This window comes from Pseudomonas sp. PSB11 (genome assembly GCF_014596605.1).
Lineage (GTDB): Bacteria > Pseudomonadota > Gammaproteobacteria > Pseudomonadales > Pseudomonadaceae > Aquipseudomonas > Aquipseudomonas umsongensis.
Window position 1 is genome coordinate 1 of record NZ_NOIO01000037.1, and the last position, 50148, is coordinate 50148.

At 60.9% G+C, this 50148-nt stretch carries 45 protein-coding genes; 27 read left to right on the forward strand and 18 right to left on the reverse strand.

Translation table 11 applies throughout. The features are described 5' to 3' along the window. The 7 genes from CGA21_RS27495 to CGA21_RS27525 all read right to left on the reverse strand — a co-directional run. Positions 1 to 208, reverse strand: a 208-nt coding sequence (locus CGA21_RS27495) for an aldehyde dehydrogenase family protein (RefSeq protein ID WP_188265478.1), incomplete at its 3' end; no start/stop codon positions are given. A 185-nt stretch (positions 209 to 393) separates the two neighbouring features. Next, positions 394 to 1203: an ABC transporter permease gene (locus tag CGA21_RS27500; RefSeq protein WP_110748595.1), complete on the reverse strand. Its 810-nt coding sequence runs from the start codon at positions 1201 to 1203 to the stop codon at positions 394 to 396. After that, entirely contained in the window at positions 1193 to 2140 is a 948-nt protein-coding gene (locus CGA21_RS27505; RefSeq protein WP_110748598.1) for an ABC transporter permease, read from the reverse strand. The genes CGA21_RS27500 and CGA21_RS27505 overlap by 11 nt, the downstream gene beginning before the upstream one ends. A 1-nt stretch (position 2141) precedes the next feature. Next, positions 2142 to 3179 (reverse strand): ABC transporter ATP-binding protein, encoded by a 1038-nt coding sequence (locus CGA21_RS27510; protein ID WP_110748601.1) that lies wholly within the window; start codon positions 3177 to 3179, stop codon positions 2142 to 2144. Between the two features lie 172 nt (positions 3180 to 3351). Then, positions 3352 to 4506, reverse strand: coding sequence for a putative ABC transporter substrate-binding protein YdcS (ydcS, locus tag CGA21_RS27515; RefSeq protein WP_110748603.1), 1155 nt, complete (start codon positions 4504 to 4506; stop codon positions 3352 to 3354). Positions 4507 to 4589: 83 nt separating this feature from the next. Continuing rightward, positions 4590 to 6047 carry a gamma-aminobutyraldehyde dehydrogenase gene (locus tag CGA21_RS27520; protein ID WP_110748606.1) on the reverse strand — a complete coding sequence of 486 codons (1458 nt, stop codon included), beginning with the start codon at positions 6045 to 6047 and terminating at the stop codon, positions 4590 to 4592. A gap of 131 nt (positions 6048 to 6178) precedes the next feature. Beyond that, the gene (locus CGA21_RS27525; protein ID WP_020799666.1) at positions 6179 to 7093 is read right to left on the reverse strand and encodes a LysR family transcriptional regulator; all 915 of its coding nucleotides are present in this window, start codon (positions 7091 to 7093) and stop codon (positions 6179 to 6181) included. Positions 7094 to 7300: 207 nt separating this feature from the next. Between CGA21_RS27525 and CGA21_RS27530 the strand changes: the two genes are divergently transcribed. The 15 genes from CGA21_RS27530 (at position 7301) to CGA21_RS27600 (ending at position 23646) form a co-directional block, all read left to right on the forward strand. Next, positions 7301 to 7984, forward strand: a complete 684-nt coding sequence (locus CGA21_RS27530) for a tellurite resistance TerB family protein (protein WP_188265479.1) — start codon at positions 7301 to 7303, stop codon at positions 7982 to 7984. A 205-nt stretch (positions 7985 to 8189) separates the two neighbouring features. After that, entirely contained in the window at positions 8190 to 9812 is a 1623-nt protein-coding gene (locus CGA21_RS27535; protein WP_188265480.1) for a methyl-accepting chemotaxis protein, read from the forward strand. Continuing rightward, positions 9812 to 10348: a chemotaxis protein CheW gene (locus CGA21_RS27540; protein ID WP_110748614.1), complete on the forward strand. Its 537-nt coding sequence runs from the start codon at positions 9812 to 9814 to the stop codon at positions 10346 to 10348. The genes CGA21_RS27535 and CGA21_RS27540 overlap by 1 nt, the downstream gene beginning before the upstream one ends. Continuing rightward, on the forward strand, positions 10345 to 11616 hold the full coding sequence (locus CGA21_RS27545) for a CheR family methyltransferase (protein ID WP_188265481.1): 1272 nt from the start codon (positions 10345 to 10347) through the stop codon (positions 11614 to 11616). Before CGA21_RS27540 ends, CGA21_RS27545 begins: the two co-directional genes overlap by 4 nt. Then, positions 11613 to 12296: a chemotaxis protein CheW gene (locus CGA21_RS27550; protein WP_188265482.1), complete on the forward strand. Its 684-nt coding sequence runs from the start codon at positions 11613 to 11615 to the stop codon at positions 12294 to 12296. The genes CGA21_RS27545 and CGA21_RS27550 overlap by 4 nt, the downstream gene beginning before the upstream one ends. Beyond that, positions 12293 to 14578, forward strand: coding sequence for a hybrid sensor histidine kinase/response regulator (locus CGA21_RS27555; protein ID WP_188265483.1), 2286 nt, complete (start codon positions 12293 to 12295; stop codon positions 14576 to 14578). Before CGA21_RS27550 ends, CGA21_RS27555 begins: the two co-directional genes overlap by 4 nt. Continuing rightward, entirely contained in the window at positions 14575 to 15585 is a 1011-nt protein-coding gene (locus tag CGA21_RS27560; protein ID WP_110748626.1) for a chemotaxis response regulator protein-glutamate methylesterase, read from the forward strand. The genes CGA21_RS27555 and CGA21_RS27560 overlap by 4 nt, the downstream gene beginning before the upstream one ends. A 47-nt stretch (positions 15586 to 15632) precedes the next feature. Then, positions 15633 to 16634, forward strand: coding sequence for a PleD family two-component system response regulator (locus CGA21_RS27565; RefSeq protein WP_188265484.1), 1002 nt, complete (start codon positions 15633 to 15635; stop codon positions 16632 to 16634). Positions 16635 to 16726: 92 nt separating this feature from the next. Next, positions 16727 to 17822 (forward strand): peptide chain release factor 2 gene (prfB, locus tag CGA21_RS27570; protein ID WP_098465888.1). Its coding sequence is split into 2 segments (ribosomal slippage): positions 16727 to 16798 and positions 16800 to 17822, totalling 1095 coding nucleotides; the frame shifts between segments, so codons are not numbered across the junction. A gap of 106 nt (positions 17823 to 17928) precedes the next feature. Continuing rightward, positions 17929 to 19431 (forward strand): lysine--tRNA ligase, encoded by a 1503-nt coding sequence (gene lysS, locus CGA21_RS27575; protein WP_188265485.1) that lies wholly within the window; start codon positions 17929 to 17931, stop codon positions 19429 to 19431. Positions 19432 to 19530: 99 nt separating this feature from the next. Further along, complete coding sequence (locus CGA21_RS27580) at positions 19531 to 20247, forward strand: TetR/AcrR family transcriptional regulator (protein WP_177411577.1); 717 nt, start codon at positions 19531 to 19533, stop codon at positions 20245 to 20247. 150 nt (positions 20248 to 20397) lie between these two features. Next, on the forward strand, positions 20398 to 20952 hold the full coding sequence (locus tag CGA21_RS27585; protein ID WP_110748635.1) for a hypothetical protein: 555 nt from the start codon (positions 20398 to 20400) through the stop codon (positions 20950 to 20952). A gap of 26 nt (positions 20953 to 20978) precedes the next feature. Then, positions 20979 to 22256, forward strand: a complete 1278-nt coding sequence (locus tag CGA21_RS27590; RefSeq protein WP_020799652.1) for a flavohemoglobin expression-modulating QEGLA motif protein — start codon at positions 20979 to 20981, stop codon at positions 22254 to 22256. Positions 22257 to 22405: 149 nt separating this feature from the next. Further along, positions 22406 to 23320, forward strand: a complete 915-nt coding sequence (locus CGA21_RS27595; protein ID WP_188265486.1) for an alpha/beta hydrolase — start codon at positions 22406 to 22408, stop codon at positions 23318 to 23320. Then, the gene (locus CGA21_RS27600) at positions 23317 to 23646 is read left to right on the forward strand and encodes a hypothetical protein (RefSeq protein ID WP_110748640.1); all 330 of its coding nucleotides are present in this window, start codon (positions 23317 to 23319) and stop codon (positions 23644 to 23646) included. Before CGA21_RS27595 ends, CGA21_RS27600 begins: the two co-directional genes overlap by 4 nt. A 90-nt stretch (positions 23647 to 23736) precedes the next feature. Here CGA21_RS27600 and CGA21_RS27605 read toward each other — a convergent pair whose 3' ends face one another. The 3 genes from CGA21_RS27605 to CGA21_RS27615 all read right to left on the reverse strand — a co-directional run bounded on the left by CGA21_RS27605 (position 23737) and on the right by CGA21_RS27615 (position 25598). Beyond that, positions 23737 to 24528, reverse strand: coding sequence for an OmpA family protein (locus tag CGA21_RS27605; RefSeq protein WP_110748643.1), 792 nt, complete (start codon positions 24526 to 24528; stop codon positions 23737 to 23739). Between the two features lie 47 nt (positions 24529 to 24575). After that, a complete protein-coding gene (locus CGA21_RS27610) occupies positions 24576 to 24983 on the reverse strand; it encodes a DUF4398 domain-containing protein (RefSeq protein WP_188265487.1) in 408 nt (135 codons plus the stop codon). Between the two features lie 270 nt (positions 24984 to 25253). Beyond that, a complete protein-coding gene (locus CGA21_RS27615) occupies positions 25254 to 25598 on the reverse strand; it encodes a hypothetical protein (protein WP_020799647.1) in 345 nt (114 codons plus the stop codon). Positions 25599 to 25799: 201 nt separating this feature from the next. Here CGA21_RS27615 and ppc point away from each other — a divergent pair, with 201 nt between their 5' ends. The 7 genes from ppc to CGA21_RS27650 all read left to right on the forward strand — a co-directional run bounded on the left by ppc (position 25800) and on the right by CGA21_RS27650 (position 33090). Then, positions 25800 to 28430 carry a phosphoenolpyruvate carboxylase gene (gene ppc / locus CGA21_RS27620; protein WP_188265488.1) on the forward strand — a complete coding sequence of 877 codons (2631 nt, stop codon included), beginning with the start codon at positions 25800 to 25802 and terminating at the stop codon, positions 28428 to 28430. 289 nt (positions 28431 to 28719) lie between these two features. Continuing rightward, positions 28720 to 29367 (forward strand): adenylate kinase, encoded by a 648-nt coding sequence (gene adk / locus CGA21_RS27625; RefSeq protein WP_020799645.1) that lies wholly within the window; start codon positions 28720 to 28722, stop codon positions 29365 to 29367. Between the two features lie 87 nt (positions 29368 to 29454). Continuing rightward, positions 29455 to 30129: a tRNA (adenosine(37)-N6)-threonylcarbamoyltransferase complex dimerization subunit type 1 TsaB gene (tsaB, locus tag CGA21_RS27630; protein WP_188265489.1), complete on the forward strand. Its 675-nt coding sequence runs from the start codon at positions 29455 to 29457 to the stop codon at positions 30127 to 30129. 244 nt (positions 30130 to 30373) lie between these two features. Then, positions 30374 to 30679, forward strand: a complete 306-nt coding sequence (locus CGA21_RS27635; protein ID WP_033043307.1) for a hypothetical protein — start codon at positions 30374 to 30376, stop codon at positions 30677 to 30679. Then, positions 30676 to 31536, forward strand: coding sequence for a DUF72 domain-containing protein (locus CGA21_RS27640; protein ID WP_188265499.1), 861 nt, complete (start codon positions 30676 to 30678; stop codon positions 31534 to 31536). The genes CGA21_RS27635 and CGA21_RS27640 overlap by 4 nt, the downstream gene beginning before the upstream one ends. A gap of 34 nt (positions 31537 to 31570) precedes the next feature. Beyond that, positions 31571 to 32392 (forward strand): oxaloacetate decarboxylase, encoded by an 822-nt coding sequence (locus CGA21_RS27645; RefSeq protein ID WP_188265490.1) that lies wholly within the window; start codon positions 31571 to 31573, stop codon positions 32390 to 32392. Positions 32393 to 32394: 2 nt separating this feature from the next. After that, positions 32395 to 33090 (forward strand): extensin family protein, encoded by a 696-nt coding sequence (locus CGA21_RS27650; protein ID WP_188265491.1) that lies wholly within the window; start codon positions 32395 to 32397, stop codon positions 33088 to 33090. Between the two features lie 3 nt (positions 33091 to 33093). Here CGA21_RS27650 and CGA21_RS27655 read toward each other — a convergent pair whose 3' ends face one another. Then, on the reverse strand, positions 33094 to 33714 hold the full coding sequence (locus tag CGA21_RS27655) for an energy transducer TonB (protein WP_188265492.1): 621 nt from the start codon (positions 33712 to 33714) through the stop codon (positions 33094 to 33096). Positions 33715 to 33807: 93 nt separating this feature from the next. On the opposite strand from CGA21_RS27655, the gene CGA21_RS27660 reads away from it, so the two are divergent. After that, the gene (locus CGA21_RS27660) at positions 33808 to 34590 is read left to right on the forward strand and encodes a class I SAM-dependent methyltransferase (RefSeq protein ID WP_223194282.1); all 783 of its coding nucleotides are present in this window, start codon (positions 33808 to 33810) and stop codon (positions 34588 to 34590) included. Between the two features lie 122 nt (positions 34591 to 34712). Here the strand turns inward: CGA21_RS27660 and CGA21_RS27665 are convergent, their stop codons facing one another. Further along, the gene (locus CGA21_RS27665; protein WP_188265493.1) at positions 34713 to 35360 is read right to left on the reverse strand and encodes a TetR/AcrR family transcriptional regulator; all 648 of its coding nucleotides are present in this window, start codon (positions 35358 to 35360) and stop codon (positions 34713 to 34715) included. A gap of 93 nt (positions 35361 to 35453) precedes the next feature. On the opposite strand from CGA21_RS27665, the gene CGA21_RS27670 reads away from it, so the two are divergent. After that, entirely contained in the window at positions 35454 to 36554 is a 1101-nt protein-coding gene (locus tag CGA21_RS27670) for an efflux RND transporter periplasmic adaptor subunit (RefSeq protein WP_110748664.1), read from the forward strand. Between the two features lie 6 nt (positions 36555 to 36560). Beyond that, complete coding sequence (locus CGA21_RS27675) at positions 36561 to 39626, forward strand: efflux RND transporter permease subunit (RefSeq protein ID WP_188265494.1); 3066 nt, start codon at positions 36561 to 36563, stop codon at positions 39624 to 39626. Positions 39627 to 39896: 270 nt separating this feature from the next. Here CGA21_RS27675 and CGA21_RS27680 read toward each other — a convergent pair whose 3' ends face one another. Further along, positions 39897 to 40586, reverse strand: a complete 690-nt coding sequence (locus CGA21_RS27680) for a DUF4197 domain-containing protein (RefSeq protein ID WP_110748668.1) — start codon at positions 40584 to 40586, stop codon at positions 39897 to 39899. Positions 40587 to 40737: 151 nt separating this feature from the next. Continuing rightward, positions 40738 to 43242 (reverse strand): glycerol-3-phosphate 1-O-acyltransferase PlsB, encoded by a 2505-nt coding sequence (gene plsB, locus CGA21_RS27685; RefSeq protein ID WP_188265495.1) that lies wholly within the window; start codon positions 43240 to 43242, stop codon positions 40738 to 40740. A 164-nt stretch (positions 43243 to 43406) separates the two neighbouring features. Here plsB and CGA21_RS27690 point away from each other — a divergent pair, with 164 nt between their 5' ends. Beyond that, on the forward strand, positions 43407 to 43616 hold the full coding sequence (locus CGA21_RS27690) for a cold-shock protein (RefSeq protein ID WP_008035470.1): 210 nt from the start codon (positions 43407 to 43409) through the stop codon (positions 43614 to 43616). A 90-nt stretch (positions 43617 to 43706) separates the two neighbouring features. On the opposite strand, the gene CGA21_RS27695 is transcribed toward CGA21_RS27690, so the two are convergent. The 4 genes from CGA21_RS27695 to CGA21_RS27710 all read right to left on the reverse strand — a co-directional run bounded on the left by CGA21_RS27695 (position 43707) and on the right by CGA21_RS27710 (position 48950). Beyond that, positions 43707 to 44084, reverse strand: coding sequence for a hypothetical protein (locus CGA21_RS27695; protein WP_188265496.1), 378 nt, complete (start codon positions 44082 to 44084; stop codon positions 43707 to 43709). A gap of 84 nt (positions 44085 to 44168) precedes the next feature. Continuing rightward, positions 44169 to 44978 (reverse strand): putative RNA methyltransferase, encoded by an 810-nt coding sequence (locus tag CGA21_RS27700; protein ID WP_188265497.1) that lies wholly within the window; start codon positions 44976 to 44978, stop codon positions 44169 to 44171. Then, on the reverse strand, positions 44978 to 46129 hold the full coding sequence (gene dapE / locus CGA21_RS27705) for a succinyl-diaminopimelate desuccinylase (protein ID WP_110748674.1): 1152 nt from the start codon (positions 46127 to 46129) through the stop codon (positions 44978 to 44980). The genes CGA21_RS27700 and dapE overlap by 1 nt, the downstream gene beginning before the upstream one ends. 229 nt (positions 46130 to 46358) lie before the next feature. Then, positions 46359 to 48950, reverse strand: coding sequence for a glycosyltransferase (locus tag CGA21_RS27710; protein WP_188265498.1), 2592 nt, complete (start codon positions 48948 to 48950; stop codon positions 46359 to 46361). Between the two features lie 216 nt (positions 48951 to 49166). Between CGA21_RS27710 and tcdA the strand changes: the two genes are divergently transcribed. Further along, positions 49167 to 49976 (forward strand): tRNA cyclic N6-threonylcarbamoyladenosine(37) synthase TcdA, encoded by an 810-nt coding sequence (gene tcdA / locus CGA21_RS27715; protein WP_020799876.1) that lies wholly within the window; start codon positions 49167 to 49169, stop codon positions 49974 to 49976. Positions 49977 to 50148: the final 172 nt, after the last annotated feature.

Here is a 50148-nt window from a genome sequence, read left to right on the forward strand (position 1 = left end):
GTTTGAGCAGCAGCAGCGAACGTTCCTTGGGCGGGGTCTGCGACCAGCTGTCGAAGGCGGCATCGGCGGCGCGTACGGCGGCATCGACCTGGGCCTCGCTGGCCTCGTTGATTTCCACCAGCACGCGACCCAGCGCCGGGTTGAACACCGGTTGGGCGGGGCCTTCGCCGGTGAGCAGTTGGCCGTTGATCAGGAGTTGGGTTTGCATGGCATCGTCCTCGTCAGAACTGTTGTTATTTCCCCTGAAGAAACCGATTCAAACTGTGGGAGCGGGCTTGCTCGCGAAGAGGCCATCACATTCAATATTGATGTTGGCTGATACACCGCTTTCGCGAGCAAGCCCGCTCCCACATTGGATTCGGTTCCTTCAATGGGAGCTGAGTTGTTATGGATTTATTTGCCGCCGCTCCCCGCCACGCTCTCGCCACCCCGGGTCAGGTAATAGGCACCGAGGATCGGCAGCATCGTCACCATCATCACCAGCATCGCCACGACGTTGGTCACCGGCACGTCCCGTGGGCGGCTGAGCTGGTTGAGCAGCCATAGCGGCAGGGTGCGTTCATGGCCGGCGGTGAAGGTGGTGACGATGATCTCGTCGAATGACAGCGCGAACGCCAACATGCCGCCGGCCAGCAACGCCGAGCCGAGGTTCGGCAGGATGATGTAGCGGAAGGTCTGCCAGCCATCGGCGCCGAGGTCCATCGAGGCTTCGATCAGGCTGTGGGAGGTACGGCGCAAGCGGGCGATGACGTTGTTGTAGACGATCACCACGCAGAAGGTCGCGTGGCCGACGATGATGGTGAACATCCCCGGCTCGATGCCCAGCGTCTTGAACGTCGCCAGCAATGCGATACCGGTGATGATCCCCGGCAGGGCAATCGGCAGGATCAGCATCAGCGAGATACCTTGCTTGCCGAAAAAGTCCCGTCGGTACAGCGCCGCCGACGCCAATGTGCCAAGCACCATGGCAATCAACGTGGCAATGGTCGCGATCTGCAGCGACAACTTGATCGCTTCCAGTACGTCGGGCCGTGAGAAGGCCACGCCGATCCACTTCAGGGTGAAGCCCTTGGGCGGGAAGCTGAACGCCGCGTCTTCGGTGTTGAAGGCATACAGGAAGATGATCAGGATCGGGAAGTGCAGGAACACCAGCCCGCCCCAGGCGGCGATACGCAAGCCCAGGGATGCTTTGTCAGAGTGCATCGAAGGCCCCCAGTCGTTTGACGATGGACAGGTAGATGGCGATCAGCACGATCGGCACCAGGGTGAAGGCTGCCGCCATTGGCATGTTGCCGATCGCACCTTGTTGGGCATACACCATGCTGCCGACGAAGTAGCCGGGTGGGCCGACCAGTTGTGGCACGATGAAATCGCCCAGGGTCAGGGAGAACGTGAAGATGGAACCTGCCGCAATACCCGGCACCGACAGCGGCAGGATCACCTGCATGAAAGTCTGGCGCGGCTTGGCGCCAAGGTCGGCGGACGCTTGCAGCAGTGAGGGTGGCAGGCGTTCCAGCGAGGCCTGGATCGGCAGGATCATGAAGGGCAGCCAGATGTAGACGAACACCATGAAGCGCCCCAGGTGCGAGGTCGACAAGGTACTGCCCCCGACCCCCGGGATGCCCAGTACAAACTGCAACAACGATTCCAGCCCCAGGTTCTGCACGAACCACTGTGCTACGCCGCCTTTGGCCAGCAGCAGCGTCCAGGCGTAGGCCTTGACGATGTAACTGGCCCACATCGGCATCATGACGGCGATGTAGAAAAATGCCTTGGTTTTACCCGTGGTGTAGCGCGCCATGTAGTAGGCAATCGGGAAGGCGACAATGGCGCTGGCGATGGACACGACAATCGCCATGCTCAGGGTGCGCAGGATGATGTCGAAGTTCGATGGCTGGAACAGCGCGGCGAAGTTCGCCAAGGTCAGGTCAGGGGTGACCGCCATGGTGAAGTCGTCGAAGGTGTAGAAACCTTGCCACAGCAACGTCAGCAACGAACCCAGGTAAATGGCACCGAACCACAGCAGCGGCGGCACCAGCAGCATCGACAGGTACAGGTTCGGCCGGCGGTACAGCAGGTTGGAAAACCTGCGCAACGCCGAGCCGCCCGACGAGGAATGAGGAACAGCCAGGGTGCTCATGTCACACCCCGCCTGTCAGGGTGTCGTGCAGCGGGATCATCGCTTCACGGGCCCAGCGTGCGCTCAGGCGTTGCCCGGTCTGGTGCTGGGCACTGGTGTCGAGCCATTGATTGTTGGCCTGGCTGATGTTCAAGGTCTGGCCGTTTTCCAACTTCAATTCGTAGCGGGTGGCGCTGCCCTGGTATTGGATATCGTGCAGCAGGCCGCTGACTTCGATCTCATGGCTGGCCAACGGGCCTTCGGCGAAGCGCACGTGTTCCGGGCGTATCGAGAACGGCTGGGGATTGCCGCTCAACTGCCGTGCCAGGTCGCCGCGAATCACATTGGAGGTGCCGACAAACTCGGCGACGAAGGTGGTCGAAGGCTTCATGTACAGGTTGCGCGGCGAATCGACCTGTTCAATGCGACCCTTGTTGAACACGGCGACGCGATCGGACATCGACAGCGCTTCGGTCTGGTCGTGGGTGACGAAGATGAAGGTGATGCCCAGCTGGCGTTGCAGCTTCTTCAATTCGCCTTGCATCTGCTCGCGCAGCTTGAGGTCCAGCGCGCCTAGCGGTTCGTCGAGCAGCAACACTCGTGGGCGATTGACCAGGGCACGGGCCAGGGCCACACGCTGGCGCTGGCCACCGGAAAGTTGCACCGGCTTGCGCTCGCCATAGCCGCCAAGGGCGACCATGTCGAGGGCTTCCTCGGCGCGTTTGAGGCGCTCGGCCTTTGGGACGCCTTTGACTTTCAAGCCGTAGGCGACGTTATCGCGAACGTTCATGTGAGGGAACAGCGCGTAATCCTGGAACACGGTGTTCACATCACGCTGGTAAGGCGGAAGGCCGGCGGCTTCCTCGCCATGAATACGAATGGAACCCGCGCTCGGTTGCTCAAAACCGGCGATCAGGCGCAGGCAGGTGGTTTTGCCTGAGCCGGAAGGCCCCAGCATGGAGAAAAACTCGCCGTCCTGGATGTCGATGGAAACCCGGTCAACGGCTTTCACTTCGCCGAACTGACGGGAAACGTTGGTGAACTGGACTGCAAGCGTCATGGTGCGGTGCTCCAAAAAGGCGCGCTTTCTAAAAAATCTGAATCGGTTGTGGCGTCGAAAAGATCGCAGCCTTCGGCAGCTCCTACAGGATTTGCAGAAGGCACCGAATCTGCGGTGCCTGCGGTCGCGGTAGGAGCTGCCGCAGGCTGCGATCTTTTGATCTTAAGAGGGCTTACCTGCCGCCCATGATCGCGATGTAGTCCTGGGTCCAGCGGCTGTACGGCACGAATTTACCGCCCTCGGCCTGCGGGGTTTTCCAGAAGGCGATCTTGTCGAAGTTGTCGAAGCCGTTGGTCTTGCAGCCTTCGGCGCCAAGCAGTTCGCTCTCTTTGCACGCCGCCGGTACCGCTGGCAACGAACCGAACCAGGCCGCCACGTCACCCTGGACTTTCGGTTGCAACGACCAGTCCATCCACTTGTAGGCACAGTTGGGGTGCTTGGCATCGGTGTGCATCATGGTGGTGTCGGCCCACCCGGTGGCGCCTTCCTTGGGGATGGTCGAGGCGATCGGTTGTTTCTCGTTGATCAGGCCGTTGACCTGATAGGGCCAGGCCCCGGACGCCACTACGCCCTCGTTCTTGAAGTCACTCATCTGTACGGTGGTGTCGTGCCAGTAGCGGTGGATCAACGGCTGCTGGGCGCGCAACAGATCGAGCACGGCCTTGTATTGTGCTTCGGTCAGTTCGTAGGGGTTCTGGATGCCCAGTTCCGGCTTGGCGGATTTCAGGTACAGCGCCGCGTCGGCGATGTAGATCGGACCGTCATAGGCCTGCACGCGGCCCTTGTTCGGCTTGCCGTCCGGCAGGTCTTCGGCATTGAACAGCACGCCCCAGCTGTCGGGCGCGGTCTTGAAGACATTGGTGTTGTACATCAATACGTTCGGACCCCACTGGTACGGGGTGCCGTAGGTCTGCTTGTTGACCACGTACCACGGCGCATCCTTCAGGCGCGGGTCGAGGTTCTTCCAGTTCGGGATCAACGCCGTGTTGATCGGCTGCACGCGTTTGCCGACGATCAGGCGCAGCGAGGCATCCCCCGACGCGGTCACCAGGTCATAACCACCCTTGGCCATCAGGCTGACCATCTCATCGGAGGTCGCAGCGGTTTTCACGTTGACCTTGCAGCCGGTTTCTTTCTCGAAACCGGTCACCCAGTCGTAGGCCTTGTCGCTTTCGCCACGTTCGATGTAGCCAGGCCACGCGACGATATCCAGCTGGCCTTCGCCGGCACCGACGGCCTTCAGTGGCTCGGCGGCGTGGACAAACACGCCACTGGCCAGCAGTAAGGGGGTGATGGCACTGAGCAGTGCGGTCTTGTGCACGAACATGGGATTTCCCTCTTCTTCAAATTATGGTCGGGGCAGTGGTGAACGTGGTGAAGCATGCCGTTAACGGCTTGTTATTAGCGTAGTCAGAGATGCTGCCCGTGGCGTGCCATGATGTGCCGCACCACGCTGTAGTCCTGGAGTGAATCGCTGGACAGGTCCTTGCCATAACCCGAACGCTTGAGCCCGCCGTGGGGCATCTCGCTGACCAGCATGAAATGGCTGTTGATCCAGGTGCAGCCATACTGCAACCGCGCGGCAACCTGCATCGCCTTGTCCAGGTTCTGCGTCCAGACCGACGAGGCCAGGCCGTATTCCGAGTCGTTGGCCCAGTCCACCGCCTGTTCCAGCTGATCGAATCGGGTCACGGTGACCACCGGCCCGAACACTTCGCGCTGGACGATTTCATCGCCTTGCTTGCAACCGGCGAGCAACGTCGGTTGGTAATAGAAGCCGGCGCCGGAATGCACCGCCGCACCGGTTACCCGTTCGATATGCGGCTGGCCGAGGGCGCGCTCGACGAAACTGGCCACGCGGTCGCGCTGGCGAGTGCTGATCAACGGGCCGATTTCGTTGTCGGCATCGCGTTTACCGGCGAAACGCAGGCTGCTGACCGCTGCGCCGAGTTCGGCCACCAGGCGATCGTGAATGCCGGCCTGGGCATACACCCGGCAAGCGGCGGTGCAGTCCTGGCCGGCGTTGTAATAGCCGTAGGTGCGCACGCCTTCGACCACCGCCTGGATATCGGCATCATTGCAGACGATCACGGGCGCTTTGCCGCCCAGTTCGAGGTGCGTGCGCTTGAGGGTCTTTGCCGCGGCCTGGAGGATTTTCTGCCCGGTGACGATATCGCCGGTCAGCGACACCATGCGCACCTTCGGATGGCTGACCAGATGACTGCCGACGCCTTCGCCGCCACCGCAAACAATGTTGATCACGCCAGGCGGCAGGATCTCGGCCAGCGCCGGGGCCAACGCCAGGATCGACAGGGGCGTGTGTTCCGAGGGCTTGAACACCAGGGTATTGCCGGCGGCCAGGGCCGGGGCGATTTTCCACGCCGCCATCATGATTGGGTAATTCCACGGCGCGATGGACGCAACGACCCCGATAGGATCGCGCCGCACCATGCTGGTGTAGCCCGGCAGGTACTCGCCGCTGAGCTGGCCGGTCTGGCAGCGCACGGCTCCGGCGAAAAAGCGGAACACATCGACCGTGGCGCTCAAGTCGTCCTGGCGGGCCAGGTGCAACGGCTTGCCGCAGTTCATCGACTCGAGGCGGGCGAGCAGGTCGGCGTTTTTTTCGATGGCGTTGGCGATGTCCAGCAACAGGCTCGAGCGCTGCTGCGGCGTGGTCCGCGACCAGCCGGCGAAGGCGCGGTGCGCGGCGAGGATGGCGGCTTCGACTTGTTCGGTGCTGGCTTCGGCGATGTGCGTCAACACTTCGCCGGTGGCCGGGTTGAGAATCGCTTCGACACGGCCTTGCCCTGCGACTAATTCACCCTCGATCAACAATGCGGTGAACAACGGAGTCTGTGGGCCAGCCATTTTTCGGGTGCTCTTTTCTTGTGTGGCCATGTTGCTCCCTGTGACTGGGGCTGGCCGTCTTATATGGATGCATCAAGACTAGTGCGCAGACCCGAGGTCGACAAATTCTAAATACTGAAGGTGGCATTCGATTAAATAGATGGCTTGCGCCCGCCATGGGGCTGTTCGCGGGCGACAGTCAGGAACGGGTCCACCAGGGCCGGGCGCGCAGTGCCGCGACGCCAGGCCAGGCCGACATCGAGGGTCTGGCTCAGGTCGGCAATCGGCCGCGCTTCGATGATGTCGCCCTCCAGCGACCACGGGCGATACGTCATGTCGGGCTGGATCGAAACCCCCAGTCCGGCCGCCACCAGGCTACGCACCGCTTCGGTCGAGGCCGTGCGCAGGGTGATGCGTGGTTGCAGGGAGGCGGCTGTCCACATGCGCTGGGCATTGCGATCCATCTCATCGACGTTCAATTGAATCAGCGGCTCGCGGGCCACGTCGGCGAGGTTGATGCTGTCGTGTTCCAGCAGCGGATGCTGGGCCGGCAACCACAGTCGATGGGGTGAGTGGGTCAGCACTTCGGTCTGCAAGGCGTGACGGTCTTCAAGGTTGGAAAGGATCAGCACCCCGACATCGATCTCGCCGCTGACCAGCAAATGTTCGATGTAGGGGCGTTCGTCTTCCATTACGCGGATTTCGACGTTGGGGTAGGCGCGCTGGAAACGGGTGAGCAGGTCCGCCAGGTAGTAACCGGCCACCAGGCTGGTCACCCCGACGATCAATTGCCCGGCCACCTGGTCGGTGCTTTGTTGCAGGCTGCGCTTGGCATTGTCCACGGTGGCCAGGATCAAATGCGCCTGGCGCAGGAACTGATGCCCCTGATGGGTCAGGGTCATGCCCTTGGCGTGGCGGTTGAACAGGCCGACGCCGATCTCCTGCTCGAGCTGCTGGATCGCCAGGGTCAGGGTGGATTGGGAAATGAACGCGGTTTGCGCGGCGGCGGAGATCGAGCCGGTCTCGGCCACTGCAATGAAGTGCCGGATTTGACGCAGGGTCATCATGAGGCCGTACCAGGTAAGCGGTTTTTATAGATTTTAGGCAGTGTATATCTTTTTTTTCGATGGGCGTCCGGGCAGTAATTTGCGGCAAGCCACTGGCAGGAGCCTTTTCCCAGCAACATCTGGAAGCAAACCCACCGAAGTCGCCGGGCACTTTCGAATTAGGCTGATGGCCTTAGTGTCCGGTTAAACCTTTTGTGGAGGCGGAAAATGATCACCCGTGGATTGCTCGACCAACTGCTCAAGTCTGGCCAGGATCTGTTGCAAAAAAATACCGGTGCGGCGCAGAACAAGGGGGCGAGCAGTGGCATCGGCAGCTTGCTCTCCGGTGCCGGCGGCGGGGCCCTGGCCGCCGGGGCGATGGGCCTGCTGCTGGGTAACAAGAAGGCGCGCAAGGTCGGAGGCAAGGTCGCGGTTTATGGCGGCCTCGCCGCATTGGGTGTGCTGGCCTACAAGGCCTACGGCAACTGGCAAGCCCAGCAGGGCACCGCCCCGAAGACCGAACCGCAAACCCTGGATCGCCTGCCAATGGCCCAAGCCGAGCAGCACAGCCAGGCGATTCTCAAGGCCCTGGTGGCCGCGGCCAAGGCAGACGGTCATATTGACGCGCGCGAACGCGAGCTGATCGAAGGTGAGTTCAGCAAGCTCGACAACGATCAGGAGCTGCAGCACTGGCTGCATGCGGAACTGAACAAACCACTGGATCCGGGCGATGTCGCCCGCGCCGCCAGCACCCCGGAAATGGCCGCCGAGATGTACATCGCCAGTGTGATGCTGGTGGATGAGGAGAGCTTCATGGAGAAGTCCTACCTCGATGAGCTGGCGCGGCAACTCAAGCTGGCGCCAGGGTTGAAGGCCGAACTGGAGAAGCAGGTGCGCCAGGCTTCGATGTAAGCCTTCAAAGATCGCAGCCTGCGGCAGCTCCTACAAGGGATCGGGGTGCACCTGTAGGAGCTGCCGCAGGCTGCGATCTTTTGACTATAAACCGACCACTTCGATTTTTTTTGCCAAGAGATGAGAAGTGGCGCAACCGTCTTATAAATGAAACAGCGCCCTCGGCTATACTCCCCGCATTTCAAAATGCCCCCGAGGATTGACTGTGAAGAACTGGACGTTGCGCCAACGCATTTTGGCGAGCTTTGCGGTAATTATCGCCATCATGTTGCTGATGGTGGTCGTCTCGTATTCGCGGTTGTTGAAGATCGAGACCAGCGAAGCCAGCGTTCGTGAGGATGCGCTGCCGGGCTTGTATTACAGTTCGATGGTTCGTGGCGCCTGGTCCGACAGTTACTTGCGGATGCTGGAGATGCTCGGGCTGGAGCAGGGGAAGGGCTTCACCGCCAAGGATGCGGCGGACTTCCAGAACTTCTCCGCGCGTCTGCAAGAGCAGATGGAGCTGTATCGCGAGACGGTCACGACCGATGAAGACAAGGTCGAGTATGCCGCGTTCGAAAAACTCCATGCCGAGTATCACCGCATCCTGCTTGCCGTTACCGAGCTGCATAAACGCAACCAGGACGCCGAAGCCATGAGGGTGTTCAACGAAGAGCTGACCCCCGCCTGGACCGCCGGCCGAATGAAGCTCAGTGATATTTTGCGCCATAACAAAGCGGTGGCAGACCAGGATGTGGCGGCCATCGACGATGCGGTACTCACCGCCAAGGGGATCATGGGCATTTCCCTGGTGCTGGCCGTGCTGGCCGCCGGCCTTTGCGGCCTGCTGTTGATGCGCGCCATCATGGCGCCGATGAATCGTATCGTGCAAATCCTCGAAATCATGCGCACGGGCGACCTGAGCTCGCGTCTCAATCTTGAGCGCAAGGATGAGTTCGGTGCCGTGGAAACCGGCTTCAACGACATGATGACCGAGCTGACCGCCCTGGTATCCCAGGCCCAGCGTTCTTCGGTGCAAGTGACCACATCGGTCACCGAGATCGCCGCGACGTCCAAGCAACAGCAGGCCACCGCCACCGAAACGGCCGCGACCACCACTGAAATCGGCGCGACTTCCCGGGAAATCGCCGCTACGTCTCGTGACCTGGTGCGCACCATGACCGAAGTGTCCACCGCCGCCGACCAGGCATCGGTGGCCGCCGGTTCCGGGCAACAGGGCCTGGCGCGCATGGAGGAGACCATGCATTCGGTGATGGGCGCGGCTGACCTGGTCAACGCCAAGCTGGCGATCCTCAACGAGAAGGCCGGCAACATTAACCAGGTGGTGGTGACCATCGTCAAGGTCGCCGATCAGACCAACCTGTTGTCGCTCAACGCGGCTATCGAAGCCGAGAAGGCCGGCGAATACGGTCGAGGTTTTGCCGTGGTTGCGACGGAAGTCCGGCGTCTGGCGGACCAGACTGCCGTTGCCACCTACGACATCGAACAGATGGTGCGCGAGATTCAATCGGCGGTATCGGCCGGTGTGATGGGCATGGACAAATTCTCCGAGGAAGTGCGCCGCGGCATGTTCGAGGTGCAGCAGGTGGGCGAGCAGTTGTCGCAGATCATCCATCAGGTCCAGGCGCTGGCGCCGCGGGTGTTGATGGTCAATGAAGGCATGCAGGCCCAGGCCACCGGCGCCGAGCAGATCAACCACGCGCTGGTGCAATTGGGTGATGCCAGCAGCCAGACCGTCGAATCCCTGCGCCAGGCCAGTTTCGCCATCGACGAGCTGAGCCAGGTGGCGGTAGGGCTGCGTAGCGGCGTCTCGCGATTCAAAGTCTGATGAGCGAGCTGACGGCCAAGCGCTCTGCCGTGAAACAGGCGGCGCACGCGTTATTCCTGGTGTTTCGCATCGGTCACGAGCGGTATGCCTTGCAGGCGATCGAGGTGGCGGAAGTGCTGCCGCGCCTGCCATTGAAGCCGATTGCCCAGGCGCCGCACTGGGTCGCCGGGGTATTGGCCTATCGCGGCGCGGTGGTGCCGGTCATCGACCTCAGTGCATTGACCTTCGGTACGCCCGCGCAGGCGCGTACCAGCACGCGCCTGGTGCTGGTGCATTACCGGCCGGATGCAACCGCCCAGGCGCAATTGCTCGGTCTGATTCTGGAACGGGCCACCGACACCGTGCGTTGCAACCCGGCGCAATTTCAGCCCTATGGCCTGGACAATCCGCAGGCGCCATACCTGGGGCCCGTGCGTGAAGATGCCCAGGGTTTGTTGCAATGGGTGCGGGTGGCCGACCTGCTGGACGATCAGGTGCGTGCGCTGTTGTACCCGACGCCACCCCTGGACCCGGCATTGCTGGAGCAGTGGCAATGAGCAGCGACCAGCGGTTTTTCGATTTTCTCAAGGAGCGTATCGGCCTCGACGTGACGTCGGTCGGCCCGGCGATCATCGAGCGTGCGGTACGCCAGCGCAGTGCCGCGTCCCAAGCGCAGACCGCCGACGAATATTGGCGCACCTTGCAGTGTTCAAGCGACGAGCAGCAGGCGTTGATCGAAGCGGTGATCGTCCCTGAAACCTGGTTTTTCCGTTACCCGGAATCTTTCACCACCTTGGCGAAACTGGCGACCAGGCGCCTGGCCGAGCTCAACAACATGCGCGCCCTGCGGATTCTCAGCCTGCCATGCTCCACCGGCGAAGAGCCTTATTCCATTGCCATGGCGCTGCTGGATGCCGGGTTCAAGCCGCACCAGTTCAAGGTCGATGGCATGGACGTCAGCCCGTTGTCGGTGGAAAAAGCCCGACGAGCGCTATACGGCAAGAATTCGTTTCGCGGTCAGGATATTGCGTTCCGTGACCGCCATTTCATCCCCGAAAATGATGGCTATCGACTCAGCGCCCGGGTGCTGGAGCAAGTGCGCCTGCAGGTCGGCAATCTGCTCGATCCGACCTTGCTCGCCAACGAGCCACCCTATGACTTCGTGTTCTGCCGCAATCTGCTGATCTACTTCGATCTGCCCACACAGAAACAGGTTTTCGAGGTACTCAAGCGCTTGACCCATATTGATGGGGTACTGTTTATCGGCCCGGCGGAGGGCAGCCTGCTGGGGCGCCTGGGCATGCGTTCGATTGGTATCCCACAATCCTTTGCCTTCAGCCGCCATAGCGCTCCGGAGCCCGAGCCTCTGCCGGCATTCGTACCCACACCGTTGCCGGTGCCGCAAACCGTGCGCAGGGTGGCGCCGGTACCGACTCAACGGCGCCCGTTCGCCAGCGTCAAGCAGGTATCGCACCCAATCGCTCCAAGCACATCCGACGCCGCCGCGCTGCTGGCGAACGTCGCCGCGCTGGCCAACGAAGGCAAAAGCGCCGAAGCCCGTGCCGCTTGTGATAACTATCTACGCCACCACGAACCGGTGGCCCAGGTGTTTTATTGGCTGGGGCTGCTCAGCGATGTCGCCGGCAGCGTCCTCGAAGCCCAGGGCTTTTATCGCAAGGCGTTGTACCTCGACCCGCAACATGCCGACGCATTGATGCACTTGGCTGCCTTGCTGCAATCCCAGGGTGATACCGCGGGAGCCAGACGATTGCAGGATCGCGCCGCCCGCAGCGAGCGCGCCGCCGACAGTGAGCGTAAACGATGATCGCCTCCGACTCCTTGAACGTCACCCATGAAGATGCCCAGTCCATCGACGACTGCTGGAATCGCATTGGTATTCACGGCGACAAGTCCTGCCCGCTGCTGAGCGAACACGTTCACTGCCGTAATTGCGCCGTGTATTCGGCGGCCGCCACGCGCCTGCTGGATCGCTACGCGTTGCAGCAGGAGCAACGCGCGTCAGCGTCCACTGCCGTCGAAAGCGAGGTGAAGACCCGTTCGCTGCTGATGTTCCGCCTCGGCGAAGAATGGCTGGCGCTGGCCACTCGCAGCCTGGTCGAAGTGGCGCCGTTGCAAACCATTCATTCATTGCCCCATCAACGCTCCCGGGCCTTGCTAGGGGTGGCGAATGTACGGGGTGCGTTGGTGGCGTGCCTCTCCCTGGTCGAGTTGCTGGGGCTCGATAGCACCAGCAGCCTGACCAGTGGCGCGCGAGTCGTGCCGCGCATGCTGATCATCGCCGCCCACGGCGGTCCCGTGGTGGTGCCGGTAGACGAAGTGGACGGGATTCATGCCATCGACGAACGCATCCTTGAAGCGGCGTCCCGCTCTGGCGCGCAGGCCAGTGCCAAGTACACCCGTGGCGTGATGCAATTCAAAGGTCGCAGCCTGCGCTGGCTGGATGAAGATCAGCTGATGTCCGCCGTGACCCGGAGCCTCACATGACCCCCGAGCAAATGCGCGACTCTTCGTTGCTGGAGCTGTTCAGCCTGGAGGCCGAGGCCCAGACCCAGGTGCTGAGCACAGGATTGTTGGCGCTGGAACGTGATCCGACCCAGGCTGATCATCTCGAATCGTGCATGCGTGCGGCCCATTCGCTAAAAGGCGCGGCCCGGATCGTCGGCGTCGATGCTGGCGTCAGCGTTGCCCATGTCATGGAAGATTGCCTGGTCAGTGCCCAGGAAGGGCGCTTGTACCTGCGCCCGGAACACATTGATGCGTTGCTGCAAGGCACCGACCTGCTGATGCGCATTGCGACACCGAACAATGCGCCGGGCGCTGCGGACATCGATGCATATGTCGCATTGATGGGGCGCCTGCTCGATCCGATGGCTGCTGCGATCGCGAGCATGGCCCCCGCCTCGCCGGTGATGGCCGAACTGCAAGTTGAAGCGCCCGCACCCGCGATCGAAGAGCCGGCGGTGCCCGTCGAATCGCTGGCGGTATCGCCCAAGCTGGCCAGGCGTACCACCGAAAACGGCGAGCGCGTACTGCGCGTCACTGCCGAGCGCTTGAACAGCCTGCTCGATCTGTCGAGTAAATCCCTGGTGGAAACCCTGCGGCTCAAACCGCACCTGGCCACCATGCAGCGGCTCAAGCGCATGCAGAGCAACAGTCAGCGGGCGCTGGAAAACCTCAACGCCCATCTCAAGGAGCAAGTCCTGAGCCTCGAAGCCCGGGAAGCCCTTGACGATGCACGCCGGCTCCTGGCGGAGTCCCAGCAACTGCTGGTGGAAAAAAACGCCGAACTGGATGAGTTTGCCTGGCAGGCCAGCCAGCGCGCGCAGGTGCTGTACGACACCGCGCTGGCTTGTCGCATGCGGCCGTTCGCCGATGTCTTGACGGGGCAGGTGCGGATGGTCCGCGACCTCGGTCGTAGCCTCGGCAAGCAAGTGCGGCTGGAGATCGAGGGCGAAAAGACCCAGGTCGATCGCGACGTCCTGGAAAAACTCGAAGCGCCACTGACTCACTTGCTGCGCAATGCCGTCGATCACGGTATCGAAAGCCCGGAACAAAGGCTGTTGGCGGGTAAGCCAGCAGAGGGCCTGATTCGTCTGCGCGCGTCCCATCAGGCCGGGTTGCTGGTGCTGCAGCTGAGCGATGACGGTAACGGGGTCGATCTGGAAAAGGTCCGTCGCAGCATCGTCGAACGCCAGTTATCCCCGGCCGATACCGCCGCGCAATTGAGTGAAGAGGAACTGCTGACCTTCCTTTTCCTGCCCGGCTTCAGTCTGCGCGACACTGTCACCGAAGTCTCCGGGCGCGGCGTTGGCCTGGATGCGGTGCAGCACATGGTTCGCCAGTTGCGCGGTGCGGTGGTGCTGGAGCAGACGGCGGGCGAGGGCAGTCGTTTCCATCTCGAGGTGCCCCTGACCCTGTCCGTGGTGCGCAGCCTGGTGGTGGAAGTCGGTGAAGAGGCTTATGCATTCCCGCTGGCCCACATTGAACGCATGTGTGATCTGGAACCGGCGGATATCGTTCAGGTCGAGGGCCGCCAGCATTTCTGGCATGAAGGCCGGCATGTCGGGCTGGTCGCCGCCAGTCAACTGTTGCAGCGTCCGGCCAGTCAAGGCAGCCAGCAAACCCTGAAAGTCGTGGTGATCCGCGAGCGTGATGCGATATATGGCATTGCGGTAGAACGCTTTATCGGCGAGCGGACATTGGTTGTATTGCCCCTGGATGAGCGCCTCGGCAAGGTCCAGGATATCTCCGCCGGCGCTCTGCTCGACGACGGTTCGGTGGTGTTGATCGTCGATGTCGAGGACATGCTGCGTTCGGTGGATAAGTTGCTCAACACCGGGCGCCTGGAGCGCATTGCGCGCCACAGCAACCAGGTCGTCGCAGCGGCCCGCAAGCGAGTCCTGGTCGTCGATGACTCCCTGACCGTGCGTGAGCTGCAGCGCAAACTGTTGCTCAATCGAGGTTATGACGTGGCCGTGGCGGTCGACGGCATGGATGGCTGGAATGCCTTGCGTTCCGAAGATTTCGACCTGCTGATCACCGACATCGACATGCCGCGCATGGACGGCATCGAGCTGGTGTCGTTGTTGCGCCGGGACAATCGTCTGCAATCGCTGCCGGTGATGGTGGTGTCCTACAAGGATCGTGAAGAAGACCGTCGTCGTGGACTGGACGCCGGGGCCGACTATTATCTAGCCAAAGCCAGTTTTCACGACGATGCCCTGCTCGATGCAGTGGTTGAGCTCATAGGAGGAGCACGGGCATGAAGATCGCAATCGTCAATGACATGCCAATGGCCGTGGAAGCCTTGCGCCGGGCATTGGCTTTCGAGCCGGCCCACCAGGTGATCTGGGTGGCGGGCAATGGCCGCGAGGCGGTGCAAAAGTGTGCCGAACAGACGCCAGACCTGATCCTGATGGATTTGATCATGCCGGTGATGGACGGAGTGGAGGCCACCCGGCGCATCATGGCTGAAACGCCCTGCGCGATCGTCATCGTCACTGTCGATCGCCAGCAGAACGTGCATCGGGTGTTCGAGGCCATGGGCCATGGCGCCCTGGATGTGGTCGACACGCCGGCCCTCGGCGCGGGCAATGCCCAGGAAGCGGCGGCACCGCTGCTACGCAAGATCATGAATATCAGCTGGCTGATCGGCGACAAGGGCAATCGGGAACGATCGGCACCGAATCCGACGCGCAGTTCGGGCCCACGCCAGAGCCTGATCGCCATCGGTTCATCCGCTGGCGGGCCGGCGGCTTTGGAACTCCTGCTCAAGGGATTGCCACGGGATTTTTCCCCGGCCATCGTATTGGTCCAACACGTTGACCAGGTATTCGCCGCTGGCATGGCCGAATGGCTCGGCAGCGCCAGCGGCCTGAACGTGCGCCTGGCCCAGGAGGGCGAGCCCCCGCAAAGCGGCACCGTGCTGCTGGCGGGCACCAACCACCATATTCGTTTGTTGAAAAACGGCAAGCTGGCCTACACGGCCGAACCGGTCAACGAGATCTACAGGCCCTCTATCGATGTGTTTTTCGAGAGCGTGGCCAGTTACTGGAATGGCGATGCGGTTGGCGTTTTGTTGACCGGCATGGGGCGTGATGGGGCGCAAGGGCTTAAACTCATGCGCCAGCATGGCTACCTGACCATCGCACAGGATCAACAAAGCAGTGCGGTGTACGGTATGCCGAAGGCGGCTGCCGCCATCGATGCCGCCGTGGAAATACGCCCGCTGGAACAGATAGCGCCGCGATTGCTGGAGATATTCCCCAAGTGACCCTTTCAACCGCATTCCTGGCCCAAGTAGTATTCAGGTGAACGCACATGAATGATTTACAGCTCGACGACTTCAAGACTGACGAAAATGCCGCCATGGTGCTGTTGGTGGACGATCAGGCGATGATCGGCGAGGCCGTACGACGCGGTTTGTCGAACGAAGAAAACATCGACTTCCACTTTTGCGCCGACCCGCACCAGGCCATCGCCCATGCCGTGCGCATCAAGCCGACGGTGATCCTGCAGGACCTGGTCATGCCCGGCCTCGATGGCCTGAGCCTGGTGCGCGAATACCGCAACCACCCGGCGACCAGGGACATTCCGATCATCGTCCTGTCGACCAAGGAAGACCCGCTGATCAAGAGCGCGGCGTTCGCGGCCGGGGCCAATGACTATCTGGTCAAGCTGCCGGACAACATCGAGCTGGTGGCGCGCATTCGCTATCACTCGCGCTCCTACATGACGCTGCTGCAGCGTGATGCGGCCTACCGCGCCTTGCGGGTCAGCCAGCAACAGTTGCTCGACACCAACCTGGTGCTGCAACGCCTGATGAACTCCGACGGCCTGACCGGGCTGTCGAACCGTCGGCATTTCGATGAATACCTGGAACTCGAATGGCGCCGCTCGCTGCGTGAGCAGAGCCAATTGTCGTTGCTGATGATCGATGTGGACTATTTCAAGACCTACAACGACACCTTCGGTCACCTGGAAGGCGACGAAGCCTTGCGCCAGGTCGCCGCGGCGATCCGCGACGCCAGCTCCCGGCCTTCCGACCTCCCGGCCCGCTACGGCGGCGAAGAATTCGCCCTGGTACTGCCCAACACCTCGCAGGGCGGCGCGCGGCTGGTGGCGGAAAAACTGCGCATGACCGTGGCCGCGCTGAAGATCCCGCATATAGCCCCGACCGAAGGATCGAGCCTGACCATCAGCATCGGCCTGTCGACCATGATCCCGACATCTGGCAGCAATTGTCGTGAATTGATCTTGGCGGCGGACAAGGGGCTGTACCAGGCGAAGAACAACGGGCGTAATCAGGTGGGGATTGCGTAGGCAGGCCTTTTCGGCCAAGCGGACTGCCGTTTCCGGCCGTTTGCCGGTATACTCGCCGGCTTTCAAAAGTTCGCCAACGAGTGCTGCCCGCCATGGAAATCAACCCGATCCTTAACACCATCAAGGACCTGTCCGAGCGCTCCGAAACTATTCGGGGGTATCTTTGACTACGATCAAAAGCATGAGCGCCTGACCGAGGTCAATCGCGAGCTTGAAGATCCGAGTGTCTGGAACAAACCTGAATACGCCCAGGAATTGGGCCGCGAGCGCGCTGCGCTGGCGCAGATCGTCGATACCCTCGACGAACTGAACACGGGTCTGGCCGATTGCCGCGACCTGCTGGACATGGCTGTCGAAGAAAACGACGAAGGCGCAGTGGGCGATGTCGTCGCCGAGCTGGCCCGTCTTGAGGAAAACCTCGCCAAGCTTGAATTCCGCCGCATGTTCAGCCATGAAATGGACCCGAACAACGCCTACCTGGATATCCAGGCCGGCTCCGGTGGCACCGAGGCCCAGGACTGGGCCAACATCCTGCTGCGCATGTACCTGCGCTGGGCGGACAAACGCGGTTTCGACGCCACTATCATGGAACTGTCGGCCGGTGAAGTCGCGGGCATCAAGGGCGCGACCGTGCACATCAAGGGTGAATACGCCTTTGGCTGGCTGCGTACCGAGATCGGCGTACATCGCCTGGTTCGCAAGAGCCCGTTCGACTCTGGCAACCGTCGCCACACTTCGTTCTCGGCGGTTTTCGTCTCGCCAGAGATCGATGACAAGGTGGAAATCGAGATCAACCCGGCGGACCTGCGGATCGACACCTATCGTTCCTCCGGTGCCGGTGGCCAGCACGTAAACACCACCGACTCGGCCGTACGTATCACCCACGTACCGACCAATACCGTGGTCAGCTGCCAGAACGAACGTTCCCAGCATGCCAACAAGGACACCGCCATGAAAATGCTGCGGGCCAAGTTGTATGAGCAGGAAATGCAGAAACGCAACGCCGCGTCCCAGGCGCTGGAAGACACCAAGTCGGATATCGGCTGGGGTCACCAGATCCGTTCTTATGTGCTCGATGCGTCGCGGATCAAGGATCTACGTACCAACATCGAACGCAGCGACTGCGACAAGGTGCTCGACGGCGATATCGACGAATACCTGGAAGCCAGCCTGAAATCAGGGCTGTAAGACATGCAATACGGGATCGGTCCCGATCCCTGTAGGAGCCGGCTTGCTGGCGATCCCCGGGCCGCAGGCCCGGGGGCAACGAACCTGTGATGGAATATTTAAAGACATGAGCGACCTAGAACTCGACCCGCAAGCCCTGCAACAGGAAGAAAACTCCCTGATCGCCCTGCGCAAGGAAAAGCTTGCTGCCGAGCGCGCCAAGGGCAATGCCTTCCCCAACGACTTCCGCCGCGAAAACTACTGCAATGACTTGCAGAAACAGTACGCGGACAAGACCAAGGAAGAGCTGGCAGAGGCTGCAATCCCGGTCAAGGTTGCCGGTCGCATCATGCTCAACCGTGGCTCGTTCATGGTGATCCAGGACATGACCGGGCGCATCCAGGTCTACGTCAACCGCAAGACCCTGTCCGAAGACACCCTGGCCGCGGTGAAAACCTGGGACATGGGCGACATCATTGCTGCCGAAGGCACCCTGGCCCGTTCCGGCAAAGGTGACCTGTACGTTGAAATGACCCACGTGCGCCTGCTGACCAAGTCCCTGCGCCCGCTGCCGGACAAGCACCACGGCCTGACCGACACCGAACAGCGCTATCGCCAGCGTTACGTTGACCTGATCGTCAACGAAGACGTGCGCCAGACGTTCCGCGTACGTTCGCAAGTGATCGCGCACATTCGCAGCTTCCTGATGAAGCGCGACTTCCTCGAAGTCGAAACGCCGATGCTGCAGACCATTCCAGGTGGCGCCGCGGCCAAGCCGTTCGAAACCCACCACAACGCGCTGGACATGGAAATGTTCCTGCGTATCGCGCCAGAGCTGTACCTCAAGCGTCTGGTGGTTGGTGGCTTCGAAAAAGTGTTCGAGATCAACCGCAACTTCCGTAACGAAGGCGTTTCGACTCGTCACAACCCTGAATTCACCATGTTGGAGTTCTACCAGGCCTACGCCGACTACGAAGACAACATGGACCTGACCGAAGAACTGTTCCGTGAGCTGGCACAGCTGGTCCTGGGCAGCACCGACGTGCCGTACGGCGACAAGGTGTTCCACTTCGGCGAGCCGTTCGTGCGCCTGTCGGTGTTCGACTCGATCCTCAAGTACAACCCTGAGTTGACCGCCGATGACCTGAACGACATCGACAAGGCTCGCGCCATCGCCAAGAAGGCCGGCGCCAAGGTGCTGGGCTTCGAAGGCCTGGGCAAGCTGCAGGTGATGATTTTCGAAGAGCTGGTCGAGCACAAGCTGGAGCAGCCGCACTTCATTACCCAGTACCCGTTCGAAGTGTCGCCGCTGGCTCGCCGCAACGACGAGAACCCGAATGTCACCGACCGCTTCGAGCTGTTCATCGGTGGTCGTGAAATCGCCAACGCCTACTCCGAGTTGAACGACGCGGAAGACCAGGCCGAGCGTTTCATGGCCCAGGTGGCCGACAAGGACGCTGGCGACGACGAAGCCATGCACTACGACGCCGACTTCGTGCGCGCGCTGGAGTACGGCATGCCACCGACGGCCGGTGAAGGCATCGGCATCGACCGCCTGGTGATGTTGTTGACCAACTCCCCGTCGATCCGCGACGTGATCCTGTTCCCGCACATGCGGCCACAGGCGTAAGTGTTTCAATAAAAAAGCCGCCTCTTCAGGCGGCTTTTTATTGCCTGTCTGGTACAAACGTATCAACTTGTTAGTTTCATCTGAGAGGAAAGACCTGTCGTGAATCGTGCAATGGCTCAAGAAGGTGCAGCGGGTATCGCCACTGCGGTTGCTGAAAGTGTTCAGTACCAGGGCCGCAAGGCCAGCCGGCAGGGCAGCGAGCAACGTCGACAGGACATTCTCGATGCCGCGATGCGCATTGTCGTGCGCGATGGCGTGCGGGCCGTAAGGCATCGTGCGGTGGCTGCCGAGGCGCAAGTGCCGTTATCGGCAACCACTTACTACTTCAAGGATATCGATGACCTGCTCACCGATACCTTCGCCCAGTATGTGGAGCGCAGCGCGGCCTACATGGCCAAGCTGTGGGTGAACAACGAGGGCCTGCTGCGCGACATGATCGCCAGTGGCGATGGCAGTGCGCAGGCTCGATCAAAGTTGGCGGACGACATTGCGCGGTTGATGACCGACTATGTCCACCGGCAACTGATCACCCGCCGTGAGCACTTGATGGCCGAGCAGGCGTTCCGCCAGGAAGCGCTGCTGAACCCGCGCCTGGCCCAGTTGGTGCGCTCCCATCAGCAAATCCTGTTGCAGGGCTCCTGCCAGCTTTTCCAGGTGCTGGGCTCTCGCGAACCACAACAGGACGCCAAAGTGTTGACGGCGATAATCGGACGGATGGAATATCAGGGCCTGCTCAACGACGCCGAACCGGATGCCGAAGAGGAGATGCTCGGCATACTGACGCGTTATATGCATTTGGTGCTGGCTTCGGTTTAATCCGCTGGGGTGTACGCTTAACCCCTGTGGGAGCGGGCTTGCCCGCGAAGACGGTGTGTCAGTCGATATCAATGTTGAATGTTGTACCGCTTTCGCGAGCAAGCCCGCTCCCACCTTGGGATGGAGCTCGTTCCAAATAGGGAGTATTGAATGAAAGCTTGGCGCGCCGTAGTGATCGCCTTGTCGTTCCTGCTGCTCAGCGGCTGCCTGGTGACTTTCAAGGAGCCGCTGCCCACGAGCGAGCCCGCGCCAAAGGGGTTACTGGGAAAATGGACCAGTACCAACGCCTGGGGTGAACCGCTGAATCTGGAGTTGACGCGCATCGGCGACAATCGCTATCAGGCGGTCAGCTACTTCAAGGCCAGGCCCAAGGAACGCGAAGCCTATCCATTTACCCTGTCTCACCACGGTAGCCGCTGGTATCTCTCGGCGAAAGTGCCGGCCCGGTTCGGCGGGCATTTCACGATTGCCGGCCTCGAACTCACCGACAAGCGTGAACTGGTGGTGTACAACCTCGACCTCGAGCAAATCAAGCAGGCGCTTGGGCAGAAAATTCTCAGTGGCGAAGGCTTCCAGACCGACGACGGCGAGGGTGTGTTGATCGACAGCAAGATGGACCAGGTATCGGCCTACCTCGACGATCCCGCCAACTCCGATGTATTCGTCGAAGCGGTCCGCTACCAGCGCCAGGCCAAGGCCCAATAACCAACAGGTTTCAACAGGAGTTCCGGGTGGACGATTACCAGCAGTCGATACGCATTTTGTCCGATCGCATTGTGCTGGCACAGACGCCGATTCGTGTCCTCGATGCGGTGAAATGGGACGACAACATCCGCAAGGGCTTCCTCAAGGCCAAGGGCAAGGAAATGCCCGCGGTGGACCGTGATTACTATCTCAACCGTCCGTTGGCCTTCGATTCCAGCAAGGTCAAGCTGGAATTCCAGAACATCGAGCGCGACATCACCCGTCAACTCGGCCAGTTCAACCCGGTCGGGCAAATCATGCGCCGCATGTGCAAGGAATACCGGATGGTGGTGCGCATGCTCGAAGCGCGTGGCACCGAGGATTTCGGCCTGATTTCCCAGGAGTTGTATGGCGCTGCTTCGGACGCCTTTCATGCTGGCGACCCGACCCTGTCCGACCTGGGCATGATGTTGTCCGAGTACCTGAACAACATCGACGGTCGTGGCGACCTCAAGGATGAACCGAAGACGCTGACGGCCAAGGAAGCGGTCGACCTGTTGCAACATCGCTTGAACAAAGTATTTGGCGAAGCCGAGGAAACCATCCGCGTGTTCGAGTCTGACGGCATCGTCGCCGATGCGGCGGCCGGCGCTGACTACATCAAGATCCGCTCCGATGCGATGTTCAATCAGCGCGATGTGCGCGCCCTGGAGGTCCACGAAGGGCTGGTGCATGTCGGTACCACCCTCAACGGTTTGAACCAGCCGATCTGTACCTTCCTGTCCAAGGGGCCGCCCTCGTCGACGGTGACCCAGGAAGGCCTGGCGATCCTGATGGAAATCATCACCTTTGCCTCCTACCCGAGCCGCCTGCGCAAACTGACCAACCGCACGCGGGCCATTCACATGGTCGAGGAGGGCGCGGATTTCCTGCAGGTGTTCGAGTTCTTCCGTGAACAAGGCTTCGAGATGCCCGAGAGCTACAGCAACGCCAGTCGCGTTTTCCGCGGCTCGGTGCCGACAGGTCTGCCATTCACCAAAGACTTGTCCTACCTCAAGGGCTTCATCATGATTTACAACTACATTCAACTGGCCGTGCGTAAAGGCAAGCTGGAGCAGATACCGCTGTTGTTCTGCGGCAAGACTACCCTGGAAGACATGCGCACCTTGCGCCTGCTGGTGGATGAAGGCCTGGTGGTGCCGCCCAAGTACCTGCCTGAACAGTTTCGCGACATGAACGCGTTGTCGGCGTGGATGTGTTTCTCCAACTTCCTCAATCACCTGAGCCTGGACCGGATCGAGGCGGATTACTCCAACATTCTTTAGGAAGGCGCGGACCAAATGTGGGAGCGGGCTTGCTCGCGAATACGGTCTAACATTCAACATTTCTGTTGTCTGACACACCGCTTTCGCGAGCAAGCCCGCTCCCACATGTGAATTACGTTCCACCTCATTTTTTCGCGAGGTTTCACCGGATGAGAATCCTCGGCATCTTCTGCCTTCTCCTGGCCCTGAGCGGTTGCAGCTCGCTGCTGTTCTACCCCGAGCCAGGCCAGTTGTTCACCCCGGAAAAAGCCAAGCTCGAATACCGCGATGTCACCCTGACTACCGCCGACGGCCTCAAGCTGCACGGCTGGTGGCTGCCGGCAAAAAAAGGTGTCGAGGTCAAAGGCACTGTTCTGCACCTGCACGGCAACGGTGGCAACCTGCCCATGCACCTGGGCGGGAGCTGGTGGCTGCCTAAAGAGGGTTACCAGGTGTTGCTGGTGGACTATCGCGGTTACGGCTTGTCCGAGGGCGAACCGAGCTTGCCGGCGATCTATCAGGACATCGACGCCGCGTTCAAGTGGCTCGACCAGGCCCCGGAGGTCAAGGGCAAGCCGCTGATCGTGCTGGGACAGAGCCTCGGCGGTTCGATGGCGGTTCACTACCTCGTGCAACACCCCGAGCGGCAAAAACAACTGAAGGCGATTGTGCTCGATGGTGTGCCTGCCAGTTACCGCAGTGTCGGTCGTTATGCGCTGAGCAATTCATGGGTGTTCTGGGCGTTCCAGGTGCCGCTGTCCTGGCTGGTGCCTGATGGCGACAGTGCAATCAATTCCATGGCGCAGCTCAATGGCGTGCCGAAACTGATCTATCACAGCATCGACGATCCGCTCGTGCCTCTTTCCAACGGCATCCGTCTGTATCAAGCTGCGCCGCCGCCCAGGGTGCTGCAACTGACCCGTGGCGGTCACGTGCAGACATTCGCCGACCCGGTCTGGCGCAAGGTCATGTTGCGTTATCTCGATGACCCGCAGCATTTCAACGGCCTGCGCCGCTTGGGCGAAATCCCCAATTACCCGGCACCCGAACATTCTGAAAATGAACCACCAGAGAGCCCGCAATGAGTGAAGAACGTAACGCCATCCCGCTGATCATCACCGGTATCTGCAGCATCCTCGGCACCGTCGCGGCCTTGTGGTGGTACGGCTACCTGCACTTCGCCAAGCCAGAGGATGCGTTGCTGCTCAACGATTTCACCATGCTCAAGACCGTGCCGGGCGAAGATTACAAAGTCTCCCTGGAGCCGGCGGCGCAAGTGGCGCAGTGCATCGATGGTGTGTTGGTGTTGTTCGACACCGAGCAGAAAGGCCTGACCGGCGTGCTGGTCAACAACAAGAAGAAGGCGGTGCGCTGCATGGGGCAGGAAACGCCGCAGAAGCTGGAACAGTAGGCGCTGCCGAAGGCTGCGATCTTTTGATCTTGAAAACTAAAAGCCCCGCCTGATCAGATCAGGCGGGGCTTTTAGATTATTGCATGATGCTTAATTCGAGCTCACCGCCGAACGCGGAATCACCGGCTGGTTGTCATTGGAAATCGTCACTTCCACCCGACGATTCTGTGCCCGGCCCGAGACGCTGGTATTTTCCGCCACGGGATATTCCTTGCCATAACCCTGGGCGACGATACGGGTTGGATCAACACCCATCTTCACCAGCGCCATGCGCACGGAGCTGGCGCGGCGTTCCGACAGTGACTGGTTGTGCGAGGCGGTACCGGTGCTGTCGGTGTAACCCTCGACAATCACCTTGCGGTCCGGATTTTCCTGAAGGTACTGCGCCAGTTTGTTGATGTTCATCATGCCGTTGGATTTCAGCTCGGCCTTGTCGGTGGCGAACAGCACATCACCGAAGGTCACCAACGTGCCGCGATCGGTCTGTTTGGCATTGAGGCTGTCTTGAAGTTGCTTGATCTGCTGGTCGCGGGCGTCAAGACGCGCCTGGGCCCGTTGTGCAGAAGCGTTCTTCAGATTGGCTTCGGCGGTGCGCAGGGCGATGGTCTGTTTCGCCACTTCGACACGCTGGTTGGTCAGGTAGGCCAACTGGTCAACCTTGGCCGGGTCTTCCTTGTCCAGGTAGGCCTTGTCGGCCTTGTCCAGGTAATCGCTGGCGTCCTTGGTTTCCAGCGCCGCGACTTTGCTCGCCTGTGGGTTGGCTTGCAGGCCGGAATAATTGGTGCGGGCCTGTTCCAGGTTGGCGTTCGGTGGCGTTGAGCATGCGGCCAAAGCAACGCTGGCGGCCAGCAGGGCAGGGATCATCAAATTTTTTGAATTCATGGTTTTAGTCCTTTTCAATCGAGTAAGAAACACGTCGTGCAGCACTGTTACTGAACGGTGCGCTGGCTTTCCTGACGCAGTTCCTGAACCCCTTTCTGAGAGTCCTTCACAGATTGTTCGGCTTTCATCGCCTGGGCTTTGCGCTCGGCTACACGAGCGTCCCACTCAGCCTGTTCGGCCAAGGTCTTGGCTTGATCGAACTGCTTGTCGTGCATGGCGATTTCGGCTTGCTTGAGTTTGTCTTGTGCAGCCTTCATTTCCACTGCCGCGAACTCGGTACCACCGGCACTGACGGCGCTGTTGACCGCTGACTCGGTGACGGCGAATTGCTCGGTGGGCGGGTTACCCGCGCAACCGGCCAGCACGAGGCCTGTGCCGATGGCCAGTGCCGCCATTTTCAGTCCGTGCAGGGAAGAGGATTTGCCAGTTCGGGTTTTCATCGTTTTCAACTCCATTGGGCTAACTCCTGAGCAACGTGAATATCCATCCTGGGCAATGAGCCGAAACCGTATTTCACAAGGCTTTTTGAAACGGCCGTCCCAGGCGTGGTTACTGGGTTGACCCGAGGCGTTTTTTGAAAGTTCAGAAATTTAGCTGGCTATCGAAAAAACTTCGACGCAGCTCGAAGGGCTCTATATCGAGGAATGTGGCGATGAACATAGCTGATCACACCCCTCGAAAGGGGTGCGAACAGTGATTTTCAGGAGGGACAAATACAAAAAAAATCAGTGCTTTTGCTTGTCGCCAGCGGCCGACAGGTCATGCAAATGACGACGGGACAAAGCGAGGAAACGTGGGGTCGGGCCGATGTCTTCGTACAACGGATCGCCCTCTTCATCAGTGGCCACTACGGTGGAACCTTTCACATACGGAAAACTTTTTTCCAGTTCTTCCAGGGCAGCCCCGATCAACTCGCCCAGCAGTTCTTCAGGATGCCGCTTGGGGTACATCTCGATAATCGCCGCAAGCCGTGCGGCAGCCTCCACGTCCAGATGAATCGAATAGCCTGTGTCGGTCAGGCGACCCTTGGCGTTTTCTTCCCAGTGGTTGGCAAGCTCGCGGATTTTCATAATGACCTCATTGCACTCCTGCTCCCGGCAGGCGGGGAATGTCCGGCAGATGCCGGCGACAAGCCGTTGTACGGCTTACCCTTGAGACTAGCTTTTACGCCAAAGGTTTAAAGGCCCTTCGTCGTCTTGCTTGTAAGAACCGGTCTGGAGCGGCACTCTTAAGGTTCCTGGTCGACCGGATTTTTCGCTGGAGAACTGTTGATGACCGATATTGATGCACGCTTGCGCGAAGACGTTCACCTGCTCGGTGAGTTGTTGGGCAACACCATTCGGGAACAGTACGGGGACGGTTTTCTCGACAAGATCGAGCAGATCCGCAAGGGCGCCAAGGCTGACCGTCGCGGTTCCATGGACGCCGAGCTTAGCGCCAGCCTCAACCAGTTGACGGAGGACGAACTGCTGCCAGTGGCGCGGGCGTTCAACCAGTTTCTCAACCTGGCCAACATTGCCGAGCAGTACCAGCTGATTCACCGACGTGAAGAATCCCAGCCCGCGCCCTTCGAGGCGCGGGTCCTGCCAGAGCTGCTCGCCCGCCTGCGCGCCGAAGGTCATGGCGCCGAGTCCCTGGCCCGTCAGTTGGGACGGCTGGAAATCGAGCTGGTGCTGACGGCGCACCCGACCGAAGTCGCGCGCCGCACGCTGATCCAGAAATACGACGCCATCGCCGCGCAACTGGCGGCGCAGGACCATCGCGACCTGACCAGCGCTGAGTGCGAGCAGATCAAGTCGACGTTGCAGCGCCTGATCGCCGAAGCCTGGCACACCGAAGAAATCCGCCGCACGCGCCCGACGCCGGTTGACGAAGCCAAATGGGGCTTCGCGGTGATCGAGCATTCGCTGTGGCAAGCGATCCCCAATTACCTGCGCAAGGCGGACCAGGCCCTGCATGCCGCCACGGGACTGCATTTGCCATTGGAAGCGGCGCCGATTCGTTTTGCCTCGTGGATGGGTGGCGACCGCGACGGCAACCCCAACGTGACGGCGGCCGTGACCCGTGAAGTACTGCTGCTGGCGCGCTGGATGGCGGCCGATTTGTACCTGCGCGATGTCGATCATCTGGCTGCGGAGTTGTCGATGCAGCAGGCCAGTGAAGAATTGAAGGCCAAGGCTGGCGACAGCGCCGAACCTTACCGCGCTGTGCTCAAGCAGCTACGCGAACGCCTGCGCGCCACGCGAAGCTGGGCGCACACCGCGTTGTCGACGCCGACACCTGCACCGGCCGATGTGCTGCAAGACAATCGCGACCTGCTCGACCCACTGGAGCTGTGCTACCACTCGCTGCATGAGTGCGGCATGGGCGTCATCGCCGACGGTCCCTTGCTCGATTGCCTGCGCCGGGCCGTGACGTTCGGCCTGTTCCTGGTGCGCCTCGACGTACGTCAGGACTCGTCGCGCCATACCGCGGCCATGACCGAAATCACCGACTACCTTGGCCTGGGTCGCTATGAAGACTGGAGCGAAGAAGAGCGTATCGTCTTCCTGACGCGCGAACTGAATAACCGTCGGCCCTTGTTGCCGGCCTACTACAAGCCTTCGGCCGATACCGCCGAAGTGCTGGCGACTTGCCGGGAAATCGCTGCGGCGCCAGGGGCGTCGCTGGGCTCCTACGTGATTTCCATGGCCGGTGCTGCTTCCGACGTGCTGGCCGTGCAGCTACTGCTCAAGGAGTCAGGGGTATTGCGGCCGATGCGCGTGGTGCCGCTGTTCGAAACCCTTGCCGACCTCGATAACGCAGGTCCAGTGATCGAGAAACTCTTGTTGCTGCCGGGCTATCGCTCGCGCCTGCAAGGCCCGCAGGAAGTGATGATCGGTTATTCCGACTCGGCCAAGGACGCAGGGACCACGGCAGCCGCCTGGGCCCAGTACCGGGCGCAGGAACAACTGGTGGATATCTGCCGCTCGCACGACGTGGAACTGCTGTTGTTCCATGGTCGCGGCGGCACGGTGGGGAGGGGTGGCGGCCCGGCGCACGCGGCGATTCTGTCGCAGCCGCCGGGTTCAGTCGCCGGACGCTTCCGCACCACCGAGCAGGGGGAGATGATTCGATTCAAATTCGGCCTGCCGGACATTGCTGAGCAAAACCTCAATCTGTATCTGGCCGCGGTGCTCGAAGCGACCTTGCTGCCACCGCCGCCGCCGACACCTGAGTGGCGCCATCTGATGGACGAACTGGCCGCCGATGGGGTCAGCGCCTACCGTGCGGTGGTGCGGGAAAATCCGCAGTTCGTGGAATATTTCCGCCAGTCCACCCCGGAACAGGAGCTAGGGCGCCTGCCGCTGGGCAGTCGCCCGGCCAAGCGCCGTGCCGGCGGGATCGAAAGCCTGCGGGCCATCCCGTGGATCTTCGGCTGGACCCAGACCCGGTTGATGCTGCCCGCCTGGCTGGGCTGGGAAGCGGCCCTGAGCAAAGCGCTGGAGCGCGGTGAGGGCGAACTGCTGCAGCAGATGCGCGAGCAGTGGCCGTTTTTCCGCACGCGCATCGACATGCTGGAAATGGTCCTGGCCAAGGCCGATGCGGATATTGCCCGCTCCTACGACGAGCGTCTGGTCGAGCCGGACTTGCTACCTTTGGGCGCGCATTTACGCGACCTATTGTCGCAGGCATGCGCCATCGTTCTCGGCTTGACCGGTCAGTCGCAGCTGCTGGCACATAGCCCAGCCACCCTGGAATTCATCCGCTTGCGCAACACTTACCTCGACCCGCTTCATCTATTGCAGGCAGAGTTGCTGGCACGATCGCGGCAACCGGATGTGGCCCAGGACAGCCCGGTAGAACAGGCGTTGCTGGTGTCTGTAGCAGGGATTGCCGCCGGTTTGCGCAACACCGGCTGAGGATTTTTGCCATGCTTTTGGGCATCCGGCGGGAGCGCCGGATGCGGTTCAAAGGCGGGTAAAAAAGTGCTGCCAGGCGACAGTTAATGATGGGGTTGCGACTTGGGGAACCGGGTTGCGCGGTCACGACAGGCAGTGGTTTCTCCGACTTTTGGCGGCTTGTGTGGGCGAAGCCTGCTGTGTATCTTGATCAGCCTTTGGCCGTTTGGGCGGTCACGACCCTATTTTTGAGATTGGCCCCACGAGGCGAATCTGACGTTATCCATATAAAAAATTGAGGAGCACATCGATGCGCGTCATTCTGCTGGGAGCTCCCGGGGCCGGTAAAGGTACTCAGGCTAAGTTCATCACCGAAAAATTCGGTATTCCGCAAATCTCCACCGGCGACATGCTGCGTGCCGCGGTCAAGGCTGGCACCGAGCTGGGCATCAAGGCCAAGAGCATCATGGATGCCGGTGGCCTGGTGTCCGATGACTTGATCATCGCCCTGGTAAAGGACCGTATCGCCCAGTCCGACTGCGCCAACGGTTTCCTGTTCGACGGTTTCCCGCGCACCATTCCCCAGGCTGAAGCCCTGGTGACTGCCGGTGTCGAGCTCGACGCGGTGGTTGAAATCGCCGTTGAAGACGAAGAGATCGTGCAGCGTATCGCCGGTCGCCGTGTTCACGAGGCCAGCGGTCGTGTCTACCACATCGTCTACAACCCGCCGAAAATTGCTGGCAAGGACGACATCACCGGCGAAGAGCTGGTACAGCGCAAGGACGACACTGAAGAAACCGTGCGTCATCGCCTGTCCGTCTACCATTCGCAGACCAAACCGCTGGTGGACTTCTACCAGAAGCTGTCTGCTGCCAACGGCAAGCCGAAGTACAGCCATATCGAAGGCGTCGGCTCGGTTGAAGCGATCACCGACAAGGTGCTGGCTGCCCTGAGCTGAAAATAGCTTGATCTTCTACGGCCCGCTTGCGGGCCGTAGTTGTTTATACTGACGGACTTTTTTCTGACCTCTCTTGTGGAAACATCGATGAGCACCTTGCTGGCCCTGGACACCGCGACTGAAGCTTGCTCCGTTGCCTTGCTGCATGACGGCAAAGTGACGAGCCATTACGAGGTGATTCCGCGCCTGCATGCACAGAAGCTGCTGCCGATGATCCAGCAATTGCTCGCCGATGCCGGTACCACCCTGCAAGCGGTCGATGCCATCGCCTTCGGTCGCGGGCCGGGTGCATTCACCGGCGTGCGGATTGCCATCGGTGTGGTGCAAGGCCTGGCCTTCGCACTCGATCGCCCGGTATTGCCGGTGTCGAACCTGGCGGTGCTGGCCCAACGCGCCTATCGCGAACACGGTGCCAGCCAGGTCGCGGCGGCCATCGATGCGCGGATGGACGAGGTGTATTGGGGTTGCTACCGCGAATCGGCAGGGGAGATGCGCCTGATTGGCGCCGAAGCGGTATTGCCACCGGAAGTCGCTGCATTGCCGGCCGATGCCAGCGGTGAGTGGTTCGGCGCGGGCACCGGTTGGGGCTATGCCGAACGCATTGGCGTGAGCCTGAGCGGGCAGGATGCGGGCATGTTGCCCCATGCTGAAGATTTGTTGACCCTGGCGCGTTTCGCTTGGGAACGTGGCGAGGCGATCGTGGCGGATGAGGCGCAGCCGGTTTATCTGCGCGATAAAGTGGCGACACCTAAAGCACGTTAAGCATTCTCCTGTGGCGAGGGGATTTATCCCCGTTGGACTGCATAGCAGTCCCATTTTTTTGGGGCCGCTTCGTAGCCCAGCGGGGATAAATCCCCTCGCCACAAGGTAAACGCCAGCCAATCGTCGTTTTTCTAACCCCGGGTTTTAAACCTTTTGCCTTTTATGTGTTCTAGTTATCACTAGGCAGTTTGCGATGTGGGTTATGTGCCACTAGACTGCCATTACTGATACCGAGCATGCACCTATGCGTATAGACGGCGTTTCCTCTCAGTCCTACCCCATCAAGCGCAAGCCTCGCAAAGACCCGCGAGTGGAAGACGAGTCCGTCGATATCGAAGGCGAACTTGCATTTGCGACTGAAGAACAGCTGGCTGCCCGTGCCGCCAAAGCCGCTGCGCAGAAGCTGAGCAATCTTCCCGCCCGCCAGCAGGACATGCTTTATCACCGCGCGATGAACAAAAGCGTGGCAATGGCGCTGGCCAGTTACCTGAGCACCGCCAGTTTCGTCGATTGGGATGCACAAGTGCTGGGCCTCGACCTGTACATCTGATGTTGCCTTACTACCTCGGTTGCCCGTCCTGGAGCGAAAACGCCTGGCGTGATTACCTCTACCCGGCAGCGGCCAGGCCCGCCGATTTTCTGGGTCTCTATTGCCAAGTGTTCAACGCCGTGGAAGGCAATACGACCTTCTACGCGAGTCCCTCTGCCAGTACCGTGCAACGATGGGCCGAGGTCATGCCCGCACACTTTCGCTTCACCGCGAAGTTTCCCCGCGAGATCAGTCACGGCGGGGACCTGCGGGAACAACTGACTGCCGCCGAAACCTTCACCCGATTGCTCAGCCCGCTGGGCGAGCGGGTAGCGCCGTTGTGGCTGCAATTATCCAAGGGCTTTACGCCGCAACGCTTGCCCGAGCTGGCCGGATTCATCGACGCGCTGCAGCGCCCGCTGGCCGTTGAAGTGCGGCATGACGAGTTCTTTGCCAAGGGCGAGAACGAGCGGATGCTCAATCGCCTGTTGCTCGATCGTGGGGTCGAGCGCATCTGCCTTGATCCCCGTGCTTTGTTCAGCTGTACCTCCACCGACCCTTCGGTGCTGCACGCCCAATCGAAGAAACCCCGTGTGCCGCCGCGCCCGGCAGCGTTCACGCAATTGCCGCAGGTGCGTTTCATCGGTCATCCGCAGCTTGAAGCCAATGAACCGTTTCTGTTGCCGTGGGTGGAGAAAATCGCCCTGTGGATCGAAGAGGGCCGTACGCCTTACATCTTCCTGCACACCGCCGACAATGTGCTCGCGGCGAAACTGGCACAACGTTTCCACGCGCGCCTGATGCTGCGTCTGCCTGGCTTGCCGGCGCTGCCTGAGCTATACAGAGAACCCGCGGCGGAGCAACTTGGCTTGCTCTGAAGCGGACTCGTTTCCCTTTCAGAGGAGCCAGCCAATGGATGCGCAAACCCTTCGAGCCCAAGCGTTCAGAGCCTTGCACGAACGCGACGGGGTTTTTGTGATTCCCAACCCGTGGGATGCCGGTTCGGCCAGGATGCTCGCCAGCCTGGGTTTCGAGGCGCTGGCGACTACCAGCGCCGGTTACGCTTTTTCCCAGGGACGCCCCGATGGCGGCCTGACATTGGACGACACCCTGGCCAACGTCCGGGCGATTGTCGCCGCCACCGACCTGCCGGTCGCGGTCGATCTGGAAAACGGATTTGCCGATGATCCTGCCGAATGTGCGCAAAGCATTCTGGCGGCGGCGGCCGCAGGTGCCGTCGGCGGTTCGATCGAAGACTTCACGGGCCGACCGGACGCGCCGATTTATTGCTTCGAACATGCCGTGGCGCGCATCGAGGCCGCCGTCGCTGCGGCTCGCAGCTTGCCTTTCGCGTTCACGCTGACAGCCCGGGCCGAGAACTATCTGCATGGCAATCCGGATCTGGCCGACACGATTCGCCGCTTGCAGGCATTCGCCGAAGCGGGTGCCGACGTGTTGTATGCGCCAGGGTTGCGCAGCGCTGAAGAGGTATTGGCGGTGGTTCGCGCCGTGGCGCCGAAACCGGTCAATGTGTTGATGTCCGGCGGCTTGAAGCTGACGGTCGAGCAACTGGGCGAAATGGGCGTCAAGCGCATCAGTGTCGGCTCGGCACTGGCCCTGGCGGCGCTGGGTGAGTTCTACCGCGCGGCCGAAGAGATCAAGACGGCGGGCACGTTCGGCTTCACGTCGCGCTCCATGCCCTACGCCCAGGCCAATCAGTTTTTCAAAGGCTGACGGTGCGGTTTCGCGGGTGGCTGCTGCTGATCCTGTTGATCATCGCAGTTGCGGGAGTGGGCGTCTGGCGCGGTTGGATCTCCTTGCCGCCGCAGTGGAATCCCTGGGCGCCGCTGGACGTCAAGGCGGAGCCCAACCTGCTGACCCGCTTCAAACTGATGCGTCTGCGCGTTGATTCGCAGCTGTGCGAGCAGGCATTGAGCAGCTCCGGATTGCGCGTGACCCATCAGGCCGACAGCCCGGACGCCAAATGTCCGCTGACCAATGTCTTGCGTGTACAGGGCGGGGACGTGGCCTTGAGCAGCAGTTTCCTTGCCAGCTGCCGACTCGCCGTGTCGTTTGCCCTGTTCGAGCATCACGCGCTGCAACCTGTGGCGCAGGCGATCTACGGGCAAGCGGTCACACGGGTCGATCACCTTGGCAGCTTTGCCTGCCGCAATGTCTACAGTCGCGAGAATGGCAGGCTCAGCCAGCACGCGTCGGCCAATGCACTGGATATCGCCGGTTTTCGACTGGCGGATGGCCGGACTGTCGATGTACTCAGGGATTGGCCGAAGGATAATCAGGATGGAAGATTTTTAAGGCAGGTGCGCGATGGCGCCTGTGGCCTGTTCAGCGTGGTGCTGAGTCCGGATTACAACGCCGCCCATCGCAATCACTTTCATCTGGATGTCGGGCCTTGGTGGGTCTGTCGGTGACGCTTAGGCGGCAAGGCGCAGGTTCTGCAGGATGATCGGGCGTGCCCAGCCGTTATCGAAATCGAGTTGTTTCTGTTGCTCCAGCAGTTCTTCAGGCGAGAACGGCGGGAACGGCTTGTCCAGCAGATCGAGCTCGAACTCGGCGATCGGCAAATGCAGTGGACGCGGTTGCGGCGCGGGACCGACTTGCGGCAACGGCTGACCGGCGGTGAGCACGATCGGGCGCACCCAGCCGCTCTCGAAGTCTTGCTGTTGCTGCTGGGCAACGATTGCTTCGGCGGGGAACGGTGGGAATGGTTTGTCGGCCAGGTCCATTTCGAACTCGGCAATTGGCAGGAACAGCGGTTCGGGCGGGCGAACTTCGTTGTCTTTCACGTCGCATTCGCGCTGGGCAACGATGTGTGCCAGCAGGTCACTGCCCACGGTGGGTTCAACCGGGCTTTGCAAATCGACCGGTGGAAAATTCAGCGATTGTGGCAGCACTTCACCCGACTGTTCGGCCAGTGCACGGGCAAAGAAATCCTGCCATATGTGACTGACGCCGCTCAGTACCTGGGTATTTCGCAGGTTGTAATCGCCGTAGGGCGAGATAAAGCCTGTGATTGTGGGTTGAATGTCTGACATTTCTCTCGGTCGACGCTCAGCTCTGGCAAAATGCTCGATAGTTTTGTTATCGGCCGTTTTTGCCGATCATTAATTTTTTGAGCGTGTTTTCCCATGATTGATCAACCTGCGGCCTGCCGCATCCATGTCGAGGCGCTGAGCGCGGCCTTCGAGCCCCAGGCCGAGCAATGGGCCGAGCGTCTGGGCCTGCCGCTGCAAGTGGCTGATGGCGAGTTCGCGTTGCAGGTGGGTGACCAGGGGCTGCAGCTGCAACAGCTGGGGCCGGACGCGCCCGGACCGGTGCGGGTGGATTTCGTCGAGGGTGGCGCGGCGCATCGCCGGTTGTACGGTGGCGGCAGTGGGCAGATGATCGCCAAGGCCGTCGGCGTCGCCCAAGGCGTGCGTCCGCGTGTGCTGGATGCCACTGCGGGGCTGGGCAAGGATGCGTTCGTGCTGGCTAGCCTGGGTTGCGAGATGAGCCTGATCGAGCGTCAGCCGTTGATTGGTGCCTTGCTTGAAGATGGCCTGGCCCGTGGCGCGGAAGATTTTGACGTGGCGCCTATCGTGGCGCGCATGCGCTTGCTCAAGGGCAACTCGATCGAGGTGATGCGCAATTGGCAGGGCGAACCGCCGCAGGTGATCTACCTCGACCCGATGTTCCCCCATCGTGAGAAAACCGCGCTGGTGAAAAAGGAAATGCGCCTGTTCCGGCCACTGGTTGGGGATGATCCGGATGCGCCGGCTTTGCTTGAAGCCGCCCTGGCCCTGGCCAGCCACCGGGTGGTGGTCAAGCGTCCGCGCAAGGCGCCGTGCATTGAGGGGCCCAAGCCGAGCCATGCACTGGATGGCAAATCCAGCCGGTATGACATCTACCCGAAGAAAGCGCTCAAGCCCTAAGACCGAGTCGCCTTCATCGCGGGCAAGCCCGCTCCCACACTTGACCGCGTTATCCCTGAAAAAACACGGTCGAATGTGGGAGCGGGCTTGCTCGCGAAAGCGTCAGCCCGGCCGCTACAAATCTATCTGGCTGACTCCGGCCGATAAGCCCGCATAAACAATCCCACCACTTCCTGCACATGGCTCTCGGCCGCGTCTCCGGTCAGCGGCTCGCCACAGCCATACAGCAACCGAAAATTCGCCGCGCCCTTGAGCAGGCAAAAAAAGTGTTCCGCCGCATTACGCGGTTTGTCGATGCTCAACTCGCCACTCTGATTGATCTTGCCCAGCAACCGCTCCATGCCGTGCAGCATGCGTTGAGGTCCGGCCTCGAAGAAGATCAGCGAAAGTTTCGGGTCCTGGCTGCCCAGGGCCATGATCAGTCGATGCAGGTTCACCGACTCGTCGCTATTGATCAACTGGTGAAAGCCGCGGGCGATGTTCAGCAGCACGGTTTCCACTGCCACGCCTTCGGGCAGCTCAAAGAACAGCGACGGCAGTTGTTCCTCGCACTTGGCCACCACGGCAGCGGAGAACAGCGTCTCCTTGTCGTTGAAGTGGCTGTAGACCGTGAGCTTCGACACCCCGGCCTGCGTAGCGACAGCATCCATGCTGGTGTTGGCATATCCCTTGGTCAGAAACAGCGTTTTCGCTGCATCGAGGATCGCCTGGCGCTTAGCCAGATCCTTGGGGCGGCCCGGGCCATTGGGTGCTGAAAGATTGTTCGGCATATTCGCTTTTATTACTGGACTGGTGAGTTTGCTATTAATAACATACTCGTCAGTATAATTATTCCAAGCACCATTGGCGAAAGGTCCTTCACCATGTTCCGCTATGCCTTGCCCCTCGCGTTGCCAGTCACCCTGGCGTTTTTATTGACCGCGTGCGGTCACGAAGAGGCGCCTCAAGTCAGCGTTCGACCGGCCATGGTGGTCCAGCCAGAGCCTTCAACCCAGGCGATGGAAAGTTATCCCGGTGAAGTCCGTGCCCGCTTTGAGCCGGAGTTGGCGTTCCGGATTGGCGGAAAAGTCAGCCGACGATTGGTCGACGAAGGGCAGCGGGTCAAGGCCGACCAGCCGCTGGCGGAACTCGATCCCCAGGACGTGCGCCTGCAACTGGAGGCCACCCGTGCCCAGGTCGCGGCCGCCGAGGCCAACCTGAACATGGTGCGTGCCGAGCGTGATCGCTATAAAACGCTGATGGAACGCCAACTGGTCAGTCGCTCGCAGTATGACAATCACGAAAACCTGTACCGGTCCGGTGAAGCGCGGCTTAAACAGATCAAGGCCGAGTTCAACGTCTCCACCAATCAGGCCAGTTACGCGGTGCTGCGGGCGCCGCAGGATGGCGTTGTGGCCAAGCGAGCGGTGGAAGTCGGGCAAGTGGTCGCGGCGGGGCAGACGGTGTTTACCCTGGCCACCGATGGTGAGCGTGAAGTGTTGATCAGCTTGCCAGAGGCAAGCTTCGGCCGCTTCAAGGTGGGTCAACCGGTTTCGGTAGAACTGTGGACCCAGCCGGACCAGCGCTTCGCCGGACACATCCGCGAACTGTCGCCGGCCGCCGATCCAAAGTCGCGCACCTTCGCCGCGCGTATCGCCTTCAATGCGGGCAAGGTCCCGGTCGAACTGGGCCAGAGCGCCCGTGTCTTCGTTCAGAGCGCCCAATCCGTACCGTTGTCAGTGCCACTGTCGGCGCTGACCGCGGAGAACGGCGTGACCTACGTCTGGGTCGTCAGCGCCAACAACACCTTGAAGAAGACCCCGGTTCGGGTCGGTGCCTTCGGTGAGAAAACCGTCCCGGTACTCGAAGGCCTCAATGCCAGCGACTGGGTGGTGGCCGCCGGCGTCCATGTGCTTCTCGACGGGCAGTCCGTGCGCCCGGTGGATCGCTCCAACCGTGTGGTCAACCTGGCGCACAAGGAGTAATCCCCGATGGGTTTCAATCTTTCCGCCTGGGCGCTGCGCAATCGCCAGATCGTGCTGTTCCTGATGCTCCTGCTGGCGATTGTCGGCGCACTGTCCTACACCAAGCTGGGTCAAAGCGAAGACCCGCCGTTCACCTTCAAGGCCATGGTGATCCGTACCAACTGGCCGGGGGCGACCGCACAGGAAGTCTCGCGCCAGGTCACCGAACGCATAGAAAAGAAGCTGATGGAAACCGGCGAGTATGAGCGCATCGTGTCATTCTCGCGCCCGGGTGAATCACAGGTGACGTTCATCGCCCGAGACTCCATGCACTCGGTGGATATACCGGACCTCTGGTATCAGGTGCGCAAGAAGGTCAGCGATATTCGTCATACCCTGCCGCCGGGTATTCAAGGGCCGTTCTTCAACGATGAATTCGGGACCACGTTCGGCAATATCTACGCCCTGACCGGCGAAGGTTTCGATTACGCCGTGCTCAAGGACTACGCGGACCGCATCCAGATCCAGCTGCAGCGGGTCAAGGATGTGGGCAAGGTCGACCTGCTCGGTTTGCAGGACGAAAAAATCTGGATCGAGCTGTCCAACGTCAAGCTCGCCACCCTTGGGCTGCCGCTGGCGGCGGTGCAACAAGCGCTTGAGGAACAGAATGCGGTGTCCACCGCCGGCTTCTTCGAAACCACCAGCGAGCGATTGCAGCTACGGGTCTCGGGGAATTTCCAGACGGTCGAAGAGATCAAGAACTTCCCGATTCGCGTCGGCGATCGTACGTTCCGCATCGCCGATGTCGCCAACGTGCGCCGCGGTTTCAACGATCCACCAGCGCCACGCATGCGCTTCATGGGTGAAGACGCCATCGGCCTGGCCGTGGCCATGAAGGACGGCGGCGACATTCTGGTGCTGGGCAAGGCCCTGGAAATCGAGTTTGCCCGTATCCAGAAGAACCTCCCGGCCGGCATGCAGCTGCGCAAGGTCTCGGACCAACCTGCTGCCGTGAAAACCGGCGTCGGCGAGTTCGTCCAGGTGTTGGTCGAAGCGCTGGCCATCGTCTTGCTGGTGAGCTTCTTCTCCCTCGGGGTACGCACGGGCATGGTGGTGGCCCTGGCCATTCCGCTGGTGCTGGCGATGACGTTCGCCTGTATGTATTACCTGGGGATAGGCCTGCACAAGATTTCCCTCGGCGCCCTGGTGCTGGCGCTGGGCTTGCTGGTGGACGACGCTATCATCGCCGTGGAAATGATGGCGATCAAAATGGAGCAGGGCTTCGACCGGATCAAGGCGGCAAGTTATGCCTGGACCAGCACCGCGTTCCCGATGCTAACCGGCACGCTGATCACCGCCGCCGGTTTCCTGCCGATCGCTACCGCGCAATCGGGTACCGGTGAATACACCCGTTCGATCTTTGAAGTGGTGACCATTGCACTGTTGGCATCTTGGGTGGCGGCGGTGCTCTTCGTGCCTTATCTGGGGGAAAAGCTCCTGCCGGACCTGGCGAAAATTCACGCGGCCAAACATGGCCCGGGCCAACCCGATCCCTATGGCACGCCGTTTTATCAACGCGTCCGACGGTTGGTGGAGTGGTGCGTGCGCTGGCGCAAGACGGTGATCACGGCGACGGTGGTGCTGTTCATTGCGTCCATCGTACTGTTTCGATTTGTACCTCAACAGTTCTTCCCGGCCTCGGGCCGACTGGAGTTGATGGTCGACCTGAAGCTGGCCGAAGGCGCGTCCTTGAGCAATACCGCCGAGGAGGTCAAGCGCCTCGAAGCGTTGCTCAAGGACAAAGCCGGCATCGACAACTACGTGGCCTACGTCGGGACCGGCTCACCGCGTTTTTACCTGCCGCTTGATCAGCAATTGCCAGCGGCGAGCTTCGCGCAGTTTGTCGTCCTGGCAAAAACCATCGAAGACCGCGAACCCTTGCGCACCTGGCTGATCACGACCCTCAACGAACAGTTCCCGGCCTTGCGCTCGCGGGTCACGCGCCTGGAGAACGGTCCGCCGGTTGGCTATCCGGTGCAGTTTCGGGTGACTGGTGAGCACATCGAGGAAGTCCGCGCACTGGCCCGCAAGGTCGCGGCCAAGGTTCGCGAAAACCCCCATGTGGTCAACGTCCACCTGGACTGGGAAGAGCCCAGCAAGGTCGTCTATCTGAACATCGATCAGGACCGTGCACGGGCACTGGGCGTGAGCACGGCAAACCTGTCGAAGTTCCTGCAGAGCTCGCTGACCGGTTCCAGCGTCAGCCAGTACCGCGAAGACAACGAGTTGATCGAGATCCTGTTGCGCGGCACCGTGCATGAACGCACCGAACTGTCGCTGCTGCCAAGCCTGGCGGTGCCGACCGACAATGGTCGCAGCGTTGCGCTGTCGCAGATCGCGACACTGGAATACGGCTTTGAAGAAGGCGTGATCTGGCACCGTAATCGCCTGCCCAACGTGACGGTTCGCGCCGACATCTATGGCAAGGAACAACCGGCGACCCTGGTGCAGCAAATCCTGCCGACCCTCGATCCGATCCGCGCCGAATTGCCGGATGGCTATCTACTGGATGTCGGCGGTACGGTCGAGGATTCCGCTCGCGGGCAGAACTCGGTGAAGGCTGGCGTGCCGTTGTTCATCGTGGTGGTGTTGACGTTGCTGATGCTGCAGTTGCGCAGCTTCTCCCGCACGGCGATGGTGTTCCTGACGGCCCCCCTGGGGTTGATCGGGGTGACGCTGTTCCTGATGGTGTTCCGCCAGCCGTTCGGGTTTGTGGCCATGCTCGGGACCATCGCGTTGTCGGGGATGATCATGCGCAACTCGGTGATCCTGGTGGATCAGATCGAGCAGGATATCGCGGCCGGGTTGAAGCCGTGGCAGGCGATTATTGAGGCGACCGTGCGGCGGTTCAGGCCGATTGTGCTGACGGCGCTGGCAGCTGTTCTGGCGATGATTCCGTTGTCGCGCAGTGTGTTTTTCGGGCCGATGGCGGTAGCGATCATGGGCGGGTTGATCGTGGCGACGGCGTTGACGTTGTTGTTTTTGCCTGCGTTGTATGCGGCTTGGTTTCGGGTCAAGAAAGAATCGGCCTGAGTTCGTTGGACTTGGCGGCCTTTGGGCCGACCAAGCTCTGGTTTTTCGAGTACATATCCGTTAGCGCAGCAATGGATATGTACACGGTCAACAAAACACAGGTCGGCTCCCAGGCCGCCTCTTGATTGATCGTTCCCACGCTCTGCGTGGGAATGCCGCCAGGGACGCTCCGCGTTCCGCTGTAGACGCAAGGCTTGAGTCCTGCGCGCTGCGACGCGGAGCGTCACGGGATCCATTCCCACGCGGGTGGGGAACGATCAGGGTTGTGGCTTAGAGCGTGCCAAACACCTTCTTCGCCAAACTGGTCGCCGCTGCCGCCGGGTTCTGGCGGATGGTTTCTTCCTGCTTGCCGATCATTTCGAACAAACCGTTCAACGCCTGCTCGGTCACGTAGTTTTCGACGTTGGCGTTCTTCGCATCGATCACGCCCATGGTCGCGGCCTGCCCGGCGAAAGAGTTGTACTGCTGGGCCAGGCCAACTTGGTCGGTGGCTTGCTTGACGATGGGCAGGAATTTGGCGCGGATTTGTTCGCGGCTGGTCTTGTTCAGGTACTGGGTAGCCGAATCATTGCCGCCGCTGAGGATGCCCTTGGCATCATCGACCGTCATCTTCTTCACGGCGTCGACGAGGATCGGTTGGGCCTGGACCACGGCGGTTTCCGCCGCTTTGTTCATGCTGGCTTCCAGTTGATCGACCTGATCGCCCATGCCGAACTGTTTCATTTTGCTGGCCACTTTGCCCAGCTTGCCCGGTAGTTCGATCTTCACGTCCGGGTTGTTGCTGAAGCCGCCCGGGGTGCCGAGTTGTTTCACCGCCAGTTGCGCGCCTTGGGTCAGGGCGTCCTTGAGACCGCCGGTGGCGTCTTTTTGCGACAGGTCGCTGAGGGACAGTGCCAGGGCGCTGGCAGAGATCATCAAGCCTGCGCACAGGCCGGCAAAACGGAGGGTAGGGCGGAGCATGGCAACTTCCTTTTTCAAAAAGACACGCATTTCAATAAGCTTTAGCGGGCTGGCAGGCTGTCAGCGGTGCGGCCGCTGCGATCAGGGATATTTTTTTCATTGGTGGATCTTCGTATCGACGGCGCCAGAACTGACTGGCGCCATGATCAATCTAGACGGTTCGTTCGGGCGTTGCGGGTTGATCCGCCGCATCTTCACTGCGATGCAACGCCACTTGGCGGATCGACAGCCGAATCTCCGCCGGCAATACCCGCTTGGCCGCGCCTTCTGCCAGTTCGCCGAGCAGTTCGTGATAACCCAGCTTGCCCGCCTCGTCGCGCTTGAGCACGTCGAGGTCCTGCAGAGTCTGGATGAAATGGCGGAACAGGCTCTTGTCGAAGAACTCCGGGGCGTTCAGGCCATGCAGGATCGACAGGCGCTGGGCCATGACCGTGCACAGGTCTTCCAGTTCTTCGGCGCTGATGCTGTTCTGGCCGCTGTTGAGCAGCAGGGACACAGTCATGTAGAAGCGCTGCAAGGTCTGGGCAATGCTTTTCGACAGCAGCGTCAACAGCACGAAATGCCGCGAGCTCGGGGCCGGGCGCAGGTAGACGTCATTCTCGAAACGCAGCAGGCCTTGTTCGACGAACGCTTGCAGCCATTGGTCGATCACTCCGTCCAGCTCTTCCAGCGGCCAGCGAATGAACAGCTCCGCTTGCAGGTAGGGGTACAGCGCACGGGTGTAGCGCAGGATCTGTTCGCGGCTCATGCGCGAGGCACTTTGGAAGAAGCTCGCCAGTAACGCCGGCAGCGCGAAGATGTGCAGCACGTTGTTGCGGTAATAGGTCATCAGGACGGCGTTCTGCTCGTCCAGATAGAGAATCTTGCCCAACGCATCGCTTTGCTCCGAGAGCAGGTCCATGTCCTTCACATGCTCGATCAACGCTCGGCCATCACCTTCGGGCAGGGTGGTGTGGGGCGAGTACGGGACTTTTCGCAACAGCGCCAGGTACAGGTCGAGGACCCGCGCCATGGCGCGGTCGTCCAGGGCCAGCCGACTGGTGGACAGCAGCGCCAGCGCAACCAGGTTGACCGGGTTGATCGCCGCCGCTTCGTTCAGGTGCTGCGCGACTTTTTCACCGAGGCGGTTGGTGGTTTCGTTGAGCCAGGCGGGTTTGAACTGGGGGGCCAGTTCCTGCTCGCGCCAGTTTGGCTGCTCGCTGTCGAGAAATTGCGCCAGTTTGATCGGCTCACCGAAGTTCACCGCGACTTGACCGAAGCGCTGCTTGAGCGCGCCGATGACCTTGAAAATGTCAAAGATCGATTCTTTCTTCTTGCTCGCGCCACGCAGCTCGCCCAGGTAGGTCCGGCCTTCCAGCACGCGCTCGTAGCCGATGTACACCGGCACGAAGACGATGGGCACGCGTGACGAACGCAGGAAGCTGCGCAGGGTGATCGCCAGCATGCCGGTTTTCGGTTGCAGCATGCGCCCGGTGCGCGAACGGCCGCCCTCGACGAAGTACTCCACCGGGAAGCCCTTGGTGAACAGGGTGTGCAGGTATTCGTTGAACACCGAGGTGTACAGCGGGTTGCCTTTGAAGGTGCGACGCATGAAGAACGCACCGCCGCGCCGCAGCAGGCCGCCGATCCCGGGCATGTTGAGGTTGATCCCGGCGGCGATGTGCGGCGGGGTCAGGCCGTTGCGAAACAGCAGGTAGGACAGCAGCAGGTAGTCGATGTGGCTGCGATGGCAGGGGACGTAGATCACTTCGTAACCCGGGGCAACTTTCTGCACGCCTTCGATGTTGTTGACCTTGATGCCATCGTAGATTTTGTTCCAGAACCAGCTGAGCACCACTTCCATGAAGCGGATGGCGGTGTAGGTGTAGTCCGAGGCGATCTCGTTGCCGTAGCGCAGGGCCTGGGCCTTGGCTTTCTCCGGCGAGATGTTCTCGCGCTCGGCTTCGTCGAGGATCGCCTGCTTTACCAGCGGCTGGTTGACCAGGCCCTTGACCAGGTTGCGTCGGTGGGAAATATCCGGACCGATGACCGCGGTTTTCAGGTTGCGAAAGTGCACCCGCAGAATGCGTTGGGCCATGCGCACGGTGCGTTCGTGACCTTTGTTGTGCTCGATCAGTTCACGCAGGTGGATCGGCGCGGAAAACTGCACGCGGGTCTTGCGCCCCAGCACGATGATGCTCAGCAAGCGGCGCAAGCGCCCGGTGACTGCCCAACTGTCGGCGAACAACAGTTTCCACGGGCTGTTTTCGCTGTCCGGCGACTGCCCCCAGAACACGCTGACCGGAATGATCTGCGCATCTTCGGCGGCGTTCTGGCTCAAGGCACTGACCAGGCGGGTCAGGGTGGGCGGTGCGCCGCGCTTGTCCTGACGCCCGAGCCAGTCCGGGTCCGGTGTCAGGTAGAAGAACGCGGCCGGTTCCAGCAGGTTGCCCACCGATACCGGCAGCACCGGACGCGGCAGGCCGGCCTTGGTGCATTCGGTGTCGACCACGGCCAGGTCGGTCAACGAAGGATTTTGCAGGACGTAGAACACCGGGCGACTGCGATCGAGGTTGAGGGTGAACGACGACTGGTTGATCGTCTCCGAGCGAACCCAGAGGTACAACAGTCGGCGCAGGGTGCCAAACACAAGACGGCGGAACGGGGAGCGGGTCATACGGCTTCTGCGTGAGTGAATAAAACCGAGCGTTTGCTCGGGCGGGAGACAGTGTGCCGGATTCGTCGAAAATCGGCAAAAAAGCGCTCAACCATTCTGTAGTTGAGAGTTTCTGCGCCTGTCATATACTCGGGCGCTCAAAATAAAAACAAGGGGGTACTGACATGGCAACGCGCGAAACCGGCAATGTGAAGTGGTTCAACGACGCCAAGGGCTACGGTTTTATTCAACGCGAGGACGGGGTGGACGTGTTCGTGCATTACCGCGCGATTCGCGGTGAGGGGCACCGTTCGCTAACTGAAGGCCAGCAGGTCGAGTATGGGGTGGTAACCGGCGAGAAGGGTTTGCAGGCTGAGGATGTGGTGGGGCTGTAATCCTGAGATCAAAAGATCGCAGCCTGCGGCAGCCCCTACAGGTGTACACATAACCCTGTAGGAGCTGCCGCAGGCTGCGATCTTTTGCGGTTAAGCAGTTTTCCAGGTGATCTCTTCTTCACCATCGGCGCTGATGCGAATCCAGCGATCCGCCGTATCTTCACCTTCTTCCTCGACCCAGCTACCCGGTGCGCAGCGCACTTCGACGTTCAACGCGGCGAAGGCAGCGCGGGCGCAGGCGATGTCATCTTCCCACGGCGTCTGGTCGCTTTCCAGGTACAGGCTGTTCCACTTTCCTACGGCCTTGGGCAACCAGGTCACCGGCACGTTGCCAGCCTTGCACTTGTAGGTCTGGCCTTTCTGTACCCAGTCGGTGCACGGGCCCAATGCCGTGCCGAGCCAGGCCGAGATGGCCTTGTGGTCGACGTCGGCGTCTTTCAGGTAAATCTCGATATCGGGCTGGCGCATGGATGTCCTCACTGCGTGTCTGAAAAATCCATTCGCGGATTTAGCCGGTCTTGAGCCGTTGCCCAAGACCAAAAATGGTTGAAGTTATTGAAGTACGAAGTAATCGTAGCGCATCGATACGGTGACTTCGAAAGGCTCGACCTGCTCAATGACCGCTGCCCGGCGCTCGGCACTGGCGCGCCAGCCGTGGGGGGTCATGGCCAACAGGTTCGCCCGGTCCTGACCACTGGCAAGTGTCAGTTTGAAAGTCAGGGTTTCGCTGTGAGCCAGCGCCATGCCTTCAGGCACCAGGTCCAGGTGCTTGTCGTCGATGTACTCGCGGACTTCGTCGTACAGCCGCTCACGCAGCTCCATCAGGTGGCCGCTGGTCGGTCCGACTTTCATCAGGCCGCCACCGGGGCTGAGCAGGCGCTTGGCTTCGTCCCAATCCAGCGGGCTGAAAACGCTGGCCAGGAACTGACAGCTGCCCGATGCCAGCGGCACGCGGGCCATGCTGGCGATCAACCAGGTGAGCTTGGGGTTGCGTTTGCAGGCGCGCTTGACCGCTTCCCGGGAAATGTCCAGGGCGTAGCCGTCGGCGTCCGGCAAGGCGTCGGCGATTTGCGCAGTGTAATAACCCTCGCCACAACCGATATCGATCCAGCGCTGTGGCGCGTAACCTGCCGCCAGTTCCGCCAGGCGCTTGGCCACCGGCGCGTAATGGCCGGCGTTGAGGAAGTCGCGGCGGGCTTCGACCATCGCCTGGTTATCCCCAGGGTCGCGGCTGTTCTTGTGCTGCACCGGCAACAGGTTCAGGTAACCCTGGCGCGCACGGTCGAAACGATGCCCGGCGGGGCAGGCCACGCCGTTGTCCACCGCGCTGAGCGGTTCACTGCAGATCGGGCAAGCGAGCATCAGGCGAGCAACTTGATCAGGGTCTGGTAGTAGATTTCGGTCAACACATCGAGGTCGGCCGCCAGCACGCGCTCATTGACCTGGTGGATGGTCGCGTTGACCGGCCCCAGCTCGACCACCTGCGTGCCCATGGTCGCAATGAAGCGACCGTCGGAAGTGCCACCGCTGGTGGACGCCTGGGTTTCACGACCGGTGATGTCCTTGATGCTCGAGGACACGGCGTCGAGCAGCGCGCCCGGTTCGGTGAGGAACGGCAGGCCGGACAGTGCCCAGTCGATGTGCCAGTCCAGGGCATGCTTGTCGAGAATGTCGGCGACACGTTTTTGCAGGCCTTCAACGGTCGACTCGGTGGAGAAGCGGAAGTTGAATACGGCGACCAGGTCACCCGGGATGACGTTGGTCGCGCCGGTGCCGGAGTTGACGTTGGAAATCTGGAAACTGGTCGGCGGGAAGAAATCGTTGCCGTGGTCCCAATGCTCGGCGGCAAGTTCCGCCAGCGCTGGAGCGGCGAGGTGAATCGGGTTCTTGGCCAGGTGCGGGTAGGCCACGTGGCCCTGTACACCACGCACGGTCAGCTTGGCGCCGAGGGAACCGCGACGGCCGTTCTTGACCACGTCACCGACCAGGGTGGTGCTCGACGGTTCGCCGACGATGCACCAGTCCAGACGCTCCTTGCGTGCGACCAGGCGTTCAATCACGGCCTTGGTGCCATGGTGCGCCGGTCCTTCTTCGTCGCTGGTGATCAGGAAGGCGACCTTGCCCTTGTGATCCGGGTAATCGGCGACGAAACGCTCGGCGGCCACGGTCATGGATGCCAGGCTGCCTTTCATGTCTGCCGCGCCACGGCCGCAGAGCATGCCGTGTTCGTCGATGACTGCGTTGAACGGATCGATTTGCCAGGCGGTCACGGGACCTGTCGGCACCACGTCGGTGTGGCCGGCGAAGCACAGTACCGGGCCATCGTGTTTGCCGTGGGTGGCCCAGAAGTTATCCACATCTTCGATGCGCATCGGTTCCAGCATGAAACCGGCATCGCCCAGGCGCTGCATCATCTGCTTCTGGCAATCGGCGTCGAGCGGCGTCACGGACGGACGGCGGATCAGGTCGATGGCGAGTTGAAGGGTCGGCGAAAGGTCGGCGTGGGCCGTCATGGGAAACTCCGGAAATCATGAATGTGGGCGCGGACCCACTGTGGGAGCGAGCCTGCTCGCGAAGGCGGCGTGCCAGTCAACATAAACGTTGATTGTTACAACGCCTTCGCGAGCAGGCTCGCTCCCACAGGGATCAGGTCCGGCCATTGGGCCGTAGGCCCTGCAAAATGGCGGTTATCTTAAAGCAAAACGGCGACCATTGGCCGCCGTTTAGTGCATCGGCGAAGATTTAGACCGCTGGCGCCGTTTCGGTTTCGGCGGTCGGCTTCGGCAGGGAGGAGAGGAACGCCATGATCAGCGCCGCCAGGTACGGCAGCGACTGCACCAGCAGCATGGTCACCCAGAAGCGCATGTCGTTGCTCGGCATGCCGTTCACCAGGAAAATCCCCAGCGCGGCGCCCCACAGCAACAGCATGATGAACACCTCTTCCCGGGCCTCCGAAATCGCCACCCAGAAGCCGTGGTTATCGGCGTTCTTCGGCGTGCGGAAGAACGGGATGCTGCTGGTGAAGAACCCGTACAACACCGCCTTGGCGATGGTGTGCGACAACGCAAGTCCCGCCAGTGCCGCGCAGAACGCATCCTTGAGGTTCACCCCCACCGCCCGTCGGTAGAGGAAGATGATCTTGCCGACCTTGAACACGAACAGCGCCAGGGGCGGGATCGCGAAAATCAGCAACGGCGGATCGACCCGCTGCGGCACGATGATCATCGCCGCCGACCACAACAGCGCGCCGACAGTGAAGAAGATGTTCATGCCATCGGCGACCCACGGCAACCAGCCCGCGAGGAAGTGGTAGCGCTGGCCGCGGGTCAGCTCGGTGTCCTTGCCGCGCAGCAGGCTGTGGGTGTGACGCTTGATGATCTGGATCGCGCCATAGGCCCAGCGGAACCGCTGTTTCTTGAAGTCGATGAAGGTGTCGGGCATCAGGCCCTTGCCGTAGCTGTCGTGGTAATACGCCGCCGACAGGCCTTTTTCGAACACGCGCAGGCCCAGCTCGGCGTCTTCGCAGATGCACCAGTCGGCCCAGCCCAGCTCCTCGAGCACCGAGCGCCGGGTCATCGTCATGGTCCCGTGCTGGATGATCGCGTCACGGTCGTTACGGGTAACCATGCCGATGTGGAAGAAGCCCTTGTATTCCGCGTAGCAGAGCTTCTTGAAGGTGCTTTCGTTCTGGTCGCGGTAATCCTGCGGCGACTGCACCACGGCGATTTTCGGGTCGGCGAAGTGCGGCACCATGTGCTTGAGCCAGTTGGGGTGCACGCAGTAATCGGAGTCGATCACCGCGATCACTTCGGCATCCTTGGCCGTGTGGGGGATCAGGTAGTTCAGCGCGCCGCCCTTGAAACCGGCCAAGGGGGCGACGTGGAAGAACTTGAAGCGCGGGCCGAGGGTTTCGCAGTAATCGCGCACCGGTTCCCAGACCGCCGGGTCCTTGGTGTTGTTGTCGATGATCAGGACTTCGAAGTCCGGATAGTCGAGATTGGCCAGGGCGTTGAGGGTCTCCTTGACCATCTCCGGAGGCTCGTTGTAGCACGGCACATGGATGGATACTTTCGGTCGATAGTTCGAATCACCGACCACCGGCAGGAATTCCCGGCGCCGCTTGTGGATCCACACGGCTTCGGCCAGTTCGTGGGCCTCGGTCAGCAACACGATGAACACCCCGAGGGCACCAAGGGCGAGCAGGAAGCCCACCGTCAGGCTGAACCAGGTGCTGTATTGCTGGCTGTAGTCATAACCGATCCACACCAGCACCGAACCGCAAAGGAACGCGATAAAGGTCAGGAAGGTGCGACCACGCTGGCGCAGGGCCGAGCCGTCGATCATCAGCAGGGTCAGCGACAGCAGCGCCAATACCACCGAACCGATGGCCAGCACGCGCCATTGCGGGATCGCGACCACCGGACCTTCGAAGTTGAATTTCTGTTGGCGTGCGGCGTTGAACACACCCCAGTAGGCGCCTACCGAACCTTCGTCACTGGCCTTCCACGGCTGGTCGAACGCTTCGATCACGAAGTAGTTGAAGCCCTGGCGGTTGAGCTTGTTGACCAGGGTTCGCAGATAGATCGCCTGGTCTGCCGGCGACGCATCGGCGCCGCCGCGCATGCGGCCGTTGCTCGGCCAGCCCACTTCGGAGAGCAGCAGCGGTTTCTTCGGGAACATCTTTTTCAGGTCGCGAGCCCGGTCGAGGACGAACTGTCCGGCCTTGTCCATCGGGATGAACTCCCAGTAAGGCAGCACGTGGGCGGCAATCAGGTCGACGTGCTTGGCCAGTTCGGGGTGTTCTTCCCAGACGTGCCACTGTTCGGACGTGGTCACCGGCACCTTTACGGCGGCGCGAACGCGATCAAGGATCACGCTCAGTTCGGCCGCGGTGATTTCCTTGCGGAAAATGGCTTCGTTACCTACAACGACGCGCACGACGCTGCGCGAAGAATTGGCGATTTCGATGGCGCGGGTGATTTCCCGCTCGTTGCGTTCCTGGTCCGGGCTGATCCAGATCCCCAGTGTCACCCGCAGGCCAAACTCTTCCGCCAGCTTGGGAATGTTTTCCAGCGTCCCGTCGACCGAGTAAGTACGGATGTTGTCCGTCAGCTTGCTCATGATCTCCAGGTCACGACGCATTTGATCGTCAGTTGGGTACTGCTCCTTCTGTGGGAATTGACCCTGCTGGAAAGGTGAGTACGAGAAGCCGGAGATCTGTTCGGGCCAGTTGGGGGCGGTCACCGGGCGATTGATCAGCGCCCAGAAACCGGTAAACAAGGCAGCGATGGCGAGCACCACCACCAGGTTGAGTCCAAATTTACGCGATGACATAGTTATTTCGGGTTCCAAAGACTGTGGAACGAAGGAACGGTCGGACCGCCAAGGGGGGCGAATCCTACACTAGGCATTCTCTGAACCTATAGCGGACAGGGAATTACCCGACATTGGGCAATTCACTTTCACATAAGTTCTTACACTTACCGCTCGAACCCTAAAATTTCGTGCGACGAAGCCCTATACTGCGCGCCGGTTTTTGAGGTGATGGTCATGAGTACAGAAGATCCGCGGTTTGCAGGCATCGCCCGTTTGTATGGCATCGAGGGCCTTGAGCGCCTGCGCGCGGCGCATGTGGCGATTGTTGGCGTCGGTGGCGTCGGTTCCTGGGCGGCGGAAGCCATGGCCCGTTGCGGTGTCGGCGAGATCTCGTTGTTCGACTTGGACGATGTCTGTGTCAGCAACGCCAACCGCCAGTTACACGCACTGGACAGCACCGTCGGCAAACCCAAGGTCGAAGTGATGGCCGAGCGCTTGCGCGGGATCAATCCCGATTGCACGGTGCACGCGGTGCCGGATTTCGTCACCCGCGAGACCATGGCCGAGTACATCACGCCGAACATCGATTGCGTGATCGACTGCATCGACAGCGTCAACGCCAAGGCGGCGCTGATTGCCTGGTGCAAGCGGCGCAAGATCCAGATCATCACCACCGGCGGCGCGGGCGGGCAGATCGATCCGACGCTGATCCAGGTCTGCGACCTCAACCGTACGTTCAATGACCCGTTGGCGTCGAAAGTGCGCTCCACCTTGCGCCGCGACTATGGCTTCTCGCGCACCGTGACCCGTCATTACAGCGTGCCGTGTGTGTTCTCCACCGAGCAACTGCGCTACCCGAAACCCGATGGCAGCATTTGCCTGCAGAAGAGTTTCGTCGGTGATGGTGTGAAACTTGACTGCGCCGGTGGTTTTGGCGCAGTGATGATGGTGACGGCGACCTTCGGCATGGTCGCGGCGACCAAGGCGGTGGACAAGATCGTGGCGGGTGTGCGACGGCCGGCGGAGCGCGTCAAACCTTCCTGACTGATCGTTCCCACGCAGAGCGTCACTAGTGTCCGGTAAAAACCAAAGGGGGAGCTTGCTCCCCCTTGCTGTTGGCGGCCGTCAGTCATAATCGGATTTTTCAGACTCGATTTTGGCTCATGTTTACCAGCACCCGTTTAGCCCACCTGCTCAGTGCGATCCCGCGCCAGTT

Excerpts from the sequence above, each read along its gene's own strand:
- CGA21_RS27500 (WP_110748595.1), bottom strand. The coding sequence starts at position 1,203 with ATGCACTCTGACAAAGCATCCCTGGGCTTGCGTATCGCCGCCTGGGGC.
- CGA21_RS27505 (WP_110748598.1), bottom strand. The coding sequence starts at position 2,140 with ATGAGCACCCTGGCTGTTCCTCATTCCTCGTCGGGCGGCTCGGCGTTG.
- CGA21_RS27510 (WP_110748601.1), bottom strand. The coding sequence starts at position 3,179 with ATGACGCTTGCAGTCCAGTTCACCAACGTTTCCCGTCAGTTCGGCGAA.
- ydcS (WP_110748603.1), bottom strand. The coding sequence starts at position 4,506 with ATGTTCGTGCACAAGACCGCACTGCTCAGTGCCATCACCCCCTTACTG.
- CGA21_RS27520 (WP_110748606.1), bottom strand. The coding sequence starts at position 6,047 with ATGGCTGGCCCACAGACTCCGTTGTTCACCGCATTGTTGATCGAGGGT.
- CGA21_RS27525 (WP_020799666.1), bottom strand. The coding sequence starts at position 7,093 with ATGATGACCCTGCGTCAAATCCGGCACTTCATTGCAGTGGCCGAGACC.
- CGA21_RS27530 (WP_188265479.1), top strand. The coding sequence starts at position 7,301 with ATGATCACCCGTGGATTGCTCGACCAACTGCTCAAGTCTGGCCAGGAT.
- CGA21_RS27540 (WP_110748614.1), top strand. The coding sequence starts at position 9,812 with ATGAGCGAGCTGACGGCCAAGCGCTCTGCCGTGAAACAGGCGGCGCAC.
- CGA21_RS27545 (WP_188265481.1), top strand. The coding sequence starts at position 10,345 with ATGAGCAGCGACCAGCGGTTTTTCGATTTTCTCAAGGAGCGTATCGGC.
- CGA21_RS27550 (WP_188265482.1), top strand. The coding sequence starts at position 11,613 with ATGATCGCCTCCGACTCCTTGAACGTCACCCATGAAGATGCCCAGTCC.
- CGA21_RS27555 (WP_188265483.1), top strand. The coding sequence starts at position 12,293 with ATGACCCCCGAGCAAATGCGCGACTCTTCGTTGCTGGAGCTGTTCAGC.
- CGA21_RS27560 (WP_110748626.1), top strand. The coding sequence starts at position 14,575 with ATGAAGATCGCAATCGTCAATGACATGCCAATGGCCGTGGAAGCCTTG.
- CGA21_RS27565 (WP_188265484.1), top strand. The coding sequence starts at position 15,633 with ATGAATGATTTACAGCTCGACGACTTCAAGACTGACGAAAATGCCGCC.
- lysS (WP_188265485.1), top strand. The coding sequence starts at position 17,929 with ATGAGCGACCTAGAACTCGACCCGCAAGCCCTGCAACAGGAAGAAAAC.
- CGA21_RS27585 (WP_110748635.1), top strand. The coding sequence starts at position 20,398 with ATGAAAGCTTGGCGCGCCGTAGTGATCGCCTTGTCGTTCCTGCTGCTC.
- CGA21_RS27595 (WP_188265486.1), top strand. The coding sequence starts at position 22,406 with ATGAGAATCCTCGGCATCTTCTGCCTTCTCCTGGCCCTGAGCGGTTGC.
- CGA21_RS27600 (WP_110748640.1), top strand. The coding sequence starts at position 23,317 with ATGAGTGAAGAACGTAACGCCATCCCGCTGATCATCACCGGTATCTGC.
- CGA21_RS27605 (WP_110748643.1), bottom strand. The coding sequence starts at position 24,528 with ATGAATTCAAAAAATTTGATGATCCCTGCCCTGCTGGCCGCCAGCGTT.
- CGA21_RS27610 (WP_188265487.1), bottom strand. The coding sequence starts at position 24,983 with ATGGAGTTGAAAACGATGAAAACCCGAACTGGCAAATCCTCTTCCCTG.
- CGA21_RS27615 (WP_020799647.1), bottom strand. The coding sequence starts at position 25,598 with ATGAAAATCCGCGAGCTTGCCAACCACTGGGAAGAAAACGCCAAGGGT.
- ppc (WP_188265488.1), top strand. The coding sequence starts at position 25,800 with ATGACCGATATTGATGCACGCTTGCGCGAAGACGTTCACCTGCTCGGT.
- adk (WP_020799645.1), top strand. The coding sequence starts at position 28,720 with ATGCGCGTCATTCTGCTGGGAGCTCCCGGGGCCGGTAAAGGTACTCAG.
- tsaB (WP_188265489.1), top strand. The coding sequence starts at position 29,455 with ATGAGCACCTTGCTGGCCCTGGACACCGCGACTGAAGCTTGCTCCGTT.
- CGA21_RS27635 (WP_033043307.1), top strand. The coding sequence starts at position 30,374 with ATGCGTATAGACGGCGTTTCCTCTCAGTCCTACCCCATCAAGCGCAAG.
- CGA21_RS27645 (WP_188265490.1), top strand. The coding sequence starts at position 31,571 with ATGGATGCGCAAACCCTTCGAGCCCAAGCGTTCAGAGCCTTGCACGAA.
- CGA21_RS27655 (WP_188265492.1), bottom strand. The coding sequence starts at position 33,714 with ATGTCAGACATTCAACCCACAATCACAGGCTTTATCTCGCCCTACGGC.
- CGA21_RS27660 (WP_223194282.1), top strand. The coding sequence starts at position 33,808 with ATGATTGATCAACCTGCGGCCTGCCGCATCCATGTCGAGGCGCTGAGC.
- CGA21_RS27665 (WP_188265493.1), bottom strand. The coding sequence starts at position 35,360 with ATGCCGAACAATCTTTCAGCACCCAATGGCCCGGGCCGCCCCAAGGAT.
- CGA21_RS27670 (WP_110748664.1), top strand. The coding sequence starts at position 35,454 with ATGTTCCGCTATGCCTTGCCCCTCGCGTTGCCAGTCACCCTGGCGTTT.
- CGA21_RS27675 (WP_188265494.1), top strand. The coding sequence starts at position 36,561 with ATGGGTTTCAATCTTTCCGCCTGGGCGCTGCGCAATCGCCAGATCGTG.
- CGA21_RS27680 (WP_110748668.1), bottom strand. The coding sequence starts at position 40,586 with ATGCTCCGCCCTACCCTCCGTTTTGCCGGCCTGTGCGCAGGCTTGATG.
- plsB (WP_188265495.1), bottom strand. The coding sequence starts at position 43,242 with ATGACCCGCTCCCCGTTCCGCCGTCTTGTGTTTGGCACCCTGCGCCGA.
- CGA21_RS27690 (WP_008035470.1), top strand. The coding sequence starts at position 43,407 with ATGGCAACGCGCGAAACCGGCAATGTGAAGTGGTTCAACGACGCCAAG.
- CGA21_RS27695 (WP_188265496.1), bottom strand. The coding sequence starts at position 44,084 with ATGCGCCAGCCCGATATCGAGATTTACCTGAAAGACGCCGACGTCGAC.
- CGA21_RS27700 (WP_188265497.1), bottom strand. The coding sequence starts at position 44,978 with ATGCTCGCTTGCCCGATCTGCAGTGAACCGCTCAGCGCGGTGGACAAC.
- dapE (WP_110748674.1), bottom strand. The coding sequence starts at position 46,129 with ATGACGGCCCACGCCGACCTTTCGCCGACCCTTCAACTCGCCATCGAC.
- CGA21_RS27710 (WP_188265498.1), bottom strand. The coding sequence starts at position 48,950 with ATGTCATCGCGTAAATTTGGACTCAACCTGGTGGTGGTGCTCGCCATC.
- tcdA (WP_020799876.1), top strand. The coding sequence starts at position 49,167 with ATGAGTACAGAAGATCCGCGGTTTGCAGGCATCGCCCGTTTGTATGGC.